Source organism: Pseudomonas sp. NFPP07, from assembly GCF_900115645.1.
GTDB classification, from domain to species: Bacteria; Pseudomonadota; Gammaproteobacteria; order Pseudomonadales; family Pseudomonadaceae; genus Aquipseudomonas; species Aquipseudomonas chlororaphis.
The window spans coordinates 245,443-303,113 of sequence record NZ_FOXG01000004.1; the positions used below are offsets into that span (position 1 = coordinate 245,443).

Here is a 57,671-nt window from a genome sequence, read left to right on the forward strand (position 1 = left end):
ACATTTTGTTATGCAAATCACTCTGCCCACTTATCAAGATGTAGTCGATGCCTCGACGCGACTTGAGGGAGTAGCAAACGCTACGCCAGTTCTGACCTCGCGCACGATCGATGATGAAATCGGTGCCAAGGTTTTTTTCAAATGTGAAAACTACCAACGTACCGGCTCTTTCAAATTCAGGGGGGCATACAACTCCCTCGCGAAATTCAGCGAAACGCAACGCCGAGGCGGTGTTGTGGCGTTCTCCTCTGGAAATCACGCGCAAGGCATCGCATTAGCAGCATCGCTGTTGAAAATTCCGGCCACTATTGTCATGCCCACTGATGCGCCTGCCGCCAAGGTCGCGGCGACCAAAGGCTATGGCGCCGAGGTGGTCTTCTATGACCGTTACACCGAAGACCGCGAGGCTATCGGCAAAGCCCTGGCCGCCAGGCACGGTATGACGTTGATCCCCTCCTACGATCATCCCGACGTGCTTTGCGGCCAGGGAACCGCCGCCAAGGAACTGTTCGAAAACGTGGGCCAACTGGATACGTTGTTTGTGGGCCTGGGGGGTGGAGGAATGCTGTCTGGAACAACCCTTGCCACGCGCGCGCTGTCACCCGGCTGTACCTTGATCGGGGTCGAGCCTGAAGCCGGTAATGACGGCCAACAATCGTTCAATTCAGGTGAAATTGTTCACATCGACACCCCCGACACCATCGCTGATGGGGCGCAAACCCAGCACCTTGGAAATTACACTTTCCCCATTATCCTGAATGGCGTTGACCGGATTGTCACCGTTACCGACGAAGAGCTTATTTGTGCAATGAAGTTCTTTGCCCAGCGCATGAAAACCGTGGTTGAACCCACCGGATGCCTGGGGCTTGCCGCCGCAAGAAAGTTAAGGAATGAACTTCAAGGCAAACGCGTCGGCATCATCATTACCGGCGGCAACATTGATATCGACAAGTTTGGAAAGTTTCTCCAGCTTTAAGACAGCGCGCTTTATCCATTGAAGAACATCAGGCGTTCAACAGCGCCTGACGGCATCGTCTTGCCGAAATTCAATGAACATATTCAGCCCGATAACATGGCTATAGATATAGCCACAATAAAAAAGAGGTGCACATGAAAAGCCGTCTTCTCGTTAAAGCAATTGTCATTGCGATGATTTCCGGCGTCGTCCTGGGGGGCATGCTTCATAGTCAACTCGATACGGCGGCAGCCAAAGAAGTTGCCGGATACCTGAACCTGGTCACTGACGTGTTTTTACGCCTGATCAAAATGGTCATCGCACCCCTGGTGCTCGCCACACTGGTTACCGGCGTGGCCAGCATGTCGGGAAACGGTTCGATGGGCCGCGTTGGCTTCAAAGCCATTACCTGGTTCATGATCGCTTCCCTGGTATCGCTGTCGATTGGCTTGCTCCTTGCCAACTTTTTCCAGCCTGGAACGGGTCTGAACCTGGCGGTTAGCGGTGACGCAGTGAATAGCGGCCTGAACACTTCCGCCTTTAGCCTGCCGCTCTTTCTCACCCATGTATTCCCTCGAAGCATCATTGAGGCAATGGGTAGCAACGAAGTGCTGCAGATCGTTGTGTTTTCCCTGTTCTTCGGATCCGCACTGGCGTTCGTCAAGGGCAAAGGCCAGTTCATCGTGGATATCCTCGAAGAGCTGGCCAATGTCATGTTCAGGGTCACTGACTACGTGATGTATGTGGCTCCTCTGGCCGTTTTTGCAGCCATCGCCGCCACTGTCACCGTGCATGGCCTGGGTATGGTCGTGACCTTTGGCAAGATGGTGGGACAGTATTTCCTCGGCTTGGCGCTACTCTGGACGCTGATCACGCTTGCCGGCTATCTGGCCCTCGGGCCCCGTATCAAGCACCTGTTCAAGCACATGCGTGAACCGCTGCTGATCGCGTTCTCCACGGCTAGCAGCGAGGCCGCGTACCCGAAAACCATTGCCGCCCTGGACACGTTCGGCGCCAACAAGCGCGTGAGCAGCTTCGTCCTGCCGCTAGGTTACTCATTCAACCTGGACGGCTCGATGATGTACCAATCCTTCATCGTGATGTTCATCGCCCAGGCGTACAACATCGAAATGACGTTCTCCCACCAGATCATGGTGCTGTTGACGCTGCTGGTTATCAGTAAAGGAACTGCGGGGGTAGCGCGTGGCTCGCTGGTCGTCCTGGCTGCGGGCCTGCCGATGATCGGCCTTCCGGAAGCGGGCCTGCTGCTCATCCTCGCCGTTGATCCAGTCCTGGACATGGGACGCACCGCCACCAACGTCTTTGGCTGCGGCGTCGCTACCGCTGTCATCGGGCGACAGGGTAATGCGGACCCGATCGAGGCAGCAAACGATACCGAGAAAAGCCTGCAAGCCGTTTAACCGACCCTTACAAAAACCCATGGCACCGCCATTCAATCGAACACCGGGAGCGGATGGGTTGCATGGCCTACCGCATCGGCTCCCCTCTATATAAGGTTACTCATGAAAATTGTAAGCACCGATACCGCTTCCCCTCCTGCCGGCCATTACTCGCAAGCGGTCATTCACCAAGACTCGCTGTACATTTCGGGTCAGCTTCCCGTCAGTCCCGATGGCACTCACAACATCGAGGCCTCGTTCACCGAACAAGCACACATAGCCCTCAGCAATCTGTTGGCGATTCTCAATGCCGCAGGCCGCACTGCCTCTGACTTGGTCAAGGTCACTGTGTATGTGGCGGGCATAAAGCATTGGCCAGCCTTCGACGAGATCTATTGCGAAATGCTGGGCAGCCATCGTCCGGCGCGCGCCGTAGTGCCGGTACCAGAACTGCACCATGGCTATCTGGTCGAGATTGAGGCTGTGGCCCGTATGTAACCCACCGGGGTCGAGGTGCGAAGGCACCTCGATGCCTGGCGCCAATCGCTGGATCGGGAAGCGCCGACTTCCCAAAGGATTGAGGACGATACGTCTGACGCCGATCGTTTCAATCTACCGATCGGGTCAACGCTGCCCCGTGTGGCCAGGAGCGCATGAGGTGCCAATCACTTCGTATCGCTATACACCGTTGCGCGCGATACGCCGAGGTGTGAAGCCACCGTCTCCATGGCTTTTTTGATGTCCAGCAGACCGCACTCCTTCAGTTCCTGGAGCAGAGCCCTTCGATCGCCCGCCTTCAGGGCACGGGGAGTGGTGGCCATGCGTGCGGCAAACTGATCGATGCGCGCTCGAATCGACTCTGCACCGCTCGACTCGAGCGACTCATGGGGACGTTCGCCGCTGAAGGCCCCGAACTGATCGAGCATGCCCTGCAGGCTTCTGAACAGGGTCAGGTCGATATTCATACAGAGCGCGGCCACATAACGCCCTGTGGAATCCTTGATGCCAATCGATGTGCTTTTGGCCTGGCGGCCATCTTTGAAATGATTGGGATAATTGGCAATTACCTGGGGGTAAGCGGGGTCGGCAATTCGAGCAAGTCCCAATTCGGTAGCGGGATGTCCAACCATCCTGCCGGAAAGATTATTGTGAATAGCCAGTATGGCGTGCTCGGGATCTCGCAGGTCGTGCAGTACCACTTCGCAAAATGGGCTGAAGGTCTGGCTCAAGCCTTCTGCAATTTGCTCCAGCTGACTGATCAGCGCCTGTTGCTCGGGGGTCGTGTTTTTCTTCATAGCGAAGATGTCCAGCAAAGTAGAAGATTTCAATGAGAAGACAATAACAGCCTATGCATGGCTTTTATCAGTGCCTTGGGCTTTGAATGATTCGCTCGAGAAAGAGGCAAGCGCCTGTATTTTACGGGACCTGTTTTTCCTGGTCGGTAGCAGCAGAAGAATCGGAGCGTTCTCAAACGCCCAGTCCGCCAATACGCGGACCATTGTGAACGGAGAACCAAACCTCGGCTATGGCTCGGTGTGCGACTCAACGGGCAAGCTTATCGCGCTTGAGCTTGAACACGCACAGCAAGACCCATCCCGGCTCGATTGGTAAATTTTCTTTAAAGGTGATCTGGCTTCGAGGGGATGTTTCAGGAAAAAGCCTGATGCCAGCCTATCGGCACTTTTTCCTCAAGGAGTGCCACCATGTCCCCCCACAAATACGTGCACTGGCTCAAGCGCCTGCTCGCCCTCAGCCTGCTGGCGCCGGCCCTGGCGTTCGCCCAGGAGCGTCCTTGGCCGGACGGCTCGCAGCTGGTGCTGTCGTTTTCCATGCAGTTCGAGACCGGTGGCCAGCCGGAGGGCGCCGAAAGCCCGTTTTCCGCAAGCCCACTGCCCAAGGGCTACCCCGACCTGCCGGCCAACACCTGGTTCGACTACGGCTACAAGGAAGGCCTGTGGCGCCTGCTCGACCTGTGGGACCGCACCGGCATCAAGGTCACCTCCCATGTGGTCGGCGAAGCCGCGTTGAAACACCCGGAGCTGGTCAAGGCCATCGCCGAGCGTGGCCATGAGGTGGCGGCCCACGGCATGCGTTGGGCCGACTCTTACAACATGAGTTACGCCCAGGAAAAACAGTTCATCGGCGATGGCGTGGACGCGGTGCAAAAGCTCACCGGCCAGCGCTCGGTCGGCTACAACGCCAACTGGCTGCGGCGCAGCCCCAACACCCTGAAAGTGTTGCAGGATCTGAATTTCACCTACCACATCGACGATGTCAGCCGTGACGAACCTTTCGTTACCCTGGTACGTGGCAAGAAATTCGCCGTGGTGCCTTACACCCTGCGCAACAACGACATCGTGCTGATCGAGGGCCGGCACTTCTCCGCCGAGCAGTTCTATCAGCAGTTGGTGCTGGAGTTCGATCGCCTGTACGCCGAAGGCGCGAACCGGCGGCGGATGATGTCGGTGAGCCTGCACGACAGGATCGGCGGCACGCCGGCGATGGTCGAAGCGGTGGAACGTTTTATCCGCTACGCCCAGTCCCATCCGAAGGTGAGCTTTATGCGCAAGAACCGGATCGCGCAGATCGTGCTGACGGAGAAGAACCCGCTGATCGATAACACCGAGGCGGCTTACAACGATTGAAGCCTTATGGTTGGGCTCAAAGACGGGGGTCAAGGCCAGGTTCGATGGCGCCCCGTCGATTGTCATCGCGAGCAAGCTCGCTCCTACACACCCCTTGTAGGAGCGAGCTTGCTCGCGAGAGGCCGGGCCTGCCGTTCCCCCATCAACTGCCCAGGGTCAAGCCATTGGCCGGCAGCGGCAGCGCGGTCTTGTAGCGCACCTGCTTGAGGGCGAAGCTGGAGCGGATGTTGGCCACGCCGGGGACCTTGGTCAGGAAGTCCATCATGAAGCGCTCCAGGGCCTGAATGGTCGGCACCAGCACGCGGATCAGGTAGTCCGGATCGCCGGCCATCAGGTAGCACTCCATGACTTCCGGGCGGTCGGCAATGGCCTCTTCGAAATGCTGCAGCGCCTCTTCCACCTGCTTCTCCAGGCTGACGTGAATGAACACGTTGACGTGCAGCCCCAGCAGGTCGGCATCCAGCAGGGTCACCTGCTCGCGGATCAGCCCCAGCTCCTCCATGGCGCGCACGCGGTTGAAGCACGGGGTGGGCGAAAGGTTCACCGAACGGGCGAGGTCGGCGTTGGTGATGCGGGCGTTCTCCTGGAGGCTGTTGAGAATGCCGATGTCGGTACGGTCCAGTTTGCGCATGAGACAAATCAACCTGATTTTTATGTTTATGCAGATTTTTTATCTGCAAATCATCCTGAGCGCAACGAAACAGAGATAAATATTCTCCTTGGCCCGGCCTATGATTGTTGTAGGACAAGATTTCTTTTACCCAAAGAATGACTGTCAGCTAAGCGCGCCCACTACAAGAAATTCACAAGATCGAGCGTAGACAAGCCATGACCCAAGCGTACGAACCGCTGCGCCTGCACGTGCCCGAACCCTCAGGCCGTCCCGGTTGCAAAACCGACTTCTCCTACCTGCGTCTGACCGACGCCGGCACGGTGCGCAAACCCCCAATCGATGTAGAACCCGCCGACACCGCCGACCTGGCCCGTGGCCTGATTCGCGTGCTCGACGACCAGGGCAATGCCCTGGGCGAATGGGCCGAAGGCGTGCCGGCCGAGGTCCTGCGCCAGGGCATGCGCGCCATGCTCAAGACCCGGACCTTCGACAACCGCATGGTGGTCGCCCAGCGCCAGAAGAAGATGTCGTTCTACATGCAGAGCCTCGGCGAGGAAGCCATCGGCAGCGCCCAGGCCCTGGCGCTGAACATCGACGACATGTGCTTCCCCACCTACCGCCAGCAAAGCATCCTGATGGCCCGCGACGTGCCGCTGGTGGACATGATCTGCCAGCTGCTATCCAACGAGCGCGATCCGCTCAAGGGCCGCCAGCTGCCGATCATGTACTCGGTGAAAGAAGCCGGTTTCTTCACCATCTCCGGCAACCTGGCCACCCAGTTCGTGCAGGGCGTGGGCTGGGGCATGGCCTCGGCGATCAAGGGCGATACCAAGATCGCCTCGGCCTGGATCGGCGACGGCGCCACCGCCGAGTCGGACTTCCACACCGCCCTGACCTTCGCCCACGTGTACCGCGCGCCGGTGATCCTCAACGTGGTCAACAACCAGTGGGCGATCTCCACCTTCCAGGCCATCGCCGGCGGTGAAGCCACCACCTTCGCCGGACGCGGCGTCGGTTGCGGCATCGCCTCGCTGCGGGTGGACGGCAACGATTTCATCGCGGTCTACGCCGCGTCCCGCTGGGCCGCCGAACGCGCCCGGCGCAACCTCGGCCCGACCCTGATCGAATGGGTCACCTACCGCGCCGGCCCGCACTCCACTTCCGACGACCCGTCCAAGTACCGCCCGGCCGACGACTGGAGCCACTTCCCCCTTGGCGACCCGATCGCCCGCCTCAAGCAGCACCTGATCAAGATCGGCCAGTGGTCCGAAGAGGAACACGCCGCGGTCAGTGCCGAGCTGGAAGCCGAAGTCATCGCCGCGCAGAAACAGGCCGAGCAGTTCGGCACCCTCGCCGGCGGGCAGATCCCCAGCGCCGCGACCATGTTCGAGGACGTGTACAAGGAAATGCCCGAGCACCTCAAGCGCCAACGCCAGCAACTGGGAATCTGACATGAACGACCACAACAACAATATCCAGTTGGACACCGCCATGACCACGACCACCATGACCATGATCCAGGCCCTGCGCTCGGCCATGGATGTGATGCTAGAGCGTGACGACAACGTGGTGGTGTTCGGCCAGGACGTCGGTTATTTCGGCGGCGTGTTCCGTTGCACCGAGGGCCTGCAGACCAAGTACGGCACCTCGCGGGTGTTCGACGCACCGATCTCGGAAAGCGGCATCGTCGGCGTCGCCGTCGGCATGGGCGCCTACGGCCTGCGCCCGGTGGCGGAAATCCAGTTCGCCGACTACGTCTACCCGGCCTCGGACCAGATCATTTCCGAAGCCGCGCGCCTGCGGTATCGCTCCGCCGGCCAGTTCACCGCGCCCATGACCCTGCGCATGCCCTGCGGCGGCGGCATCTACGGCGGCCAGACCCACAGCCAGAGCATCGAGGCGATGTTCACCCAGGTCTGCGGCCTGCGCACCGTGATGCCGTCCAACCCCTACGACGCCAAGGGCCTGCTGATCGCCTCCATCGAAAACGATGACCCGGTGATCTTCCTGGAGCCCAAGCGCCTGTACAACGGCCCGTTCGACGGCCACCACGACCGCCCGGTAACCCCCTGGTCGAAACACCCCTCGGCCCAGGTGCCGGACGGCTACTACAAGGTGCCGCTGGACGTCGCCGCCATCGCCCGGCCGGGCAAGGACGTCACCGTGCTGACCTACGGCACCACGGTGTATGTCTCGCAAGTGGCCGCCGAGGAAACCGGGATCGACGCCGAAGTCATCGACCTGCGCAGCCTGTGGCCGCTGGACCTGGAAACCATCGTCAAGTCAGTGAAAAAGACCGGCCGCTGCGTGGTGGTCCATGAGGCCACCCGCACCTGCGGGTTCGGCGCCGAGCTGGTGTCGCTGGTGCAAGAACACTGCTTCCACCACCTGGAAGCGCCTATCGAGCGCGTGACCGGTTGGGACACCCCCTACCCGCACGCGCAGGAATGGGCGTATTTCCCTGGCCCGTCCCGAGTGGGCGCGGCTTTGCAACGGGTCATGGAGGTCTGAATGGGCACGCACGTAATCAAGATGCCGGACATCGGCGAAGGCATCGCAGAAGTAGAACTGGCGCAGTGGCACGTCAAGGTCGGCGACCTGGTGGTCGAGGACCAGGTGCTGGCCGACGTCATGACCGACAAGGCCATGGTCGATATCCCCTCCCCGGTGCACGGCAAGGTCCTCTCCCTGGGCGGCCAGCCCGGCGAAGTCATGGCAGTGGGCAGCATATTGATCAGCATCGAGGTCGAAGGCGCCGGCAACCTCAAGGCATCCGATCAGCTGGTCAAGGAACCCGCGGCTATTAAAGAAGCAGCACCCGCGGTAGCAGCGCCCAAGGTCGAGGCCGCGCCAGTGGTCGAAAGCAAACCCGCCGCCGCTTGCCGCCCCGCGCCACAGGCGCCGGTAGCCCGCGACGCCGACGAGCGCCCGCTGGCCTCCCCGGCCGTGCGCAAGCATGCGCTGGACCTGGGCATCCAGCTGCGCCTGGTGCAGGGCAGCGGCCCGGCCGGCCGCATCCTCCACGAAGACCTGGACGCCTACCTGGCCCAGGGCAATCAGCGCGCCCTGAGCGGCTCGGCGCCGTCCGGCTATGCCCAGCGTTACGACGAGGAGCAGATCCCGGTGATCGGCATGCGCCGCAAGATCGCCCAGCGCATGCAGGAAGCCACCCAGCGCGCCGCCCACTTCAGTTATGTCGAGGAAATCGACGTCACCGCCGTGGAAGAACTGCGCGCGCACCTCAATGAAAAACACGGCGCCACCCGCGGCAAGCTGACCCTGCTGCCATTCCTGGTGCGGGCCCTGGTCGTGGCCCTGCGCGACTTCCCGCAGATCAACGCGCGCTACGACGACGAAGCCCAGGTCATCACCCGCCACGGCGCGGTGCATGTCGGGGTGGCCACGCAAAGCGACGTCGGCCTGATGGTGCCGGTGGTGCGCCATGCCGAAGCCCGCAGCCTGTGGGACAGCGCCGCGGAAATCGCGCGCCTGGCTACAGCCGCGCGCAGCGGCAAGGCAGCCCGCGACGAACTGTCCGGCTCGACCATCACCCTGACCAGCCTCGGCGCCCTGGGCGGCATCGTCAGCACGCCGGTGCTGAACCTGCCGGAAGTGGCGATCGTCGGGGTGAACAAGATCGTCGAACGGCCGATGGTGATCAAAGGCCAGATCGTGGTCCGCAAGATGATGAACCTCTCCAGTTCCTTCGATCACCGGGTGGTCGACGGCATGGACGCGGCGCTCTTCATCCAGGCCATTCGCGGCCTGCTCGAACAACCCGCCAGCCTGTTTCTGGAGTAACCCATGCAACAAACTCTGAACACTACATTGCTGATCATCGGCGGCGGTCCTGGCGGTTATGTGGCGGCGATCCGCGCCGGCCAGCTGGGCATCTCGACCATCCTGGTGGAAGGCCAGGCGCTGGGCGGCACCTGCCTGAACATCGGCTGCATCCCGTCCAAGGCGCTGATCCATGTCGCCGAGCAGTTCCAGCAGACCCGCCATCACAGCCAGGGCTCGGCCCTGGGCATCAATGTCTCGGCGCCGACCCTGGACATCGGCAAAAGCGTGGAATGGAAGGATGGCATCGTCGACCGCCTGACCACTGGCGTCGCCGCCCTGCTGAAAAAGCACAAGGTCCAGGTGATCCATGGCTGGGCCAGGGTCGTCGACGGCAAGACCGTGGACATCGAAGGCGCCCACACCCGCATCCAGTGCGAGCACCTGCTGCTGGCCACCGGTTCGAAAAGCGTCAACCTGCCGATGCTGCCGCTTGGCGGGCCGATCATCTCCTCCACCGAAGCCCTGGCGCCCAAGGCCCTGCCCAAGCGCTTGATTGTGGTCGGCGGCGGCTATATCGGCCTGGAGCTGGGCATCGCCTACCGCAAGCTCGGCGCCGAGGTCAGCGTGGTCGAGGCCCAGGAGCGTATCCTGCCGGCCTACGACAGCGAGCTGACCCAACCGGTACTCGAATCGGTGAAGCAACTGGGGATCAAGCTCTACCTCAAGCACAGCGTCGAAGGCTTCGATGCCGGCACCCACACCTTGCAGGTGCGTGACCCGAACGGCGACAGCCTGAACCTGGAAACCGACCAGGTGCTGGTGGCGGTCGGGCGCAAGCCGAACACCCAGGGCTGGAACCTCGAAGCGCTGAACCTGGAGATGAACGGCTCGGCCCTGCGCATCGACCAGCGCTGCCAGACCAGCATGCGCAATGTCTGGGCGATCGGCGACCTCGCCGGCGAACCGATGCTCGCGCACCGGGCCATGGCCCAGGGCGAGATGGTCGCCGAGCTGATCGCCGGCCAGCATCGGGAATTCAACCCGACGGCCATTGCCGCGGTGTGCTTCACCGACCCGGAACTGGTGGTGGTCGGCAAGACCCCGGACGAGGCCAAGGCCGCCGGCCTGGACTGCATCGTGTCGAGCTTCCCGTTCGCCGCCAACGGCCGCGCCATGACCCTGGAATCGAAAAGCGGTTTCGTGCGGGTGGTGGCACGCCGTGACAATCACCTGATTGTCGGCTGGCAGGCGGTGGGCGTCGGCGTGTCCGAGCTGTCCACGGCCTTCGGCCAGTCCCTGGAAATGGGCGCGCGCCTGGAAGATATCGCCGGCACCATCCACGCCCACCCGACCCTGGGCGAGGCGGTGCAGGAAGCGGCATTGCGGGCCCTGGGCCACGCGTTGCATCTGTAAACGCCACACCGGGAGGCAACACCCTGTAGCCGCTGCCGCAGGCTGCGATAAGGCCCGCAGGGCCTTCAAGGATCTCAAGAGCACGTCCTCTTCGAGGCCGATCGCAGCCTTCGGCAGCGGCTACAGGGCGCTCCACGGGACGACAGGAGGGTTCATGAGCAGGCCAGGTTTTTTTGCTGCCCCTCCCATCGCCCGGGATGCGGTGCCCCCCCGGAATGCAGTATTGTTGTGCCCATCCAAAAAACGTCAGAAGCCTTGAGCCGTTGCGACGGTTGTTAAGCGATAGAGGGTGTCATGGGTAACGAAAGCATCAATTGGGACAAGCTGGGTTTTGACTACATCAAGACAGACAAGCGCTATCTGTCGCACTGGCGGAACGGCGAGTGGGACACAGGCACCCTGACCGAAGATAACGTGCTGCACATCAGCGAAGGCTCCACCGCCCTTCACTATGGCCAGCAGTGCTTCGAAGGCCTGAAGGCCTACCGCTGCAAGGACGGTTCGATCAACCTGTTCCGCCCGGACCAGAACGCCGCCCGCATGCAGCGCAGCTGCGCGCGCCTGCTGATGCCGCAGGTGTCCACCGAGCAGTTTGTCGAAGCGTGCAAGCAAGTGGTTCGCGCCAACGAGCGCTTCATCCCGCCTTACGGCACCGGCGGCGCGCTGTACCTGCGCCCGTTCGTGATCGGCGTGGGTGACAACATCGGCGTGCGTACCGCCCCCGAGTTCATCTTCTCGATCTTCGCCATTCCGGTCGGCGCCTACTTCAAGGGCGGCCTGACCCCGCACAACTTCCTGATCTCCACCTACGATCGCGCGGCGCCACAAGGCACCGGCGCGGCCAAGGTCGGTGGCAACTACGCCGCCAGCCTGATGCCAGGTTCGGAAGCCAAGAAGAAGCACTTCGCCGACTGCATCTACCTGGACCCTTTGACCCACTCGAAGATCGAGGAAGTCGGTTCGGCCAACTTCTTCGGCATCACCCACGACGACAAATTCGTCACGCCGAAGTCGCCGTCGGTACTGCCGGGCATCACCCGCCTGTCGCTGATCGAACTGGCCAAGACCCGCCTGGGCCTGGAAGTGATCGAAGGCGACGTGCTGATCGACAAGCTGTCGGACTTCAAGGAAGCCGGCGCCTGCGGCACCGCCGCGGTGATCACGCCGATCGGCGGCATCGAGTACCAGGACAAGCTGCACGTGTTCTACAGCGAAAAAGAAGTCGGCCCGATCACCCAGAAGCTCTACAAAGAGCTGACCGGCGTACAGACCGGCGACGTCGAAGCGCCAGCCGGCTGGATCGTCAAGGTCTGACCTGACGCCCCCCGGTAGCAAAAAGCCCGCCTTTCACTTGCGTGATCGGCGGGCTTTTTTCATGGGCGCCGAAACCTGTGCCCCTAGCCGAGAGCCGCCACTTCCGGCGGCAGCAGAATGGCGCTTGCCTTGTCCTTGCCGTGATATTTGTCGATCAGGGAAAACAGGATGGCAGCCGTGCGGATATCCACGATCCCGCTGACATTCTCCTGGTTAAAGCGCATCTGGAAGGCTTCCACCACCCTTTCCGGTTGTTGGTCCAGATAGCCATAACCATAGGTTTGCAGCGCCTTCGTGACCTGGACCATGCTCGGCGGCGACACGCTGAAGCGAGCCAGGTAGTCGTCGATGGTGCGCTCGTCGGGCCAGGCGCCAATGCCGGCTTCGGCAAGCCGTTTCCAGGGAAAGAACGGCCCCGGATCGATCTTGCGCCCGGGGGCGATATCCGAGTGCCCGACGATGTCCGTCGGCTGTATGTCGTACTTCCTGACCAGGTCCCGGGTCAGGCTGATCAGCAGTTCTATCTGGCGCTCGTTGTAGGGCTCGCCCAGCAACTGGCCGGTGTCCTTGTCCCAGCCAGCGTTGACGATCTCGATCCCGAGCGAGGTGTCATTCAGGTTGCTGCGGTTCTTCCACTGGCTCACTCCCGCGTGCCAGGAGCGGTCGTGGTCATCGACCAACTGGTCGGCCACCGGCAAGCCCTTGTAGGTCTTCGGCCGGTCGGGAATCAGGTAGTTGGCGCTGACGTGTTCCGATCGCGTCAGCGTTTCGAAGGACTGCGCCTGATCGAGCGCGGTGTAGTGCAGGACCAGGAAACGGATCCGATGGTTCTGCGCCACCGCCCTTTCGCCTTTCGAAAGGACGTAGCCCTCGTTCTCCGTAAGCCTTGCCTCGGAGGTGTCTTGGTGGCTGCTGGTACAACCGGTCATCGCCAGCAAGAGGCTTAAGACCGTGGTGTATTTCTTCATGACTTGCCCTTGAACGTTGCTTTCCTTTCCCCGCCTGGCTTGCTGCGTTGCAGGCCTGCGGAGCGGCGCATGCTAGGGACCGGGAGGAAAGACTGTCTTTAGGAAAAGTCCGAAAGTCGCTGAGAAAGTCCGACGACAGAGAGCACAGATGACGGGCCACGCAGGGCTACTGCGCCCCAAGGGGTGGGCATGCCGGGGCCGGCATGCCCGATGGTGCGGAAAAGGTCGCGGCTACTGGTGCTGGACCTGGAACATCGAGTTCACCTGGACCTGTGCCAGCATGTGCTCGGCGCCACCGCCGCGACGCATGCCGCGCACCGGGCAGGCGTCGAGGTAGTCGAGGCCGACCGCCAGCTTCAGGTGCCGCTCGGGCCGCGCCAGGCGGTTGGTCACGTCGAAGCTGTACCAGCCGCCGTCGATCCAGGCCTCCGCCCAGGCGTGGCTGGCCAGGTGGTTTTCGTCTTCGGTGCACAGGTAGCCGGAGACATAACGCGCGGGAATCCCCAGGCCACGGACGCAGGCCAGGAACGCATGGGTGTGGTCCTGGCAGACCCCGACCCGGCCGGCGAAAGCCTCGGCCGCGGTGGTGTCCACCGTGGTCGCGCCCGGGCTGTAGACCATGTGCGTGGCCAGGGCATGCATCAGCTCGATCAGCGCCGCGCGGTCGCGCCGGGTGCCGCAATGCTGCGCGGCAAAGGCGCCGAGGGCCGCGTCGGCCTTGGTCAGCGGGCTGCTGCGCAGGAACGGCAGCGGCGACTGGCTGTCGTGTTCCACCTCCCGGGCCTGGTCGATTTCCACCTGGCCATAGGCGCTCAGGACCAGGGCGCCATGGGGTTCGTCCATGGTCAGCACGTGCAGGATATTGCCGTAGGGATCGAGCTGGCTGCGCACCAGGCGCGGCAGTTCCAGGTGCCACTCGAGGATGTGCTGGCGCTCGCTGTTCTGCGGGGTCAGGCGCAGGAACTGGATGCTGGTGCAGACTTCATCAGCGTAGCTGTAGGTGGTGTCGTGGCGTATGGAAAGTTTCATACAACCTCCAGATAGGATTCGTGGACGGTCTGCCCCAGGTGACGGATCTGCGCGATGAAATCGCTCAGCCACAGGTGCAAGCCCGACGCGAGGATCTCGTCGATCCCGGTGTAGCGCAGGCGCGCGTTCAGCTCGGCGGCCAGGCGCTGGGCCGGACGGCCGTTGTTGCCCGGCAGGCTGGCGAGGATCTGGTCCAGCTCCTCGACGCAGGCATGCAGCGAGCGTGGTACGTCGGCGCGCAACAGCAGCATCTCGGACACCTGCTCGGCCCCCGGCGCGTTGCGGTAGATCTCGTTGAACGCCTCGAACGAGGACAGGGCGCGGAGCAAGGCGCTCCACTGGTAGTAGCCGCGGGCCGAGTTGTCGCTGACCTCCTCCGACTCCTCCCCGAACATTTCGTAGCGCGCATCCAGCAGGCGCAGGGTGTTGTCGGCCCGCTCGATAAAGGTGCCCAGGCGAATGAAGCAATAGGCGTCGTTGCGCATGATGGTGCCCGAGGTCGCGCCACGGAACAGGTGCGAACGCTCCTTGACCCACTCGCAGAAATGGCTGATGCCGTAGCGCCCCAGGCCGCTCTTGGCGATGTTGCGCATCTCCAGCCAGGTGGCGTTGATGTTTTCCCACATGTCGGCGGTGATGCGCCCGCGCACCGCGTGGGCGTTGGTCCGCGCCGCCCGCAGGCAGCAATAGATACTGCCGGGGTTGGTCTCGTCGAGGGCGAAGAAGTGCAACATGCGTTCGGTGTTCAGTTCGCCGTAACGCTGGTTGTAGTCGTCCAGGGTGCCGGCGGCCAGCAGCGACATCGCCAGCTCGGCATGCCCGTCGCTACGCCCCGCCTGGGGCATCAGCGACAGCGAGTAACTGACTTCGAGCATGCGCGCCAGGTTCTCGGCGCGCTCCAGGTAACGGGACATCCAGTAGAGGTCTGCAGCGGTTCTTGAAAGCATCGGTCAATCCTCCACGACCCAGGTGTCTTTGGTGCCGCCGCCCTGCGACGAGTTCACCACCAGCGAGCCTTCACGCAAGGCCACGCGGGTCAGGCCGCCCGGCACCAGGCGGGTTTCGCTGCCCGACAGGACGAACGGACGCAGGTCGATATGCCGCGGGGCAATGCCGTTCTCGACAAAGGTCGGGCAGGTCGACAGGCACAGGGTGGGTTGGGCGATATAGGCTTCGGGGCGGGCCTTGAGCCGGGCGCGGAAGTCTTCGATCTCCGCCGCGGTGGCCGCCGGCCCCACCAGCATGCCGTAGCCGCCGGAACCCTGGGTTTCCTTGACCACCAGGTCCGGCAGGTTGGCCAGTACGTGGGACAGTTCCTCGGGTTTGCGGCATTGCCAGGTCGGCACGTTCTTCAGGATCGGTTCCTCGCTCAGGTAGAAGCGGATCATCTCGTCGACATAGGGGTAGATCGACTTGTCGTCCGCCACCCCGGTGCCCACCGCGTTGGCCAGCACCACGTTGCCGGAACGGTAGGCGGCGATCAGCCCGGGCACGCCGAGCATGGAATCGGGGTTGAACGACAAAGGGTCGAGGAAGGCGTCGTCGAGGCGGCGGTAGATCACATCCACCGCCTGGGCACCGGAGGTGGTGCGCATGAATACGCGGTCGTCGCGCACGAACAGGTCGGCGCCCTCTACCAGTTCCACGCCCATCTCCCGGGCCAGGAACGCATGCTCGAAATAGGCGCTGTTGAAGCGCCCCGGGGTCAGTACCACCACCGTCGGGTTGTCCAGCGGGCTGGAGCTTTTCAGGGTATCGAGCAACAGGTTCGGGTAGTGGTCGATGGGCGCCACCCGTTGCGCGGCGAAGAGTTCGGGGAACAGGCGCATCATCATCTTGCGGTCTTCGAGCATGTAGCTCACGCCGCTGGGGGTGCGCAGGTTGTCTTCCAGCACGTAGTAGCTGCCGTCGCCGTCGCGCACCAGGTCGACGCCGGAGATGTGCGAATAGATATTGCGGTGCAAATCCAGGCCGCGCATCGCCACCTGGTAACCCTCGTTGGCCAGCACCTGCTCGGCCGGGATGATGCCCTCCTTGAGAATGCGTTGCCCGTGGTAGATATCGGCCAGGAACATGTTCAATGCCTGGACCCGCTGGATGCAGCCGCGCTCGACGTTCCGCCATTCGCTGGCCTTGATGCTGCGCGGGATGATGTCGAAGGGAATCAGCCGTTCAGTGCCTTGCTCGTCACCGTACAACGTGAAGGTGATGCCAGCGCGGTGGAACAGCAGGTCGGCTTCGCGCCGACGCTGGTCCAGCAGCTCCACTGGGGTGTCCGCCAGCCAGCGGGCGAACTCCTGGTAATGTGGGCGGCAGCCACCACTCGCATCATACATTTCGTTAAAAAAAGCACGGGACATACCCCAACTCCTCGCCGTGGTTTAAACGGCTTTTTTATTTAAACTCTCTGTTTCAATAAATCGGGCCTTACGCTGTGCGATAGAAACTGTTCTGTTGAGCACCTCATTGTGCGGCTTGAATATTCCGCTCGATGCTGGCGGAAATACCCCCACTTATTGACGCCAGTCGCCTGGCGAAACTTCCCGTATGGATTTTCGGCAATGGATCGCCCGCGATGACGTCCATTGGTTGTGGAACTCGTCACCTCCTTTTTCGTTTTAATGTGAACTTTCAATCTGAAAGTTTTCCGAAACTTCGACAGCACACTTCACTGGAATTCGAAGGCTGTTTATCTGCTGTAGCAATCGCTGTGCCCAAACCCCGCCTCCTTGCGAATAAAGTCCCCAAGGGTGAAAAAACGCCCGCTTGACGGCATTTTTCACTCAACCACGGGGCCCCGTCCCCGGTTGACGCTGAAACGTTTTATCCGCAAAGCCGCCTGAACGGCTTTGCACAACACTGGCGCGAACGAAAAAAGTGCAGAAACTGTCGAGGAAGGTTTTTTTGCCCTGACACGGGGATTTTTGGCAAAGCAGCTGTTATTGCTTTGCACAAAGCAAGAGTTGACGCGGCCTGCCGAGAGAAAGAACAGCGCACCATTAGCGGTCCGGAAAACGCACCAACGGCGAACGAAACACCCAATAGCGCCAACTATTGGCGCAATTTCAGCTTTTCGCCAGCGCTAGTTTGTAAAAGTGTCGGACATAATTGAACCGGGCATTTCCGACTGCGCACGGTTCGCGCCCGAAGGAATAACGTTCGCCGACGTTATCCACCGAAGTCTTCATTCCAGTGTTTATTGATTGGGTGCAATCAGCCAGGATTTATCGCCGCCCTACCCCCACCACCGAACCTGTAGGAGCGCAGCTTGCTCGCGATGCAGGCACCACGGTGAATCAGGCACGCCGCCATCGCGAGCAAGCTCGCTCCTACAGGGATTCGCGGATAAATAGCTACTCGCACACAGCGTAAAATGTGTAGGAGCCAGCTTGCTGGCGATCCAGGCGCCGCGGTGGGTCAGGTACTACAAGGTTTCCAGATGCCCGACGATGATCCGCACCGCCTCCGCCGGCGACAACAGCGAACTGTCCAGCGTCAAGCGCTCGCCGCTCCAGGCCTGGTAATCGTGATCGAGCACCGACTGCCAGCTCGGCGGACGCAGGCCGGGCACATCCGCCTCACGGTTTTCCACCCGGCGCCGGTGCTCGGCGAGGTCCGTGCAGACCACCTCGATGTTGAGCAGCGGGCTCTGCTCGGCCTCGGCTATGCCCTGCCAGGCCTGGCGGCTCTCGGCGACCGGATTGACGCAATCGGCCACCACCCGGTTGCCCAGGGCGAGGTTGCTGCGGGCCAGGGCATTGGCGATGTCGTACCCGGCCTTGCCGACTTCCGCCAGCCCGCCGTTGCGCAGTGCCTGCTCGATGTTGTCGATGCGCAGATAGGTGGCCCGCAGATGGCTGGCCAGAGCCCGGGCGATGGTGGTCTTGCCGCTGCCGGGCAGGCCACTGAAGACGATGAGCATAGGCAGAACTCCAAGCCGGGACTGCATTTGGAGGCTGACGGCAACGCCAGCCATGGGGTTGATAACCGCTATGAAACCTGGGTAACGGCCGGACGACCCGGTTTGGCGACGCTCCTGACACGCGGGGCCGGGCTGTCCGGTTCTTCGAGCTGGACGGCGAACCGACTGGCGATCTCCTTGCGCCCCAGGGCGGTCAAGCCCAGCGCCCGGCTGTCCAGGTCCTGGGTCAGCCATTTGCGCCGGATCGCCTCCTGCAACAACGCCGCCCCCAGCGCCCCGCCCAGGTGCGGGCGGCGCATGCTCCAGTCCAGGCACGGGCAGGCAAAGCGCCGGCGCAGGCTGGCCAGAGCTTGCACATCGATGCCCAGCCCAACAAAAAACCCTTCGCCAGCCGGGCTCAGAACGTACTCCTGGGCGCCCTCCAGCGGCTCCTGCAACCAGCCGGCCTCGAGCAGGCGGTCATGCAACTGCACCGCCAGGGTGCCGGCCATATGGTCGTAGCAGGTGCGGGCGAACTGCAGGCGGTCCGGAGTGCGTGGGCTGAACGCGGGCGCGGCGTTGCGGCCGATCACCATCAGCGCTTCCAGGGCCTGGGCCACGCGATTGTCGGCGAGGCTGTAGTAACGGTGGCGGCCCTGCACATGCAGGCGCACCAGGGCCAATTCCTTGAGCTTGCCCAGGTGCGCGCTGGCGGTGGAGGCGCTGACATCGGCGATCGCCGCCAGCTCGGTGCTGGTGCGCGCGTGGCCATCCATCAGCGCGCAGAGCATTTTCGTCCGCGCCGGCTCGGCAATGGCCGCGGCGACCTGGGATACGGCGTTGTCGTGCTGCTGTGCATTCATATTTCGCTCCCGAACGAATCGTGCCCCTCGCAGGTTGCCGATAGTAGCAACACTTCTCCCCCGCGAATAAGGCCGCACGCCATGGACCCGATCACCGCCGTCACCCACGCCGATCCCTACCCTTACTACGCCAGCCTGCGGGCCCGGGGCGGGCTGGCCTTCGACCCCGGACTGGGAATGTGGCTGGCCAGCAGCGCCGCAGCGGTGGCCGCGGTGCTGGCCCAGCCCGAGTGCCGGGTACGTCCCGCCCACGAGCCGGTGCCCCAGGGCATAGTCGGCGGTGCCGCCGGCCAAGTGTTCGGCCTGCTGATGCGGATGAACGACGGCGAACGCCAGCGTTGCCCCCGGGCCGCCATCGAGCCGGGCCTGCAACAGGTGCATGCCGAGGAAGTCAGCCAGCGGGTCGCCGCCCTGCTGCTGGGCCTGCCAAGCGATACCGCGGCCAGGCTGCATGACTGCCAGTTCCACCTGCCGGTGGCGGTGGTCGCCGGGCTGCTGGGCTTTGCCGCGCACACGTTGCCGGCGATTGCCGGGCTGACAGCGGACTTTGTCGCCTGCCTGTCGCCGGCCAGCGACCGGGCACAACGGGATGCCGCCCACCGGGCAGCCGGACAACTGACTCGACGCTTTGAGGTTCTGCTCGATCAGCCGCCCGTCAGCCCGCTGTTGCAACGGATCGTCGCAGGCTTCGGCGCTCGGGACCGCGACAGCCTGATCGCCAACCTGATCGGCCTGTTGTCCCAGACCTTCGAAGCCAGCGCCGGGCTGATCGGCAATACCCTCTGCGCCCTGCTGGGCGATCGCCGGTTGCTCGCGGACCTGCGAGCGGCGCCCACCCGGGTCGCCGACCTGCTGGCCGAAGTGCAGCGCCACGATCCGCCGGTGCAGAACACCCGGCGCTTCGTCACCGCGTCTTGCAGCGTCGCCGGGGTGACGCTGGAACCCGGCGCAGTGGTGCTGGTGCTGCTGGCCTCGGCCAATCGCGACCCGCAGTTGAACCCGCAGCCGGATCGCCTGCTGCTCGAACGCGAGGCGCGGCGCAGTTTCAGCTTTGGCAGCGGTCGCCACCAATGCCCCGGCCAAGAGTTGGCCCTGGCCATCGCCAGCGCGGTGGTCGGTGCGCTGCTGCGGCAATCGACCCTCGACCAGCCCATCGCCTGGACCTACAAGCCCTCGCTCAACGGGCGTATCCCCTTGTTCACTAGCCTGCCGGAGTCGCACTGATGATCGCCGTGATATTCGAAGCCCTGCCCCGCCCGGAACATCGCCAGCGTTACCTGGACCTCGCCGCCGCGCTGAAACCGCTGCTGCTGGAGATCGACGGCTTCATTTCCATCGAACGTTTCCAGAGCCTGAGCGAGCCGGACAAGCTGCTGTCCCTGTCGTTCTGGCGCGACGAGCAAGCGGTGGAAGCCTGGCGCACCCTGGAACGCCATCGCACGGCCCAGGCCCTGGGGCGGACCCAGGTGTTCGCCGACTACCGGCTGCGGGTCGCCGAGGTGGCGCGCGACTACGGGCTGAGCCGGCGCGAGCAGGCGCCGGCGGACAGCCGCCGGGCCCATGCCGGGTAACACTGCTGGGCGCCTATTCGACCAATGAATGGTGCTCAGAAGAGCATCGGGCTTCTGCTAGGGTCTGTACGAAAAGTCGGCGAGCGAAGGTCAGGCAAGGCAAAAACAGGCGAGGAACGGCTGGGGTCGCATTCGACTTTAGGGGCCTAAATGAGCATTCCGATCGGACTCGCGCACGAGCCTGTTTTTAACGCAGCATGGCCTGCGTAGCGCCGAAGGCGCCCAGCGCGCAGCCACTTTTCGTACAGAGCCTAGGGTCAGGCCTGGACCTCGGAGGACAAGATCATGAGCCAGATCACCCAACATGCCCTGAAGCTCAATGGCATCGAATTGCACCTGCATACCGCCGGCCCGCTGGACGGCCCGCCGGTGTGGCTGCTGCATGGGTTTCCCGAGTGCTGGTATTCGTGGCGCCGGCAGGTCGCGCCGCTGACGGCCGCCGGCTACCGGGTGCTGCTCCCGCAGATGCGCGGCTACGGCGACAGCAGCGCCCCCGAGGAGGTGGCGGCCTATGACGTGTTGACCCTGTGCGCCGATATTCAACAAGCGATGGATGCCCTGGGCCAGGAGCAGGCCTGCATCGTCGGTCACGACTGGGGCGCGGTGGTGGCCTGGCACCTGGCGCTGCTGGAGCCGCAACGGGTCAAGGCCCTGGTGACCCTGTCGGTGCCTTTCGCCGGCCGCCCGAAACGCCCGGCAGTGGAGATCATGCGCGAGCTGTTCGCCGAGCGTTTCAACTACATCCTGTACTTCCAGGAACCCGGCGTCGCCGAGCGGGAACTGGACGCCGACATCGACCGCAGCCTGCTGCATTTCATGCACGACTGTGAACGTCTGCTGGATGAAAAAAGCCCGTCGGCCCTGCTGTTCGAGGGCATGCCTGCGCGCCACGCACCGCCCGCCTGGTGCACGCCGGAGGATTTTGCGGTGTACCGGCGCACCTTTGCAGGGCGAGGTTTTCGCGGCGCCTTGAACTGGTACCGCAACTTCGAGCGCAACTGGCAACGGACCGAACACCTGGGCGAATGCCAGGTGAGCCAGCCCACCCTGTTCATGATCGGCGACCGCGACCCGGTGGGCCAGCTGGAAGCCCGCACGCTGGAGCGTATGCCCGGCAAGGTGCCGCGCCTGGAACAGCATCGGCTGGCGGATTGCGGGCACTGGATCCAGAGCGAACAGGCCGCAGAGGTCAATCTGCGATTACTGGATTTTCTTGGGAGAAACTACCCCTGCCCGCCTGCGGTGCAGACAGGGGCCTAGCGTTACAGGCTGCGATATTCGAGGGTGAGGTGCGACAGTTCGTGGACTGGCGCCAGACGTTGGCGAATGGTCTCGGCGCTGACACCGGCGGCCGCCACCACACTGACAATCGCCGCCCGTGCCTGCGGGCCGACCTGCCACACATGCAGGTCGGTGATACGCGTATCGCCGGCGGCCTCCACCGACTGACGAATCTCGCCGGCCAGTTGTTCGTCCGTGGTGTCGAGCAGCACCGCCGCGCTGGACTTCATCAGGCTATACGCCCAACGGGCGATCACCACCGCGCCAACGATGCCCATCACCGGGTCGAGCCAGACCCATCCCAGGTAACGCCCCGCCAGCAACGCAGCGATGGCCAGGACCGAGGTCAGGGCATCGGCCAGCACATGGACATAGGCCGAGCGCAGGTTGTTGTCGTGGTGATGGCCATGCCCGTGTGAGTGCTCGTGCGGATGCTCATGAGCCTGCTGATGAACGTGGCCGTGGCCGTGATGGGCGTGACCGCCGGAAAGCAGCAAGGCACTGACGATGTTCACCAGCAGCCCGGCCACGGCGATCACGGTCGCCTCGGTGAAAGCCACCTGGGTCGGCTGCAACAGCCGCAACAGCGACTCGCCGGCAATGCCGATGGCCACCAGGCCGAGGATCAGCGCCGAAGCGAACCCCGCCAAGTCGCCGACCTTGCCGGTGCCGAAGCTGAAACGCGCATTGTCGGCATTGCGCCGGGCAAAACCGTAGGCCGCCGCCGCGATGCCCAGGGCCCCGGCGTGGGTCGCCATATGGAAACCATCGGCGAGCAAGGCCATGGAACCGGTGAGATAACCGGCGGCGATTTCGCCAATCATCATGACGAAGGTCAGCGCCACCACCCACAGGGTGCGCCGGGCGTTTTCATCGTGGGCGGCACCGAGGAAGTGGTGGTCGTGGGTCAAGCCTGCCGCTGGCAAGGTCGGGCGCATGGTGTGGCCTCCGGTCAGGAATAACGACGAATGGCTTCGAGCAGTTCGTTCACGCCCTTGGCCCGTTCGGCATCGCTGAGTTCAGGATGGGCCACATGCTCCAGGGCATGGGCCTCGATGATTTCCCCCATCAGGCCGTTGATCGCGCCCCGGGTGGCCGCCACCAGGTGCAGGGTCTTGGCGCACTCCGCGCCGGACTCCAGGGCCCGCTCCACGGCCTGCATCTGGCCCTGGATGCGCCGGACCCGTTTGAGCAGATCGTCTTTCTGTGCGTGCGTGTGCGACATACCCATACCCCCTATACCTATATGGCGCTTATCCTGGCCGATGCCACGGGCCCATGCAAGGGCTTGATGACACCGGTCGTCCGCCACTGCCTATCGATCACCCACGGCCCAGCCCCGCCAGGCGAAGCACGGAGACACGATTTCAAAGAGGGATTTACCGAGGAAGGTTGCGCCCAGATCAGGCAGATCTCCTGACCTGGCCGATGGGCGAAATCAATCGTCGCGGGTCAGGACTTCCAGCAACTCGATCTCAAACACCAGGTTGGCATTCGGCGGGATCTTGCCCATCGACCGCTCGCCATAGCCCAGATGCGCCGGCACCAGCAGCTTGCGCTTGCCGCCGACCTGCATGCCCATCAGGCCCTGGTCCCAGCCTTTAATTACCCGCCCGGTGCCGATCACACACTGAAAAGGCTTACCGCGCTCCCAGGAAGAATCGAAGGGCGTGCCGTCTTCCAGGAAACCGCGGTACTGGGTGGTGATCAAGGCGCCCTTGACCACCGCCTTGCCCTCGCCCACTTCGATATCGATCACCTGCAACGAATCGCTCATCCACTCACTCTCTATTGACAGCAGCCGGCAGTGGCCACCGAGGGTGCGGAAAATAACAAATTTTCGCCCTCTCGACCTGTAAGGCATGCTCCTGGAGGGGGCTGAGGCAGAGCACATTATCGATGCCTCCTGGCCCAGCCACCATCTTTCAGATTGTCCCTACAGACCCTCCATAGCCAAATCCAATAGCGTCCCTAAGCCAACTGCAAATGCTCTTCGCTCCCCCCTCTGGCGGGGGCTTCTTTATGGACAATGTGGACGCAAACACGGATGAGTGGCTACGTACCGAACGCCCCGAAGGGCTATCGCAACAAGGGGGTAGAGCCCGTCGATCTGGGCGCTCAACGCTGGGCGCAATACCCGGACCTGCTACCGAAGGCAGAAGCCAAACCCCAGACAGCTGGGTGCACCTTTACCAAGCCCTGCAAGCTCCCTGATGGGGTCATCAACTACGCCAGCTCCGCCATTCCCACCAATGCCATCAGCGAATACGGGCAGCTCGTTTTGCTGGGCGGACGCGAAGCGGATGCAACGGGGAAAATCCCTCTCCAGCAAATCAGTGGTCACGCGTTACCTGCTGCACTTGGAACACTTCTATTAGGTGGAGTGGCTGCTACTGCTGGTACTGCTACAGGGGTTGGCACTGGGGCAGGTGCTGGAATCAGCACGGGTACTGCGGCAACAGGCGCGAGTGCGGGTACCACGTTTTTTACCACGGGTGTTATTGCAGGTGGATTGGCGGGCATAGCCGCGTTGCTCTGGCCATCGAGCTTGGGCGACAGCAGCCTGTACACACCCGAACAGCTCAAAGCGCTCAAGGAAGGCCGCACACGTGTCCGGTTGCACATAGAACAGCAGGCTGACGGCACGCTGAAAGGCTACGGATACAACACTGAGAAGCGCAGCGACTGGGAAATGATCCCTGTTGCCCGGTTCGAGGCTCAGGGCTCTCAGCAGGTGGCCGATTTCGGAGACGGGATCACCCTGACCTGGACACCAGCCATGGACCCGTCCAGTGCTTCGGGGATCCCTCCATTAGAGGCAGCACCACAGGCTCCCCACATCTGGATTTATCCGCCCACCGAACAGGCGGATAGCATCATCGTCAACCCGCTCTACCCGCCTGATTACAAAGACTTCATTCTGGTCTTCCCGCCAGGGTCTGGAATCCAGCCCCTGTACATCGTGTTCAATGTCCAGCTAGAGAAGAACAGGAAACAGGGTAAGGCTTTTGAGGACATGTCTTATGACGAGTACAGCAAGACCAAGCCCGAAAGTGCCCGTGAAGTCACAGTGAAAACCGACAGTGGAGTGCGCACACGTATTGATATGATGGGCAGGAATGCTGATGGCGAAATCTCATGTGTTGAATGCAAATCTTCTGAAATCGCACCATTGACCAAGAACCAGAAAAAGGCTTTCCCGGAAATTGAGAAAACCGGTGCGACCGTTGTAGGCAAAGGTAAACCCGGCTTCCCCGGAGGCACCACTATTCCACCCACCAGAGTCGAAATCATCCGACCTGACCCGGCCCTCTGAGGGAACAGACATGTCCATCGTAGACACGAAAGTCGTAGATATTATTGCAGTGCCAGAGTGGGAACCCGATAACGTGATTCTGGTTATCACGGACCACCTTGAATGGGGTGATAAAACCCAACAAGGTGAACACCTGTTATTGCTGCAAGAGAAGATCAACACTTACATCGCATTCATCGAAAGCGGTGAAATCCTAGAGAGCTATCCACCATCCAAAGACAAAGCCCCCATCATTCGTATCAACGGTCTGTACGAACTACCAGAACAAGGCGAACTCTTCATTGACCGCGTTACCGAGGTGCTGAAAGACGTTGGTATCGGGCTAGAGTTCATCCTTAAAGCGGATGAAAAAATACGCAACATGTGAACAAGGGCCACGCCCAAATGAAAGACAGCGACACCAATGTCAATCGGTTGAAAGAGTGCCAATGGGATCTGGCAAAGCCCTGATCCCCCACTCCTCCCTCAAGACCGCTTGAACAAACTCCAGACAAACGCCACCACCCCACCCACGGTCGCCACCCCCGCCAGCCACCCCACCACCGACAACCCCTGCCAGGCCGGGTCGGCCGCGGCGATCTGCGGGCCGAAGGCGATCAGTAGCGCGCTGATCAGCAGGGCCAGGGACAAGCGGGTGGAGGCCAGGCGCAGGGATTTTTCCAGGCGCTCGATGCCCGGCATATCGAGGCGCAGGTCGACCACGCCGTGTTTCAGGCGGTTGATCAGCAGGCGGGTCAGCTGCGGCAGTTCGACGGCGACGCCACGGCCCAGTTCCAGGCCGTCGAGGCCCAGGCGGCGGGCGAGTTTCCAACTGAACTGCTGCTTGAGCATCTTGCTGATGGCCGGGCGCGCGGTGGCTATCAGGTCCAGTTGCGGGTCGAGCCGGGTGAGTACGCCATCGGCGGTGATCAGCGCCTTGAACAGCACCAGCAGGTCGGCCGGCAACAACAGTTGGTATTCGCGCATCAGGCCGAGGAAGTCCTCGATCATCGCACTCATGTTCAGCGCCTTGCCGCCGTGTCGGCCCATGAATTCCCGGGCGGCCTGTTCGATGGCGGACAGGTCGCGCACCTGCTCGCCGCTCCAGTCGATCAGCACCGCCACCAGCGCTTCGGTACTGCCCTCGGTCATGGCCCGCATAAAGCTCATGACCTCCAGGCGCCGGCGTTCGTCGAGGCGCCCGACCATGCCGAAGTCGATGAAGCCGACCCGATTGTCGTCCATGGCCCGCAGGTTGCCGGGGTGCGGGTCGCCGTGGAACAGGCCGTCCTCCAACAGCATCTTGATGAACGCCTGGGCCCCGCGCTGCGCCAGCAAGCTCGGGTCCAGGCCCTGCTCGATCAGGGCCTGGCGTTCCAGCGGCGTGTGACTGGGCAAAAATTCCTGGACCAGCAGGCGCTCGCTGCTGTGCAGCCAGTGGATACGCGCAATGGCGATCTGCGGATGCTCGGCGAAATTCGCCGCCACGGTGTCGCAGTGCTGCCCCTCCTGGGTGAAGTCCAGTTCTTCGAGCATCGCCCGGGCCAGTTGCCGGACCATCTGCCGTGGCTGGTAATGGGCCAGGGACGCGTTCTCTTCCACCAGCATCGCCACGCCTTCCAGCAATTGCAGGTCGGCGCTCATCTTGCGCCGCAGGCCGGGGCGCTGGACCTTGACCACCACCGCCTCGCCACTGAGCAGGCGCGCACGATAAACCTGAGCGATGGAGGCCGCGGCCAGGGGCTCGCTGTCGAACTCGGCGAACACCTGGTCCAGCTCGCAGCCCAGGTCGTCGCGTACCTGATCTTCCAGCTCGCTCCAGGGCAGGGTCGCGGCGCCGCTGTGCAACGCCTCCAGCTCGCTGATCCAGTGCGGCGGCAGGATGTCGCTGCGGCTGGCAAGGATCTGCCCGAGCTTGATAAAGGTCGGCCCGAGCTTTTCCAGGGCCAGGCGCACCCGCTGTGGCGTCGAGTCTTGTGGCTGCGCTTCACCAGCGGCTGGCGACTCGCCCAGCAGGCGGCCCAGGCCCAGGCGCAGCAAAACGTCCTGGGCACCGAAGGCCGCCAGCACGGCGACAATCTGGTGCACCCGCTTATGGTGTTTGAGTGCCGTCCAGGTGGGTTCGAGCATGGTCGGGATGATCCTTCACAAGGTGACGCCCGCGGCGTGGCTGGCGGGCCCAGGGTTGGGTGGCGCGCCTGCCGGGTAATCCGGGATCGACGACAAGCCATGCAAGGTCCGACCACAACGCCCGGCAATCATTCACAACGCGCTGGCGCCGATTGCGCCTCCTGGTGCGAGGCGCTGCCGAAGAACGCATGCCGACGGCTGCCCATGGCTGCGCCCGCCATGAATTCGGTTACCATGGCGCCCCCCTGAAATCCGCACGTCGATAAGGACATCCGTATGGCTGTTTCAACTATTGTGATTCTGCTCGTTCTGGCCCTGCTGGTGATCTATGTCATCACTGTCTACAACGGCCTGGTGGCCCGCCGGAACCGCTTCAAGAACGCCTTCGCGCAGATCGAAGTCCAGCTCAAGCGCCGTTACGACCTGATCCCCAACCTGGTGGAAACCGCCAAGGCCTACCTCAAGCACGAGCGCGACACCCTCGAAGCCGTGACCGCGGCGCGCAATGCCGCGCTGGCGGGTCTCAAGGCCGTCGCCGCCGAGCCCGGCAATCCGCAGCACATGGCGCAACTGGGCCAGGCCGAAGGCGTACTGTCCAGCGCCATGGGCCGGCTGAACCTGAGCATGGAGGCCTACCCGGACCTCAAGGCGTCGCAGAACATGCAACAGCTGAGCGAAGAGCTGACCAGCACCGAAAACAAAGTGTCCTTTGCCCGCCAGGCGTTCAACGACACGGTGATGGATTACAACAGCTACAAGCAGAGTTTCCCGCCGGTGATCCTGGCCGGCCTGTTCGGCCATGGCGCCGATGCCAGCCTGCTGCAATTCGCCGACAGCGCCCTGATCCAGGAAGCCCCCAAGGTCGCGTTCTAACCCTCTGTCACCCTGGATGGTCCGATGAATTTTTTTGAACACCAGGCCCGGGCCAAGCGGCGTACCGGCACCCTGGTGCTGCTGATGATCCTGGCCGTGCTGTGTCTGGTGACCGTCACCAGCCTGGCGCTGAACCTGCTCTGGCTGCAATTTCTCAAGGAGATGAAGCAGTCGCCGAGCTTCGACTGGCACCTGACCGCGATGATCGCCGCGATGGTGTTCCTGGTGGTGATCGGCAGCAGCATGGGCAAGCACGCCGAACTGAAAGCCGGCGGCAAGGTGGTCGCCAAGCGCCTGGGCGGCCGGCTGATCAACCTGCACCCGGACGGCCTGGAAGAACAACGGCTGCTCAATGTGGTCGAGGAAATGGCCCTGGCCTCGGGCACGCCGGTGCCACAGGTGTACGTGCTGCCCGATGCCGGGATCAATGCCTTCGCCGCCGGCTTCACGCCACAGGAGGCGGTGATCGGGGTCACCCGCGGCGCCATCATGGTGCTCAACCGCGAGGAACTGCAGGCGGTGATCGCCCACGAGTTCAGCCACATCTACAACGGCGACATGCGCCTCAACACCCGGCTGGTGGCGATTGTCCACGGCATCCTGGTCATCGGCCTGACCGGCGAGGCGATGGCCAACGGGGTCAACCAGGCTGGCCGGCTGGCGCAAAACCGGGTCGGCGGGCTGGCCATGTGGAGTGGCCTGGCGCTGATCCTGCTGGGCTCGGTCGGGACTTTTTTCGGCAACCTGATCAAGGGCGCCATCAGCCGCGAGCGCGAGTTCCTCGCCGATGCCTCGGCGGTGCAGTTCACCCGTAACCCAGTGGGCCTGGCCAGCGCGCTGAAAAAAATCGGCGGTTACGCCGCCAGCTCGAAACTCGACAGCGCCTTCAGCGCTGAATACAGCCATCTGTATTTCAGTGAAGGGGCCACCCTCTCCGTCTATGGCCAGTCCGCGACCCATCCGCCCCTCTCGGCGCGGATCCGGCGCCTGGAACCCGGCTGGGACGGCCGCTTGCCCACCATTGAAGCCATCGAACTGCCGGCCGAACCCGCCCGCTCCGGCCTGGACAGCTCCGGGGTGTTCAGCCGCCAGTCGCAAGCGACCAGCGCCCTGGTGTTCGACCTGAATGCGATCAAGCAGTCGATTGCCAGCATCGGCAGCCCGAACGCGCAACATCTGCTGGCGGCCCAGGCAACGCTGGTCAGCCTCGACCCGGCGCTCCAGCGCAGCGCCCACAGCACCACCGGCGCCCAGGCGCTGGTCTATGGCCTGCTGCTGTCCGCCAACGACTCGATGCGCCGCCGACAACTCGCGCAGCTGGACGCCAACAGCCCCACCGAGGTCTTCGGTTGCCTGCAAGCCCTGCAAAAACAACTGGCGGCCCTCGACCCGAACCTGCGCCTGCCGCTGCTGGACCTGTCGATACCGGCCCTGCAACAGCTGGACAAGAAAGCCTGCAAGTCATTCATGGACAACCTGCGGCAACTGATCGACGCCGACGATCAGGTCGAGCTGCTGGAGTGGACGCTGCTGCGCATCGTGCAACGCAATGTCGAAGGCCTGCCGGCGCCCGAGTACAAATGGGGGCTGTTCCAGCGCAGCGAAGAACTGGCGGTCCTGCTCGGCGCCCTGGCCAGTGCCGGGCAAAAGACCGCGCAGCAGGCCCAGCTGGCCCTGGCCCATGCCTGGAGCGGCCTGCCCTTCGCCCAGCCGCAACCGGCGGAGGTCGACCTCGAACACCTGGATGCCGCCCTGGTACGCCTGCGCCAGTTGATGCCCGAGGAACGGCCGACGCTGCTGCAGGCCATGGCCCGCTGCGTCTGCTACGACGGCCTGGTCACCGTGGCCGAAGCCGAGCTGATGCGCGCCGTGGCCGATGTGCTGGATTGCCCGATGCCGCCGCTGCTACCCCCGGCAGTCGCCGAGCCCGCGCCTTCCCAGGCATCGGCCAGCGCCCCCCAGGCCGCCACGCTCTGAGTACCGGTCAACCACTCCCGCCCAGCGCCAGCCTGGGCAGGCACCGCCCTCCTTACCAGAGCGCGACCTCGTAGGTGAAATAGAGGCGATTGCTGTCGCGCCCCCGGGCGAAGTCGGAGCGGTACACATAGTTGCGCAGCTTCACCCCCAGGCCCTTGAAGCGGCCTTGCTGCACCACATAGGCCAGTTCGGCATCGCGTTCCCATTCCTTGATCGCCGTGTTCGAGCGGCCATCGCTGCCGCTCAGGTAGCGGGTGGAAAACGCCAGCCCCGGCACCCCGAGGGCGGCGAAGTTGTAGCCGTAGCCGAGCATCCAGGTTTTCTCGTCCTCCTCGATGAACTTGCCAATGCCCACGTTGCTGAACGAGTACACCGTGGCGCCGCTGATATAAGGCAAGCCGGCATCACCGCTGAGCACCTGATAGCCGCCACTCAGGGTATGGCCGGCCACGGCATAGGACAGCAGGCCGCTGAGCATATCGTTGTCGATGTTGCCGCCGTAGGCCGAACCGCTGTCGCTGCTGTGGAAGTAACGCAGGTCACTGGTCAGCACGCCGGCGCCCAGCTTCAGGTCGTGCTGGAGACCGGCGAAGTGCTGCCGGTAGAAGTGCTCGAGTTCGCCGTAGAAGTAGCTCAGGCGCAGGTTTTTGCCGAGCTTGTAGTCGCCCCCGGCATAGGTGAAATCCCCGGACTTGTCGCCGGCATAACCGTCCGCAACGATCGGCACGCTGTCGCTGGAATCGCGCAGCTTGAAGCGATCCAGCCGGCCGGCGGTGAGCGTCAGGTTGTCGATGTCGCTGCTGGTGAGCTGCGTGCCCTGGTAGGTCTGCGGCAGCAGCCGCGCGTCGTTGTAGATCAGCACCGGGTTCCTCGGCAGCAAGGTGCCATGCTTGAGCGTGGTCCCGGCCAGCCTGGCCTTGGCCGTGACACCGGCACTGGCGAACGCGTCGGCGGCACGACCGTCGTCATGCACCGGCAGCAGGCCGGTACCGCTGCGGCCCCGCCCCGAGTCGAGTTTGACCCCGACCAGGGCCAGCCCGTCGATACCCAGGCCGAGGGTGCCGGGGGTGAAACCCGACTGGAAATCCAGCAGCAGGCCCTGGGCCCACTCCGTGCGCTCGCTCTTGGCCGTGCGTGCCGCCCGGGCGCTCAGGCCATGCTCGTCACGGAAGTTCTCATTGAAGTAGACATTGCGCAGTTGCAGCTTGAGCGTGCTGTCGTCGCCAAAGCCTGCTGCGCCGACGGTTGTCAGCGGCAACAGGGCGACCAGAGGAAACCACGCCCCAGGGGTGATCGAACGGCTCATATCGGACTACTCATTGTTGTTATTCGAGTTGTTGTTTTTTTAAGGTGCAGCTATTCGAGGTGCCGTTATTCAAGGTGCAGGTGCCGCGTGCCATGGACCCGGCGCGCCTGGGAACACCTGATGGTTCAGGGGATGACTCAGGAGAACAGGCTCAGGAAAACAGGGTCAGCGCGCCGGTCAGCAGGGCCAGGGCGGTAATTACCAGGGAGGTCAGGACCGCCCATTTGACGGTGGCTTTCTGGAAGTCGCCGATGTCGCGGTCGACCATCCCCACCAGCAGCAGGGTCGAGGCCACCAGCGGGCTCATCAGGTGCACCGGCTGGCCGAGGATCGAGGCCCGGGCGATCTCCAGCGGATCGATGCCATAGGCCGCCGCGGCATTGGCGAGGATCGGCACCACGCCGAAGTAGTAGGCATCGTTGGACAGCACGAAGGTCAGCGGCATGCTGGTGATGGCCACCACCAGCGGGAACAGATGCCCCCACGACGGCGGAATCCAGTCCACCAGGGTCTGTGCCAGGGCATCGACCATCTTGGTACCGGAGAAGATCCCGGCAAAGATGCCGGCGGCGAACACCAGCAGCACCACCGTCATGGCATTGCCCGAATGGGCGAGGATCCGCTCTTTCTGCATCTCCAGTTGCGGGTAGTTGATCATCAGCGCCAGCACGAAGCCGATCAGGAACAGGATCGCCGAATGCATCAGGCCCATCACCAGCGCCACCATCACCGCCACCACCAGCAACAGGTTGACGTAGGCCAGCTTCGGTCGCTTGCAGGGCGTGTCTTCGACAATGGCCTTGATGTAGCAGTTGCCGCCACCGCTCTGCAGCTCGGTATTGCCGATGCGCTTGCGCTCGGCGCGGCCCAGCAGGAAGGCGCTGAACACCACCCAGGCCGCACCGCCGATCATGGTCGGCAGCAACGGCACGAAGTACTCACCGGCATCCAGCCCCAGGGCGGCGATGGCCCGGGTGGCCGGACCGCCCCAGGGGGTCATGCCGCTCATGATGCTCAGGGACAGCATGGCGATGGTGGCGAGGATCATCGGGTTCATGCCGATGCGCTTGTACAGCGGCAGCATCGCCGCGCAGGTGATCATGTAGGTGGTGGTGCCGTCGCCGTCCAGGGCCACCAGCAGCGACAGCAACGCGGTGCCGACGGCGATCTTCACCGGGTCGCCGTTGACCCGCTTGAGGATCTTGCGGATCAGCGGGTCGAACAGGCCCGCGTCGATCATCAGGCCGAAGAACAGAATCGCGAACAGCAGCAGCGCCGCAGAGGGGGCGACCATTTTCAGGCCGTCGAGCATCATTTTTCCGGTGCTGCCGGCAAACCCGCCGATCACCGCGAAGACAATCGGCACCAGGGTCAGGGCAACGATCGGGGACAAGCGTTTGGTCATGATCAGGAAGGTGAACACGACCACCATGGCCAGGCCGAGTAATGCAAGCATGAGGGATTCTCTTGTTGTTATGGACAAGCATGGCCGACGCCCAGGCGCACGGCCCCCTACCCGCCAGGCGGGGCCTGGCGAGGGTTTCAACCGGGGTCAGAAACGGAAGATGGAGGGAGCCGCAAGCGGCTAGAGGTGTTTGCCGGCCTGCGCCGGCTCCCAGGCTGGGTCACTGGCCTGGGCATTGGGCGCCGCCTTGCCATCCAGGGTCTGTAGCAGCACCTGGCGATCGCAGGCGTTTTCCGACAGCGAGATCACCACCGTGGCCACGGCATTGCTGGCCAGGCTGGTGAGCGCACGGGCCTCGGACATGAAGCGGTCGATACCGATCAACAGCGCCAGGCCCGCCAAGGGGATGTCGTGGATCACCGTCAGGGTCGAGGCCAGGGCGACGAAGCCGCTGCCAGTCACTCCCGCCGCGCCTTTGGACGACAGCAGCATGATCGCCAGCATCGTGATCACCTGCCCCAGGCTCAAGTCGATGTTGCAGGCCTGGGCAATGAAAATCGCCGCCAGCGACAGGTAGATGGCCGTGCCATCGAGGTTGAACGAATAGCCGGTGGGCAGCACCAGGCCCACCACGCCTTTCTTGCAACCCAGGGCCTGGAGCTTTTCCAGCATGCGCGGCATCACCGGCTCGGTGGATGAGGTGCCCAGCACCACCAGGAACTCTTCACGCAGGTAGCGCAACAGCTTCCACAGGCTGAACCCATGGGCGCGACAAATACCCCCCAGCACCACGAAGACGAAGAATCCGCAGGCGATGTACAGGGTCATGATCAGCTTGGCCAGGGCGCCCAGGGAGGTGATGCCGTACTGGCCGACCGTGAAGGCCAGCGCGCCGAATGCCCCGATCGGGGCAAAGCGCATCAGGTAGGAAAAGATCTTGAACACCATGTGCGAGGCGGCTTCCAGCACATCCAGCACGGGCTTGCCGCGCTCGCCCAGGGACGACAGGGCAAAACCGCAGAGCACCGCGATGAACAGCACCGGCAGCACTTCGCCCTTGGTGAAGGCGCCGATAAAGGTCTCGGGAATGATGTGCATGAAGAACTCCACCACCCCCAGCTTCGCCGCCGACTCGGTGTACTGCGACAAGCCCTGGGTACTCAGGTGAGTGGGGTCGATGTTCATGCCCGCGCCGGGCTTGAACAGGTAGACCGCCACCAGGCCGATGATCAGGCTGACCACCGTCAACGCCAGGAACAGCAGCAGGGTCTTGCTCAGGAGGCGGCCCAGGGAACGCTTGTCGTTCATCCCGGCGATCCCGGTGACGATGGTGCAGAACACCACCGGCGCGATCATCATCTTGACCAGCCTGATGAAGGCATCGCCCAGGGGCTTGAGGGCAATGGCCTGCTGGGCCCAGAAGTGCCCGACCAGCACGCCCAGCAGCACGGCACAGATGATCTGGAAGTAGAGCGATTTAACGACTTTCATGGCATCACCCATTTTTAGAATTGTTCTGATGCGAACGACTGTCACTGCGGTGCAGGACTATCCGGCCAGGCGTTGTGACGCCGGGGCGTAGACGAAACCGGAGAACAGCCTTCGCGCGGTGCGCACCACCGAGGCGCGAATGGTCTCTCCCTGGTTGCCGGTGTAGGACAATACGATATCGATCGCGCCACTGGGGTGTTCCAGGCGCACTTGCTTCAGTTGCGTGGCTCCGCCCAGCAGTTCGGCGGCGACGCTGCCCTCGCTGACACAGGCGGTGGCCAGGCCGATGGCGCCGGTGATGGCCAGCGCGCGATGGCAGCTGTGCGGCATGAAGTAACGCGCCTGCAAGGTGCCGCCGGCCACCGCCGGCGAGATCAGCACCGGCTTGGGGATCACCTTGTCGCTGACGTCGCCCAGGCCCATGGCCAGGCCCGCCTGCAAGCGCAGGGACTCCAGCCGCCGCAGGAAGTCCTTGTCGGCGTCCAGCTCGGCCGGGGTTTCATCCCCGCGCTTGCCCAATTGACCGGCCTCGACGATCAGCAGCGGCATGGCCATGTCGATGCAAGTCACCGGTACGCCATCGATCAGGTCCCGGGTGTTCCCGGTGGGGAAGAGTTTGCCGGTCTTGCTGCCCGCGGCGTCGAGGAACGTCAGTTGCACGGGGGCGGCGGTGCCGGGCACGCCATCGATGGCGGTATCGCCTTCGTAGCTGACCTTGCCCGCCGGCGTTTGCACCAGGGAATTGACGAAGGTGCCGGTATTGAGATTGCGGATCCGCACCTGGGTCTGCTCGCCCGTGGCCTTGACCAGGCCTTGCTCGACGGCGAAGGGGCCGACCGCGCACAGCATGTTGCCGCAGTTGGGCGCGGTATCGACCCGGCGCTGGGACACCATCACCTGCACGAACAGGTAGTCGACATCGGCCTCGGGGTGCAGCGACGGGCTGACGATCGCGACCTTGCTGGTCTGCGGACTGCCACCGCCAATGCCGTCGATCTCCAGCTCATGTCCCGAGCCCATCAGGTCGAGCAGCAGCTCATCGCGCTGTTCGATGGACACCGGCAGATCCCAGGCGAGAAACACCGGCCCCTTGGAGGTACCGCCGCGCATGAGCACACAAGGAATTCGTTGCATGGACACAGACTCTTGTTAATCAATCGGGTTAATTGATGTTCTGGGCACAAGAGTGTCAGGGAATAAATCATGTTTCCAATGCAAAGATCGTAGCGATTATTGCGTTTTGCACATGATAAATCTAAGGTGAACAGCGCTGCCTTCCCACCTTCGCTTGAGACGAAAACATGGAATATGAGCTCCAGGACATAAGATCCTTCGTGAAAATCGCCGAACTCGGAAGTTTCCACGAGGCGGCCGATGCCCTGCACTTGTCCCAGCCAGCCCTGAGCCGCCGGATCAAGAAGCTGGAGGAAGGCCTGGGCACCGCCCTGCTCGACCGCACCACGCGCAAGGTCAGCCTGACCAGCGTTGGCCGGGACTTCCTGCCCAAGGCCCGGCGCCTGCTGGATGACTTCGACGACTCGATCCTCAATATCCGCGAACTGGCGGAACGGCAGATCGGCCAGGTGACCCTGGCCTGCATTCCCACCGCGGCCTTCTACTTCCTGCCGTCGGTGATCCGTCTCTACAACGAGCGCTATCCGAAAATCCGCATCCGCCTGCTCGACCTCAGCGCCAATGAAGGGCTGGAAGCCGTGCTGCGCGGCGAAGCGGACTTCGGCATCAACATGATGAGCGGGCAGCACCCGGACATCGAGTTCGTGCCCCTGGTCAACGAACCTTTCGTACTGGCGTGCCGGCGTGACCATGAACTGGCGAAAAAGGCCTCGGTCACCTGGTCGGAACTCAGCGATTACCGGCTGATCGGCGTCGGCCGCCTGAGCGGCAACCGGATGCTGCTGGACCACGCCCTGTCCGGCCTGAGCTGGCGTCCCCAGTGGTTCTACGAGGTGCAACACCTGTCCACGTCGCTGGGCATGGTCGAGGCCGGGCTCGGTGTGTCGGCCATGCCCAGCCTGGCCATGCCCGCGGCCGACCACCCGACCCTGGTGAGCATTCCGCTGAGCGAACCGGTGGTCAACCGCACCCTGGGCCTGGTCTACCGCCGCGGCGCCTCGCTGTCGCCGGCCGCGGAAAAGTTCGTGTCGATCCTGCTCGAGCAATGGCCGCATTGACGGTCGATGGTGCAGGCATGCCAGCATAAAAGCGCACGAACGCCTGCAACCTGCGCCTGACAACCTGCGGCGTATCGGCCATTAACGGCTGACTGCGCCGGCCCCAGACTTTATGCTGCACAGCCATCCCCCCATGGAACCTGCGGGCCAAACGGTTGCCTGAGGCGCAGCCGTTGTTTTCCGCGCACCACCCAATACCCGTTTCCCAGGAGTAAGCCCATGCCCCATGAAGGCAACCTGTTGCAAGCCGCTGTCGTGTTCCTGTTCGCGGCGGTGCTGACCGTTCCCCTGGCCAAGCGCCTGCAACTGGGAGCCGTGCTCGGTTATCTGCTGGCCGGAGTGATCATCGGCCCGGCGGTGCTGGGGCTGGTGGGCAACCCGCAGAGCATCAGCCATGTGTCGGAGCTGGGCGTGGTGTTGCTGCTGTTCATCATCGGCCTGGAGCTGTCGCCACGGCGCTTGTGGGTGATGCGCAAAGCGGTGTTCGGCGTCGGTTTGGCCCAGGTGCTGCTGACCGGGGTGGTGATCGGCTGCGTCGCCCTGTTCCTGTTTGGGCAGCCGCTCAACAGCGCGATCGTGCTGGGCCTGGGCCTGGCGTTGTCATCCACCGCCTTCGGCCTGCAAAGCCTGGCCGAACGCAAGGAGCTGACCAGCCCCCACGGGCGCCTGGCGTTCGCCATCCTGCTGTTCCAGGACATCGCGGCGATTCCGTTGATCGCCATGGTCCCGGTATTGGCCGGGGTCGACCACAACACCAGCAGCGCCGAAGACCTGCGCCATGGCCTGCAAGTGCTGGGCAGCATCGCCGTGGTGGTGATCGGCGGGCGCTACCTGTTGCGCCCGGTGTTCCGGGTGGTGGCGCGCACCGGCCTGCCGGAAGTGTCCACCGCCACTGCCTTGCTGGTGGTGATCGGCACTGCCTGGCTGATGGACATGGTTGGCGTGTCCATGGCCCTCGGCGCCTTCCTCGCCGGCCTGCTGCTGGCGGACTCGGAATATCGCCACGAATTGGAAGCACAGATCGAACCCTTCAAGGGCCTGCTGCTGGGGCTGTTTTTCATCAGCGTCGGCATGGGCGCCAATATCGGCCTGCTGTTCAGCGCGCCGATCGCGGTGCTGGGCCTGACCCTGCTGCTGATCGCCATCAAGCTGCCGCTGCTGTTCGTGGTCGGGCGCCTGGCCGGCGGCCTGGGGCGCTTGAGCGCGGTGCGCCTGGGCGTGGTGCTGGCGGCCGGCGGCGAATTCGCCTTCGTGGTGTTCAAGATCGGCCGCGACCAGGGCCTGTTCGAGGCGCGCCTGTATGACCTGCTGGTGCTGACCATCACCTTGTCCATGGCCGTGACCCCGCTGCTGCTCCTGGCCTGCGCGCGCTTCTTGCAGCCCAAGGCCAAGCCGCTGGAAATGCCCGCCGAATACCGCGAGATCGAAACCGACGCGCCGCGGGTGGTGATCGCCGGCATGGGCCGGATGGGCCAGATCGTCGCGCGGATCCTGCGGGCGCAGAACATCCCCTTCGTGGCCCTCGACACCTCGGTCGACACCATCGAGCTGACCCGCAGCTTCGGCGGCATGCCGGTGTTCTACGGCGACCCGATGCGCGCGGAAATCCTCAAGGCGGCCAAGGTCGGCGAGGCAGAATATTTCGTGATCGCCACCGACGATCCGCAGACCAACATCAACACCGCCGCGGTGGTGCGCAAGCTCTACCCGCACATCAAGATCATCGCCCGCGCCCGTAACCGCCAGCACGTGCACAAGCTGGTGGACCTGGGAGCCGAAGCGGTGCGGGAAACCTACTACTCCAGCCTGGAAATGAGCCGCAAGGCGCTGATCGGCCTGGGCCTGACCCACGCCCAGGCCGACTCGCGGATCAAGCGCTTCACCGCCCACGACGAACAGGTGCTCGAAGCCCAGCACGCGATCTACGACGACCACGCGAAGATCCTGCAATCGGCCCAGGAAGCCCGGGCCGAGCTGGCGCGGCTGTTCGAGGCCGACGCCGAGGACGAGCAGTCCGAAGGCGTGTTGCCGGCGCCGCGCTGAACATAGGGCCACGCGCTGTGGCCGGATTTTTTCGCGAGCAAACTCGCTCCTACAGAAACACCACGATCCCTGTAGGAGCAGCCGGTCGACGCTCGATTGCTCGCGATGGCGTCAGGCCTGATTCCATCCCCCAGGCTCCTGACACAATCTGTCAGCCCGCTGCGCTACAGTGCCCGGCGCCCCGTCCCGAATGGATACGCCGATGACCGCCACCAGCAACACCCCTGCCCTCAAGGAAATCTTCAACGCCGAACGCCTGGAACACATCGCCGAAGAAATGCTCGCGGTGTACCCGGCGTTCGACCGCCGCGGCTTTCTCGCCCACGCGAACAAGGGCCTCGCCGAGTTGTCGGTGATGCAGCGCCTGGCGCGGGTCAGCGAGAGCCTGCACGCGGTGCTGCCGGCGGACTACGAAGCCAACCTCGCCCGGCTGTACGATCTCGCCCCGCGCCTGGACAGCCGCTTCGTCTGCATGTTCCTGCCGCACTACGTGGCCAGTTACGGCGGCCATGCCTTCGAGCGCTCGATGGCGGCGCTCAAGTATTTCACCGCCTTCGGCTCCTCGGAATTCGCCATCCGCCCGTTCCTCGCCAGCGACCTGTCGCGCACCCTGGCGGTGCTGCAGGACTGGGCCCGGGACGACAACGAGCATGTGCGCCGCCTGGCCAGCGAAGGCAGCCGCCCGCGCCTGCCCTGGTCGTTCCGCCTGGAGCGGATCCAGGCCGACCCGACCCTGGCTGTGCCTATCCTCGAATGCCTCAAGGCCGACCCCAGCCTGTACGTGCGCAAGTCGGTGGCCAACCACCTCAACGACATCAGCAAGGACCATCCCGACTGGCTGCTGGGGTTGCTCGAAGGCTGGCCGCTGGATAACCCGCACACCGCCTGGATCGCCCGCCATGCCCTGCGCAGCCTGATCAAGCAGGGCCATCGCCGGGCGCTGGCGATCGTCGGCGCCGGGCATGCGCCGCAGGTGACGCTGCATGGCCTGCGGGTCGAGCCGGCGGTGATACGCCTGGGCGAACGGATCAACCTGTCCTTTGCCCTGGAGTCCACCGCCGACGCCAGCCAGCGCCTGGTGGTGGATTACGCCATCGACTACGTCAAGGCTTCGGGCGGCACCCGCGCCAAGGTGTTCAAGCTCAAGGCCTTCACCCTGCCGGCCAAGGCCCGGGAGCAACTTGGCCGCGCCCAGCACATCCGCGAACTGAGCACCCGCCGCCACTATCCCGGGCGTCACGAGCTGCATATCCTGGTCAACGGCGAACGCCTGGGCAGCACGGCGTTCGAGATCCAACCCCCCGCCCCATAGCCACCGCCACCTCCCTTACAGACATACCCCCTGTAGCCGCTGCCGCAGGCTGCGATCGACCCGAAGGGGCGCGGTGTTCTCTCGGCCGCCAGAGGTCCTGCGGACCTTGCGCAGCCTTCGGCAGCGGCTACACAAAGCTACCTCCACCTCGGCCTTACAGGCATACCCTGTAGCCGCTGCCGCAGGCTGCGATCGACCCGAAGGGGCGCGGCGTTCTCATCGCCGCCGGAGGTCCTGCGGACCTTGCGCAGCCTTCGGTAGCGGCTACAGGGAGGCGCCTATCTCGTAACAAAATATTTCAGAATGCCCGGCAAAAAACAGACAGCAAAAATGCCTGGATCTTCCCGGCAATCACCAGAACTCGAACGGGCCGCAGATATGGCCTTAAGCCATACCCTGCGGGGAGAATCCCCGTGCTCCACGACGCGTTCAAAACGCCGTGGCTGGCTTTATCCCGCGTCTCCCAAGCCTGGAAAAATTCTAAAGAAACCGCTCTATCTCAAGCCTTTCACCGGGATCAATTGTCAGACAATGGTGTAAATCCGTATTGCGATAAATTATCATTTGGCGCCTCCCCCGCCAGCCACGCCCCTGGCACAGGTGATTCGACCGGTGCGACGTGGCTGATTTCAATGATTCACCCGAGGCGCTCATGTACCGTTTTCCGCTTTACCGTCCCCTGATCTGCGCCGGTCTCGGACTGCTCTCCTGGCAAGCCTTTGCTGCCTATCAACCGCAATCGGAAGCCGCCCTGGCCGCCGATTCCGAAATGGAATGCCAGTTCAACGCCGACCACAGCAGCGACTGCACCACCACCCAGCACTACACCATCCTCACTCCGGCGGGCCGGGACATGCTTTCGCGCATCGACTTCAGCTATGCCGAAACCGACGGCTTCGAACTGCGCAAGGCCGAATTCACCCAGCCGGGCGGCAAGCCCGTGGCGCTGACGCCGGCGCAGATCGATACGCGCACCGCGCCGAATCCGGAACAGGGTTTCCTGCGCGAGAAACAGACGTCCCTGGCCTTCCCCAACCTGCGGGTCGGCACCCGGCTCAGCTACACCGTGCAGCAGCACTACGCGGCCAAACCGCTGCTGGGGCAGTTCCACTCGGTGCTGCAGTTCGGCCCCAAGCCGGTGCGCCAGGACAGCTTCAAGATCACCTACCGCGCCACGCGCCCGATCGTCTGGCGCAGCGAGCAGATGGACGACTACCGTTTTACCGCCAGCAGCGACCGCAAAAAGCTGACCATCGAACAGAAGGCGCCGGTCTTCCTCAACTACATCAATGAACCCTCGATCGGCTTTATCCAGCGGGTACCACGGGTCGAACTGGGCAGCAGCACCGAGGTGCAGGACTATTTCGGCCCCCTGGCCCAGCGCTACCAGCAGATCCTCGCCGCGCCCCTGCCGCCAGCCAGCGCCAAGGCCGTGGCCGGTCTGCGCGACCTGCCGCCAGCCCGGAAAGTGGCCGGGCTGATGCAGCACATCAACGACAACTACCGTTACCTGGGCGACTGGCGCGCCACCGAGCGCGGTTACCTGCCCTTCGAGCTGAAGCAGATCGAGCAGCGCGGCTATGGCGACTGCAAGGACCTGGCGGTGCTCCTGGCCGCCATGCTCAAGGCCAGCGGGATCAAGGCCGAGACGGCCTGGGTCAGCCGCGAGAACGTTGTCGCGCCGCTGTTGATCCCCGGCACCCACGCGCCGAACCACGCCATCGTGCGGGCCGAGGTCGATGGCAAAGTGTGGTGGCTGGACCCGACCAACCCGGTGTTCGACCCGGGCCGCAGCATGCCCGACATCCAGGAGCGCTGGGCCTTTGTCAGCGACGCCAAGGGCCAGGTGCGCGAGGACTACATCCCCCTGGAAACCCCGGACACCAGCCTCGTGCTGGACAAGCAGGAGCACTTCGACAGCAACGGCCAGGCCCGGGTCAACGCGCGTATCGAATTCAGCCATATGGAGCTGATGCGGCTGATGGTCTCCGACAACCAGAACGGTATCGCCAGCAACGACCAGAGCCTGTGCGAGCGCTTCACCCGGGAACTGCGCGACTGCCAGATCAGCCGCGAGCCGACCGCCTTCGTCGCGCCCGCGAGCTACCGGATCAAAGCCTCCCTGACCGACCTCAAGCCCCTGGAAAACATCTCCGGCAACTACTTCTACAAGGCCCCGGCCCTGGAGGGCGACTGGAACTTCCTGGTCAACTACCGCCGCAACGGCCAGCTGGCGGACCTGTACATCGGCGACGCCAATACCCTGCGCTACACCTTCACCCTCTCCGGTGCCCGGCTGGACAAGGACATCAAGGCCTGCAACGTGCGCTCGCCCTGGTTCGACATGGACCTGAGCAGCGAACGGGTCAAGGGCGAGTACCGCTATCACTACCGCCTGAGCCAGAAAAAGCGCTGGCTGGGCCATGACGAAATCGTCAGCGCGCCGTTCGACGCCATGGTCAGCCAGGCCAAGGCGTGCGCCGAGCAAACGCGGCAACTGGTCCAGCTCAAGGGCACAAAGAAAGCCTGAGCCACCGCTGCGCCTGCATCGCCAGCAAGCTGGGCTCCTGCAAGTTCGGCGCCGTCCATGTAGGAGCGCAGCTTGCTCGCGATAAACGTCAACGATGACGCCTATCGCCTGGATGAACGCGTCGTTCTCTCGGCCATCGCGAGCAAGCTCGCTCCTACAAAGGCACGTCAGTGTTTGCTGCGATCAGGCCGGTTCGGCGAGCAGCAAGCCCTGCTCGGCCGCGCACAGCTCGACCACGTAATCCCACACCACCCGCAGGCGCACGGACTTGTGCAGCTCGCGGCGGGTGCTGATCCAGTAGGCGCGCTGGATGCTCTCGCCGGGCAGCAAGGGCACCAGTTGCGGATCGCCGGCGGCCATGTAGCACGGCAGCACGGCGATCCCCAGGCCGGAGCGCGCGGCCTGTTGCTGGGCGATCACGCTGGTGCTGTGGAACACCACCTGGGGGTTGCGGCAGAAGCTGGTGAGGAAAATCAGCTCCTGGCTGAACAGCAGGTCGTCGACATAGCCGATCCAGGCATGCCGCCCCAGGTCCTCGCGGCTGCGCAAGGGCGGTGCGCGGTCCAGGTAGTCCTGGCTGGCGTACAGGGCCAGGCGGTAGTCGGTGAGCTTGCGGGTCACCAGCATATCGGCGTTGGGCCGCTCCAGGTGGATGCTGATTTCCGCCTCGCGGTTGAGGATGCTGACAAAACGCGGCACCGCCACCAGTTCCACCTCCAGCCCCGGATAACGCTCGAACAGGCCGCGCATGCGGCTGGCGAGAAACATGATGCCCAGGCCCTCGGTGACGCCCACGCGGATCTTGCCCAGGGGCGCCGTGGACTGGGTGATTTCCTCCTGGGCCAGCAAGGCCACGTTCTCCATGGCCTCGGCGTGCTTGAGCAGCGCCTCCCCGGCCGGCGTCAGTTCATAGCCCTGGGCGTGCTGGACGAACAGCGCGGTGCCGAGGCTTTTCTCGATCGCCTCGATATGCCGGGCCACCGTGGCATGGGTAGTCTTCAACCGCTGGGCCGCGGTCAGCAGGCGGCCGCTGCGTTGCAGCTCGAGAAAAAACCGCAGGTCGTTCCAGTCGAACATGACTCTTCCTTGCAAATGCCAGGGGGAGCCGCTGTTTAAAAACGCACAGCGGCTGAGCAAAAACTAACATTCTTTTAACGAAAGCTAACAACTAGGATGAGCCGCAACAAGAACGATAAAACGAGGTCATGGATGCTGCCTGCCTTTGATCCCTACGACTACATAGTGGTCGGCGCCGGCCCTGCCGGGTGCCTGCTGGCCAATCGGCTGTCCGCCAACCCGGCCCACCGCGTCCTGCTGCTGGAAGCCGGTGGCCGTGACAACTACCCCTGGATCCACATCCCCGTCGGCTACCTGTTCTGCATCGGCAACCCGCGCACCGACTGGTGCTTCAAGACCGAAGCCGAACCCGGCCTGCAAGGCCGCAGCCTGAGCTACCCGCGCGGCAAGGTGCTGGGCGGCTGCTCGTCGATCAACGGCATGATCTACATGCGCGGCCAGGCCGGCGACTATCAGCGCTGGGCCGCCGACGGCAACTCCGGCTGGAACTGGCAGGACGTGCTGCCGCTGTTTCGCAAAAGCGAAAACCACTTTGCCGGCGACTCGCAATTCCACGGCGCCGCCGGCGAATGGCGGGTCGAGCGCCAGCGCCTGTCGTGGCCGATCCTCGATGCCTTCCGCAACGCCGCCGAACAGAGCGGCATCGCCAGCGTCGACGACTTCAACGGCGGCGACAACGAAGGCTGCGGCTACTTCCAGGTCAACCAAAAAGCCGGGGTGCGCTGGAACGCCGCCAAGGCCTTCCTCAAGCCGATCCGCCAGCGGCCCAACCTCACGGTGCTGACCGGGGTCGAGGTCGATCGCGTGCTCCTGGAAAACGGCCGCGCGGCGGCGCTCAGCGCCCGCTACCAGGGCCAGCCGCAGACCTTCAAGGCGCGTCGCGAAATCATCCTCAGCGCCGGTTCCATCGGCTCGCCGAGCATCCTGCAGCGTTCGGGAATCGGCCCCGCCGCGCTGCTGCAACGCTTGGGCATAGGCGTCGCCCACGAACTGCCGGGGGTCGGCGGCAACCTGCAGGACCACCTGCAGCTGCGGCTGATCTACAAACTGGAAAACGCCCGCACCCTGAACCAGATCGCCGGCAGCCTGTGGGGCAAGATGGGCATGGGCCTGCGCTACCTGTACGACCGCAGCGGCCCGCTGTCCATGGCGCCGAGCCAGCTGGGAGCCTTCGCCCGCTCCGGGCCGGAACAGACTTCGGCCAACCTCGAATACCACGTGCAGCCGCTGTCGCTGGAACGTTTCGGCGAACCGCTGCATGCGTTCCCGGCCTTTACCGCGTCGGTCTGCGACCTGCGCCCGCAAAGCCGCGGCCGGGTGGAAATCCGCTCCGCCGACCCGCAGGCGGCGCCGCTGATCCAGCCCAACTACCTGAGCCACCCGGAGGACCTGCGGGTCGCCGCCGACGCCATTCGCCTGACCCGACGCATCGTCGCCGCGCCGGCCCTGCAAGCCTTCAAGCCGACCGAATACCTGCCGGGGGCCGAGTTGCGCAGCGAAGAACAACTGCACGAAGCCGCCGCGCGCATCGGCACCACCATCTTCCATCCGGTGGGCACCTGCCGCATGGGCCAGGGTCCGGAGGCGGTGGTCGATGCCGAGCTGCGGGTGCATGGCATCCCCGGCCTGCGCATCGCCGATGCCTCGATCATGCCGTACATCACCTCCGGCAATACCTGTTCGCCAACGCTGATGATCGCCGAGAAAGCCGCCGAGCTGATTCTCGCCACCTCGACCAGGAGCCCTGCCGCCGAAAAACCAAGCGTCACCCCGGCCTGATCCGCACAGGAGCAGCAACGATGAGATCCATGTAGGAGCCAGCTTGCTGGCGATAACGACCTGAAGGGCGGTGCACGGCTCAAGGAATTATCGCGAGCCAGCTCGCTTCTACACCTACACCTACAGATGCAGAAGACAGCGACAAGATGCAGATAGCGACGCCACCCTGGCGCCGACAGTGGAACAACAAAAACAATCACTGTGAGGGATATCGATATGTCGGAACATGCTCAATCGATGGACGCGGCGGTCGCCGCGCCCACCAGCCGGGAAAGCCAGAAAGTCATCTTCGCCTCGTCCCTGGGGACGGTGTTCGAGTGGTACGACTTTTTCCTCTACGGCGCCCTCGCGGCGGTCATCAGCAAGCAGTTCTTCGCCGGGGTCAACGACACCACCGCCTTTATCTTCGCCCTGATGGCATTCGCCGCCGGCTTCGTGGTGCGGCCGTTCGGCGCCCTGGTGTTCGGGCGCCTGGGGGACATGATCGGGCGCAAGTACACCTTCCTCGCCACCATCATTCTCATGGGCCTGGCGACCTTCGCCGTGGGCCTGCTGCCGACCTACTCGAGCATCGGCATCGCCGCACCGATCATCCTGGTCGCCCTGCGCATGCTCCAGGGCCTGGCCCTGGGCGGTGAATACGGCGGCGCCGCGACCTACGTCGCCGAGCACGCGCCCCAGGGCAAGCGCGGCTTCCACACCAGCTGGATCCAGTCCACCGCGACCCTCGGCCTGCTGCTGTCGCTGCTGGTGGTGCTGGGCTGCCGCTACTTCACCGGCGATCAGTTCGAAGTCTGGGGCTGGCGCCTGCCGTTCCTGCTGTCGATCGTGCTGCTGGGCATTTCCACCTGGATCCGCCTGAGCCTGCACGAGTCGCCGGCCTTCCTGAAGATGAAAGAAGAAGGCCGCGCCAGCAAGGCGCCGATCCGCGAGTCCTTCGGCAAATGGGAAAACCTCAAGGTGGTGCTGATCGCCCTGTTCAGCATCAACGCCGGGCAGGCGGTGACCTTCTATGCCGCGCAGTTCTACGTGCTGTTCTTCCTCACCCAGTTCCTCAAGATGGACCCGGCCCTGGCCAATATGCTGCTGATCATCAGCGTGGTGATCGGCGCGCCGTTCTTCATCTTCTTCGGCTGGCTGTCAGACAAGGTCGGCCGCAAGCCGGTGCTGATGGTCGGCCTGCTGCTGGCCACCGCGCTGTACTTCCCGATCTTCAAGTCCCTGGCCCACTACGCCAACCCGGCCATCGACCAGGCCAGCCGCCAGGCGCCGATCAGCGTGCTGGCCGACCCCGCCACCTGCACCTTCCAGTTCGATCCGGTGGGCAAGGCGCGTTTCGACAGCCCGTGCGACAAGGTCAAGACCTTCCTGGTCAAGCAGGGCCTGCCCTACACCAGCGTCGCCGCGCCCGCCGGCAGCCCGGTGCAGGTCAACGTCGGCGACGTGCAACTCGACGGTTTCGACGAAGCGGCCCTGCGCGGCGCCGTGACCCTGGCCGGCTACCCGCAACAGGCCGACACCCAGAACGTCAACAAAACCATGGTGGTGGTGCTGATCGTCGCGCTGATCCTGATCGCCGCCATGTGCTACGGCCCGCTGGCGGCGCTGATGGTCGAGCTGTTCCCGACCCGCATCCGCTACACCTCCATGTCCCTGCCCTACCACATCGGCAACGGCTGGTTCGGCGGCTTCCTGCCCACCGTGTCCTTCGCCCTGGTGGTGTACACCGGCGATATCTTCTACGGCCTGTGGTACCCGGTGGTGATCACCGGGGTCAGCCTGCTCGTCGGCCTGATCTGCCTGCGCGAGACCCGTAACGTCGATATCGACAACAACTGAAAAGCCCGGCTGACGGCAGCGCCCCAAGCAGGGTTGCAGGCCCTGGGACGCTCAGCATCAGCCAAGAGAACCTGGCAAAAAAAACGGCGCGCCATGGCGCGCCGCTTCCGTTGCTGTCGATCAGGCCACGATATCGGTGGTCGCCGCCTGGCCGATGGTGCCCACAGCGAAGTCCACTGCGCCCAGGCCGGTGAGGTCGACCAGCAGGCTGGTCTGGTCGGTCTCGGCGTAGTAGGTCAGGATCGCGTCGCCGGCATGGCCGGTGAAGCCGCTGACGAAGTTCAGGGTCGCCTGCCCCGAGGCGAACGGCGCCAGGCCGCTGAGGTCGATCTTGTCCTGGCCACTGGTGAAATCCATGATCCAGTCGGGTTCGGTCAGGGTCGAATCGGAAGCCTCGCCGAACACGAAGGTGTCCGCCCCTGCCCCACCCCATAGCGTGTCGCGACCGCCGCCACCGTAGAGGATGTCGTTGCCGGCACCGCCCTCGAGGATGTTGGCCGCGGCATTGCCGATCAGCAGGTCGTTGCCCGCACCGCCGATGGCGTTTTCCAGGGTCACGCCATGGGCCACGGACACGTTGCCCACCAGGCCGCCGACGTCGGAGAACGAGCCCTCGTTGAGGTTGATCTTCTGGTTCTGGGTGAAGCCGGAGAAGTCCAGGGTGTCGTTGCCACCGCCATCCCACACCGAGAACACCAGCTTGGAGGCAGATGAGCTGGCGCTGTAGAAATCGCGCCCGGTGTTGGAGTTGAAGCCGTACACGGTGTCGTCGGCGCGGGTCTCGTGGTTGGCGCCGTAGAGTTTCTGCACCGCGACAATGTCGTCCATCAACGGCGCCGAGGCGTAGGCGCCACCGCCGTCCTTACTGAAGTCCTGCCCGGTGTTGCTCTCGCTCCAGTAGCTCATCAGGCTGTAGCCGCGCGTGTCCTGGGCGTAGGTGGCATCGTTGTAGGTCGGGTTGCCGTTGCCGGCGTTGTAGGCGCCCGGATGGGACAGGCCCAGGCTGTGGCCAATTTCGTGGGTCAGGGTCTGGCGACCGTAGTTACCGTTGCCCGGGGTTTCGTTGACCCGGTACTGATCGTTGATCAGGTACCAGGACTGGCCGTCATAGCTGCTGCCCGAAGGCAGGTAGGCGAAGGCCGCGCCACCGGTGCTGACGCTGTAGTTGCCGAAACTCAGGTGCCCGTCGCCGCCGCTCGCGGCTTCGTTGAAGCGCACATTGGCCACGTCCGACCAGGATTGCAGGGCCAGGAACGCCTGGGCTTTCTGCAAGGCGCTGAACTCGCTGAAGCTGCCCAGGTTCGGGTTGTAGTTGGCCGGCTTGCTGGTGAGGAAGCTGTAGCTGAGCTCGACCTTGCCGTCGCCGTTCTGGTCGTGCCAGGACAAGCCCTTGCGCAGGATCTGCTCGGCGGCCTGGTCCGCGGTGTACGACGGCTTGCCATTCACCAGCTCCGCGCCGCCACGGTCATAGGCATGGCTGAAGGCAGTGATCAGTTGGTAGGCATCGCTGCCCGGAGCTGCCGAAAAACCGGCATTTTCTTTGGCTTTTGACATCATTTACGTCCTTGTTCAACGCTGAAAATTTCCGATAGACCACGGCGACCTGTTAGCGAGATCGTCCTATCACTCGCCCTATTCAAGGCGGGGAAAAACTGACACAGACCCCGGCGTGGCGTCCACGATTTTTATTGTCCGACAATATGCCCGGGCGACTTTGCGCCTCATTAAAATCGCAACCCAGCCCCTGCCCCGGCGTGCCATACGCTAAGCTTCAGCGCTAATGGAACCACTGCCACACTCGTGCTTCTGCCTGTTTCCTGAAGGGGTCCACAATGAAAAAAATCCTCCTGAGCTGCACCCTGTCGATCCTTGCCAGTGCCGCCCACGCCGAAGGCATCCCGCTGTTCAACGTCGACTGTCCGGGCAACATTCCAGTCAGCGCGGACGAAGGCGGGCCGGTGTTCATCAACGGCAAAGAGGCCCAGACCAAGACCGTCAACGAGCGTTATTTCGAGGCCAAGGGCTCGGGCATCACGGTGGACATCAGCGTGGAGGACGACGACTCGGTGGTCGTGACCTACAGCGGCAAACAGGGTGCCAGCGGCATTTGCACCTCGGTCGACGACTGAGCCAACTCACGCACGTGTAGCCGCTGCCGAGGCTGCGGCTACGCCGAGACGCCTCCTAGAACAACCCCATCTGCCCACCCACCAGGGTGCTGAAGTCGTCCTGCACGAACGGCAGGATGGCATCCGCCACCGGCTGCAATTGGCGGGTCACGTAGTGATCGTAATCGATGGCCGCAGTGCGGTTTTCCAGGGGTTCGGGACCGGCCAGGGTGATCACGTAGCTGATCCAGCCACCGTTCTGATAACGCTGGGGCCGGCCCTGCCGCTGGTTGTATTCGTCGGCCAGGCGCGCGGCGCGCACATGGGGCGGCACGTTGCGTTCGTAATCGTCCAGTTGGCGGCGCAGGCGCTTGCGGTACACCAGTTGCTCGTCCAGTTCACCGGCCAGGGTGCGCCGCACGTAGTCGCGCACATAGTCCTGGTACGGCTGGCGGTGAAAGATCCGTTGGTACAGCTCCTGCTGGAACTGTTGGGCCAGCGGCGACCAGTCGGTGCGCACCGCTTCCAGGCCCTTGTAGACCATTTCCTGGGTGCCGTCGGCGCGGGTCACCAGGCCGGCGTAGCGCTTCTTGCTGCCCTCCTCCGCGCCCCGGATGGTCGGCATCAGGAAGCGGCAGAAGTGGGTTTCGAATTGCAGCTCCAGGGCGCTTTCCAGGCCGTACTCATCGCGCAGGTGATCGCGCCACCACTGGTTGACGTGCGCCACCAGCGCGCGGCCGATGCGCGTGGCATCCGCCTCGGCGTGGGCGCTGCCGAGCCAGACGAAGGTCGAGTCGGTGTCGCCGTAGATCACCTTGTGGCCCTGCGCCTCGATCAGTTGGCGGGTGCGACGCATGATTTCGTGGCCACGCAGAGTGATCGACGACGCCAGGCGCGGATCGAAGAAGCGGCAGCCGCTGGAACCGAGCACGCCGTAGAAGGCGTTCATGATGATCTTCAGCGCCTGGGACAGCGGCGCGTTGTGTTCGCGTTTCGCCACTTCGCGGCTCTCGGCGACCCGGGCGACGATCGAGGGCAGGCAATGCCGGGTGCGGGAAAACCGCGCACCGCGAAAGCCCGGCACCGATTGCTCGTCCGTTGGGTGGCGCAAGCCTTCCACCAGCCCCACCGGATCGATCAGGAAGCTGCGGATGATCGACGGGTACAGGCTCTTGTAGTCCAGCACCAGCACCGACTCGTAGAGACCCGGCCGCGAGTCCATGACAAAGCCGCCGGGGCTGGCTTGTGGCGGCTTCTCGCCGAGGTTCGGCGCGACGAAACCCTGGCGGTGCATCAGCGGCATGTACAGGTGGGTGAAGGCCGCCACCGAGCCGCCGTTGCGGTCGGCCGGCAGCCCGGTGACGGTGGCCCGTTCGAGAAGAAAGGTGAGCAGCTCGGTCTTGGCGAAAATCCGCGTCACCAGCTCGCAGTCCTTGAGGTTGTAGCGCGCCAGGGCGGGCTTGTCCTCGGCGAACATGCGGTTGATCTCGTCCATGCGCTGGTAAGGGTTGTCGATCGACTTGCCTTCGCCGAGCAGGGTCTGGGCGACGTTTTCCAGGCTGAACGACGGGAAGCTCCAGGTCGCCGAGCGCAGGGCCTCGATACCGTCGATGATCAGGCGCCCGGCGGCCGCAGCGAAATAATGGGTACGGCTGCCGTGTTCGCGCCACTGCATCTCTTCGCCGCCGCGCCCCAGGCGCAAGGGCACCGCCAGGCGCCGCGCGTGCTCGTGCAGCACCCGCAGATCGAACTGCACCAGGTTCCAGCCGATGATCGCATCCGGATCGTGCCGCGCCAGCCACTGGTTGAGCCGTTCGAGCAACTGCTCGCGGCTGGCGCAGAACTCCAGGTCGAAATCCACCGCGCTGTCGTCCTCGCGAGCGCGGCCGAGCATGTACACCTGGCGCTGGCCGCAGCCTTCCAGGGCGATGGAATACAGCTCGCCGGTCTCGCTGGTCTCGATATCCAGCGACACCAGCTTCAACGCCGGCCGGTAGTCCGGCGCCGGTTTCATCTGCGCCTCCAGCAGTATCCCGCCCTCGCCCGGGGTGCCGCCAAACCACACCGGCGCGGTGATGAAACGCTCCATCAGGTAGCGCTCGGGCGGCCGCACATCGGCCTCGAGCACCTCGACCCCGGCACGGCGCAGGGTCTTGTCGAGACGGATCAGTTGATTGTGCTGCGGGCAGTACAGGCCAAGCACCGGGCGGTGCTGGAAGTCGCACAGGTCCAAGGGGCGCAATTGCACATCGCGATCGTCGGCCAGCAGGCGCCGGGCCTGTTCCTGCTGTTCGGCGGGAATGAAGGCCACGGAGGTCTGCACCGGCAAGCGGATCTGGCGCGGCCCGGCATCGGTCGCCAACCAGAACTCGACTTCCGTGCCTGCCGGCGTGTCACGCCAATGCCGGGTCAGGACGAAGCCCTGCTGTAAATCCACCACTGCAACCTCAAGCACCTGTTTCAAGGTCTCGATTCTACCTGTCCTCGGTCGCGATAGCCCGTTCCGCTCATGTGCCGAAAGGTTTTGTCGGACAATATGTAGTGCTTTAAAATTTTCACTACAAACCGTTGACGAGGCGAATTTGCCCTTGCATGATGCAGGCGTCTCCCCGATCGGGAGACGTGGCAAAGGTGTTATGAGCAAGCTCGTCTGACCGCCGAGCTGTTAACCCGGATGTGTACTGCCCACAAGGCAGATTGATGAAACTGACCTGGCATGAACGTCCAGTACAAAGGGCGGGAAGCTGGCGAAAACTCCTCAAGATGCTTGTGGCCGAAACTGAAAACTTCGGCAGCTTGATCCAGGTTTACGCTGCTTCTCTTCGTTGTGACGCTATTGCGTAGCAGTTAATCAAGACGACTACACGCATCAGGCTCTGGGCCTTATCTGTATCCGACAGACACCCTCTGTCGCCCTGTTTCCGGTATCAGGGTTCAACTTACCGATGTAGCGATATCAATTAGCGACTCAACTAGATAGATCGAAATGGTCAAGGGGCTTACAAATGAATCTGAACAATCAACCTACTATTGATGAACTGTCTCATCTGTTCGCGGCACAGAAAGACAGCCATGACAGCCACATCCTGTGGATTGCCAAGTCTGGCCAGGTCCATATCGACTGCCTGTCGCCCCACGCCCATGAAGAAGAGTTCGACAAGAACAACCAGGACCTGCTGGCCCGCCTGAAAATGTACCGCCGTGGCCAGGGCTACGTCGGCAAGAAGGCCGCCGCCGACAGGGACTTCATCGGACGGGTATTCGATACCCTGAAGAATGAATGGCAATCGCTGCAGAACAAGTCGGAAGTTCGGGTGATTGACCGGTTCTGCTAAGTGCAACTTGTCGTTGTCGCTAACCGTTGCTCCATTAAATAAAAAGGGACGCTCCAATAAGAGCGTCCCTTTTTTATTGCAACTTTCCAGATAGTTGGAGGACGCGGTGTTTCTGCTAAACCGCGTTATCCTTGGCGGCAGGCTTACTTGACCTGACGCTGCGGCGCCTTGTGCACCATGGTGTAGGCATAGTCCACGCCCATGCCGTAGGCGCCGCTGTGCTCGCGCACCAGGTCCATCACCGCGTCGTAGGTGTCCTTGTGCGCCCAGTCGCGCTGGAATTCGAGCAGCACTTGCTGCCAGGTCACCGGCACCGCGCCGGCCTGGATCATGCGCTGTACCGACATGTCGTGGGCTTCCTGGCTGGTGCCGCCGGAAGCGTCGGTGACGATGTACACCTCGTAGCCTTCGGCCAGGGCTTCCAGGGCCGGGAAGTTCAGGCAGACCTCGGTCCACAGCGCGGCCATGATCAGCTTCTTGCGCCCGGTGGCCTTGACTGCTTCCACCAGTTTCTTGTCTTCCCAGGAGTTCATCGAGGTGCGCTCGATCGGCTGGTGATCCGGGAACACGCTGAGCAGTTCCGGCCAGATGTAGCCGCTGAAGCTCTCGGTTTCCACCGAAGTGAAGATGGTCGGCACGTTGAAGATCTTCGCCGCCTTGGCCAGGCCCACGGTGTTGTTCTTCAAGGTCTGGCGGTCGATCGACTGCACGCCGAAGGACATCTGCGGCTGGTGGTCGATCAGGATCAGGGCGGAGTTGTTTGGGTTGAGCAGTTCACGGATAGACATGGCGCGTTCCTTTTGCTGTCGAGTAGGTTCAAACGTTGAGTTGCACAATTCGGGAGCTCGGCGCGGGTTCCGCTGCGGGAGGCTGTGCGGCCGGCTTGGTGGCTAATTTAGGGGTTGGAATAAAAAGCAACAATTCCCTAAAATCGAGAATCATTGATTCCAAAAAAGGGACAGTCATGGATCGCATCGAATGCATGCGCGCGTTTGTCGTCACGGTCGACGCCAACGGCTTCGCCGCCGCGGCCCGGGCCATGGACGTGCCACGCTCGAAAGTCAGCAAACAGATTCAGGCGCTGGAGGAAGCCATTGGCGTGCAGTTGCTGCACCGCACCACCCGCAGCCTGCATCTGACCGAAGCCGGCGCCGAGTACTACGAGTCGGCGCGGGAAGTCCTGGCCGCCGTGGACGAGGCCGAACAACGGGCGCGGGACGGCATCGGCGAATTGCGCGGGGTGCTGCGGGTCAACGCGCCGATGTCCTTCGGCCTGCGTCGTCTCGGGCCGCTGGTGCCGCTGTTTCATGAGCAGCACCCGAACATCGAATTGCAGCTGGTGCTCAGCGACCAGCAAGTGGACCCGGTGCGCGGCGGCTTCGATGTGACCATTCGCATCGCCAGCCTGGCCGACTCGTCGATGGTCGCCAAGCTGCTGGCCCCGGCGCCGCGGATCATGGTGGCCTCGCCGGATTACCTGAAGCGCGCCGGTACCCCGCAGACGCCCCGCGACCTGACCGCCCACCAGTGCCTGAACTACGGCTACCTGCAAAGCGGGGTCAGCCTTCAATTGAGCAACGGCAAGGACACCCAGCGCGTCCACGTCACCGGCCCGCTGCACGCCAACAACGGCGACCTGCTGGCCCAGGCCGCCGAGGCCGGCATGGGCATCGCCCTGTTGCCCGACTTCATCGTCGCCGATGCCCTGGCCGCCGGCCGCCTGGTGCCGGTGCTGTGCGAATGGCAGGCGCCGCCGATCAGCATCCACGCGGTGTACCCGTCCGCCCGGCGCGTGCCGCAGAAGACCCGGGCCTTTATCGAGTTCCTGGTCGCCCAACTGGCGGAGAAACCGCCTGTGCATCCGTAGGTGATCCAGGCGAGATGGGGTGTCAGATACACCGCCTCGCGGGCAAGCCTCGCTCCTACAGAAGCCGGGAACACCATGGCGTCCCTGTAGCCGCTGCCGAGCCCGCGAGGCTGCGATCGGCACCGCAGGGGCCGCAAAACCAGGCACCGCGTTCCTACAGGCAAACCGCATGCGCAGGTTTTGCGAGGACTTCGTCCTCGAGCGCAGCCTCGCGCTGCTCGGCAGCGGCTACAGACATGCGTGAACACCCCCTCTTCTGTAGGAGCCAGGCTTGCCGGCGATGCAGGCGACGCGGTGCCGCGGGCGACCTGGGCTGTCTCGACGATGGACCTACACTGAAGGCATACACCTCGGCATTCGTGAGGGGCCATCATGCGTAACTCTCCCCAACTCGCGGCGCTCAGCCTGATCGCTACCCTCGCCTACCTCGGCCTGGCCATCCTCGGCATGGGCGGACCGGTGGCGTTTTTCTCCCACCCGGCGTTGTGGGTCATTACCCTGTCCCTGCTGGCCATGGCCTTTGTTGCCCAGTTCAGCGAAGGCAACCTGAGCCCCGGCAAACAGGAAGACCGGGAAAACCGCTGGGTCCTCGTCGCCTTCGGCATCCTCGGGCTGTTGCTGGCCTTTCTTCCCGCCTATACCGACCGCCTGGACTTCTGGACCTTTGGTAGCACCGACGTGCGCTGGTTCGGCGTGGTGTTCTTTATCGGCGGCGGCATATTGCGGCTGTGGCCGGTGTTCGTGCTGGGCAAGCGCTTCAGTGGCCTGGTGGCGATCCAGCCCGGCCATCAGCTGGTGACCACCGGGATCTACGGCACCCTGCGCAACCCGAGTTACCTGGGGTTGCTGATCAATTGCGTGGGCTGGGCCCTGGCCTTCCGCTCCGGGGTCGGCCTGCTGCTGACCGCCTTGATGCTGATCCCGCTGATTGCCCGCATCCACGCCGAAGAAGCCTTGCTGCGCAAAGAATTCGGCAAGCAATACGACACTTACTGCGCCTACACCTGGCGCCTGGTGCCGTGGGTTTACTGAGGATTTTTTCCGCCGGGCTGCCGGGGGCGGTGTTAAATATTTTGTGACGCGCCCCTTGGCAGCGAGGACCAGTCCCGGTAAAACGGTGAACCTCACTTGCACGAAATGTCCGTGAATTCTTGACGAGATCCGCCGGCCGATGAACGCCTTGTGTTGCCGCCCGCCCTGCCAGCCCCGCGCTGCTGCCTCGTGCAGCCGCCTCGGCATCGGCATTGGAACGGCAACAACACAACGCACCCACGGCGATCTCCACGGCAACCCCGGGGCCCGGCGATGAAACTGCTGGTCAACCTGCCCATGGCCCTGTGCCGCTCCCGCCTGCGTCATTCCTCGCGCCCTCCGGACCTCTCGCTTTCGCTCTGAACGCGTCCCTCTGCGCGTCGAGCCTTGCCGCCTTGCTATCTGCCATTGCAAGCGGGCCCTGCCGGCGCCGCTGCATGAACCGAACCTGCGCGCCGCCATGGCGCAAGCGAGAGAACCATGAAATTTGCAGCCCTTGACGAGGCCCGTAGCTTCCTGGCCGCCAACCCCGATATCGACATGATCGAGCTGTTCATCCTCGACGCCAACGGCGTGCCGCGCGGCAAGCTGTTGCACCGCGAGGAACTGCTGGCGGTCTATGAAAGCGGCCGGCCGCTGCCCAGCACTATCCTCGGCCTGACCCTGCAGGGCGACGACGTGGAAAACTCCGGGCTGGTCTGGGACGTCGGCGATATCGACTGCCGCGCCTATCCCCTGGCCGGCAGCCTGGTGCGCCTGCCGTGGCGGCAGATCCCCACCGCCGCGGTGCAGGTCAGCATGCACCCACAGGAAGGCCTGCCCGCCAGCATCGCCGACCCGCGCCACCTGTTGATCAAGGTCATCGACCAACTCAAGGCCGAGGGTTATCACCCGGTGATGGCCTGCGAGCTGGAGTTCTACCTGCTGGACGCCAGGCGCGACAGCAACGGCCGCCCGCAACCGGCGCTGGACGCCGACGGCGGCCGGCCACGGCATACCCAGGTCTATGGCTTGCGCGAGCTGGAGCAGATCGAACCCTTCCTCGCCGACCTCTACGCCGCCTGCAAACTGCAAGGGATCCCGGCGCGCACGGCGATCTCCGAATACGCCCCGGGGCAGGTGGAAATCACCCTGGAACACGGCGACGCCCTGGAGGCCATGGACCAGGCGGTGCGCTACAAACGCCTGGTCAAGGCGGTGGCCCACCGACACGGAATGCAGGCGACCTTCATGGCCAAGCCCTTCGATGACCTGGCGGGCACCGGCATGCACATGCATGTGAGCATCGCCGACGCCGAGGGCCACAACCTGTTCGCCGCCGAAGACCCGGCCGGCACCCCGCTGCTGCGCCAGGCGGTGGGCGGCATGCTCGCGTCGCTGCTCGACTCGCTGCTGCTGTTCTGCCCCAACGCCAACTCCTACCGCCGCTTCCAGGCCAACAGCTACGCGCCGCTGGCGCCGACCTGGGGCGTCGACAACCGCACCGTGAGCCTGCGGGTGCCGGGCGGTCCGGCCAACAGCCGGCATATCGAGCACCGCATCTGCGGCGCCGACGCCAACCCCTACCTGGCCGCCGCGGCGATCCTCGCCGGGATCCATCGCGGCCTGCGCGAACAACTCGATCCGGGCGATCCGGTGCAAGGCAACGGCTATGCCCAGGCCAGCGAACTGCTGCCCACCGACTGGCTGACCTCGCTGACCGCCCTGGAAAATTCCACCTGGGCCCGCGACGCCCTGGGCAGCGAATTCCTCGGGGTCTACCTGGCGGTCAAGCGCGCCGAATACCGCCAGTTCATGGCCGAAGTCGGCGAGCAGGACTGGCGTTGGTACCTGACCCAGGCGTGACGCGCTGGCCGGCGTCACAGCGCCGGCCCGGCCCCAACAAAAATTCGAGAACATCCCATGACAGTCGCATTCAACCCGGTCACACCGGCAGCCGAACGCTGCCCTTCGTATTACAGCGCCACCCTCAACAGCGAAACCGCCTACCCGACCCTGCAAGGCCAGGTGAGCGTCGACGTGGTGATCATCGGCGGCGGTTTCACCGGCGTCGCCAGCGCCGTGGAACTGGCGGAAAAAGGCCTGAAAGTGGCCATCGTCGAGAGCCACAAGATCGGCTGGGGCGCCACCGGGCGCAACGGCGGCCAGGTCACCGGCAGCCTGTCCGGCGACGAGGCCATGCGCAAGCAGATGCGCCGCACCCTGGGCGACGAAGTCGACGATTTCATCTGGCAGTTGCGTTGGCGCGGGCACCGGATCATCCGCCAGCGCGTGGACAAATACGCCATCGCCTGCGACCTCAAGCACGGCCACCTGCACGCTGCCTACAAGCCCAGCCACCTCG

The 57,671-nt window shown here is 63.7% G+C and carries 49 protein-coding genes (1 of these 49 running past the window's edge); 29 read left to right on the plus strand and 20 right to left on the minus strand.

The features are described from left to right. The first annotated feature begins 10 nt into the window (after positions 1-10). The 3 genes from BM019_RS12295 to BM019_RS12305 all read left to right on the plus strand — a co-directional run bounded on the left by BM019_RS12295 (position 11) and on the right by BM019_RS12305 (position 2,853). On the plus strand, positions 11-976 hold the full coding sequence (locus tag BM019_RS12295; RefSeq protein ID WP_092418407.1) for a threo-3-hydroxy-L-aspartate ammonia-lyase: 966 nt from the start codon (positions 11-13) through the stop codon (positions 974-976). Positions 977-1,110: 134 nt separating this feature from the next. Further along, entirely contained in the window at positions 1,111-2,376 is a 1,266-nt protein-coding gene (locus tag BM019_RS12300) for a dicarboxylate/amino acid:cation symporter (protein ID WP_092418408.1), read from the plus strand. Between the two features lie 102 nt (positions 2,377-2,478). Beyond that, on the plus strand, positions 2,479-2,853 hold the full coding sequence (locus BM019_RS12305) for a RidA family protein (RefSeq protein ID WP_085531471.1): 375 nt from the start codon (positions 2,479-2,481) through the stop codon (positions 2,851-2,853). Between the two features lie 167 nt (positions 2,854-3,020). Here the strand turns inward: BM019_RS12305 and BM019_RS12310 are convergent, their stop codons facing one another. After that, complete coding sequence (locus BM019_RS12310; protein WP_009043321.1) at positions 3,021-3,650, minus strand: helix-turn-helix transcriptional regulator; 630 nt, start codon at positions 3,648-3,650, stop codon at positions 3,021-3,023. Between the two features lie 7 nt (positions 3,651-3,657). Between BM019_RS12310 and BM019_RS30480 the strand changes: the two genes are divergently transcribed. Both BM019_RS30480 and BM019_RS12315 read left to right on the plus strand, forming a co-directional pair. Further along, positions 3,658-3,966, plus strand: coding sequence for a hypothetical protein (locus BM019_RS30480; RefSeq protein WP_139217372.1), 309 nt, complete (start codon positions 3,658-3,660; stop codon positions 3,964-3,966). Between the two features lie 92 nt (positions 3,967-4,058). Then, positions 4,059-5,000, plus strand: a complete 942-nt coding sequence (locus BM019_RS12315) for a polysaccharide deacetylase family protein (RefSeq protein WP_092418409.1) — start codon at positions 4,059-4,061, stop codon at positions 4,998-5,000. A gap of 142 nt (positions 5,001-5,142) precedes the next feature. On the opposite strand, the gene bkdR is transcribed toward BM019_RS12315, so the two are convergent. Then, on the minus strand, positions 5,143-5,631 hold the full coding sequence (gene bkdR / locus BM019_RS12320; protein WP_007923098.1) for a Bkd operon transcriptional regulator BkdR: 489 nt from the start codon (positions 5,629-5,631) through the stop codon (positions 5,143-5,145). A gap of 197 nt (positions 5,632-5,828) precedes the next feature. Here bkdR and BM019_RS12325 point away from each other — a divergent pair, with 197 nt between their 5' ends. The 5 genes from BM019_RS12325 (at position 5,829) to BM019_RS12345 (ending at position 12,123) form a co-directional block, all read left to right on the plus strand. Then, a complete protein-coding gene (locus BM019_RS12325) occupies positions 5,829-7,064 on the plus strand; it encodes a 3-methyl-2-oxobutanoate dehydrogenase (2-methylpropanoyl-transferring) subunit alpha (RefSeq protein WP_092418410.1) in 1,236 nt (411 codons plus the stop codon). A gap of 1 nt (position 7,065) precedes the next feature. Further along, positions 7,066-8,124 carry an alpha-ketoacid dehydrogenase subunit beta gene (locus tag BM019_RS12330; RefSeq protein ID WP_009043319.1) on the plus strand — a complete coding sequence of 353 codons (1,059 nt, stop codon included), beginning with the start codon at positions 7,066-7,068 and terminating at the stop codon, positions 8,122-8,124. Beyond that, the gene (locus tag BM019_RS12335; RefSeq protein ID WP_092418411.1) at positions 8,125-9,414 is read left to right on the plus strand and encodes a dihydrolipoamide acetyltransferase family protein; all 1,290 of its coding nucleotides are present in this window, start codon (positions 8,125-8,127) and stop codon (positions 9,412-9,414) included. Between the two features lie 3 nt (positions 9,415-9,417). Next, the gene (gene lpdA / locus BM019_RS12340; protein ID WP_092418412.1) at positions 9,418-10,809 is read left to right on the plus strand and encodes a dihydrolipoyl dehydrogenase; all 1,392 of its coding nucleotides are present in this window, start codon (positions 9,418-9,420) and stop codon (positions 10,807-10,809) included. Between the two features lie 294 nt (positions 10,810-11,103). Next, positions 11,104-12,123 carry a branched-chain amino acid aminotransferase gene (locus tag BM019_RS12345; protein ID WP_009043316.1) on the plus strand — a complete coding sequence of 340 codons (1,020 nt, stop codon included), beginning with the start codon at positions 11,104-11,106 and terminating at the stop codon, positions 12,121-12,123. An 83-nt stretch (positions 12,124-12,206) separates the two neighbouring features. On the opposite strand, the gene BM019_RS12350 is transcribed toward BM019_RS12345, so the two are convergent. From BM019_RS12350 to BM019_RS12375, 6 genes are all read right to left on the minus strand, one after another. Next, positions 12,207-13,091, minus strand: a complete 885-nt coding sequence (locus BM019_RS12350; protein WP_092418413.1) for an N-acetylmuramoyl-L-alanine amidase — start codon at positions 13,089-13,091, stop codon at positions 12,207-12,209. A 231-nt stretch (positions 13,092-13,322) separates the two neighbouring features. Next, complete coding sequence (locus tag BM019_RS12355) at positions 13,323-14,120, minus strand: transglutaminase family protein (RefSeq protein WP_009043314.1); 798 nt, start codon at positions 14,118-14,120, stop codon at positions 13,323-13,325. Further along, positions 14,117-15,067: an alpha-E domain-containing protein gene (locus BM019_RS12360; protein WP_007925069.1), complete on the minus strand. Its 951-nt coding sequence runs from the start codon at positions 15,065-15,067 to the stop codon at positions 14,117-14,119. The genes BM019_RS12355 and BM019_RS12360 overlap by 4 nt, the downstream gene beginning before the upstream one ends. Before the next feature lie 3 nt (positions 15,068-15,070). After that, entirely contained in the window at positions 15,071-16,480 is a 1,410-nt protein-coding gene (locus BM019_RS12365) for a circularly permuted type 2 ATP-grasp protein (protein WP_009043313.1), read from the minus strand. Positions 16,481-17,544: 1,064 nt separating this feature from the next. Beyond that, positions 17,545-18,042 (minus strand): P-loop nucleotide/nucleoside kinase family protein, encoded by a 498-nt coding sequence (locus tag BM019_RS12370; protein ID WP_092418414.1) that lies wholly within the window; start codon positions 18,040-18,042, stop codon positions 17,545-17,547. Positions 18,043-18,110: 68 nt separating this feature from the next. Next, positions 18,111-18,884, minus strand: coding sequence for an ArsR/SmtB family transcription factor (locus BM019_RS12375; RefSeq protein ID WP_092418415.1), 774 nt, complete (start codon positions 18,882-18,884; stop codon positions 18,111-18,113). Positions 18,885-18,965: 81 nt separating this feature from the next. On the opposite strand from BM019_RS12375, the gene BM019_RS12380 reads away from it, so the two are divergent. The 3 genes from BM019_RS12380 to BM019_RS12390 all read left to right on the plus strand — a co-directional run bounded on the left by BM019_RS12380 (position 18,966) and on the right by BM019_RS12390 (position 21,715). Next, on the plus strand, positions 18,966-20,108 hold the full coding sequence (locus BM019_RS12380; RefSeq protein WP_092418416.1) for a cytochrome P450: 1,143 nt from the start codon (positions 18,966-18,968) through the stop codon (positions 20,106-20,108). Continuing rightward, the gene (locus tag BM019_RS12385; RefSeq protein WP_092418417.1) at positions 20,108-20,455 is read left to right on the plus strand and encodes an antibiotic biosynthesis monooxygenase family protein; all 348 of its coding nucleotides are present in this window, start codon (positions 20,108-20,110) and stop codon (positions 20,453-20,455) included. Before BM019_RS12380 ends, BM019_RS12385 begins: the two co-directional genes overlap by 1 nt. Before the next feature lie 285 nt (positions 20,456-20,740). Then, positions 20,741-21,715: an alpha/beta fold hydrolase gene (locus tag BM019_RS12390; protein WP_092418418.1), complete on the plus strand. Its 975-nt coding sequence runs from the start codon at positions 20,741-20,743 to the stop codon at positions 21,713-21,715. A 2-nt stretch (positions 21,716-21,717) separates the two neighbouring features. On the opposite strand, the gene dmeF is transcribed toward BM019_RS12390, so the two are convergent. From dmeF to BM019_RS12405, 3 genes are all read right to left on the minus strand, one after another. Continuing rightward, on the minus strand, positions 21,718-22,674 hold the full coding sequence (gene dmeF, locus BM019_RS12395) for a CDF family Co(II)/Ni(II) efflux transporter DmeF (RefSeq protein WP_092418419.1): 957 nt from the start codon (positions 22,672-22,674) through the stop codon (positions 21,718-21,720). Positions 22,675-22,688: 14 nt separating this feature from the next. Continuing rightward, positions 22,689-22,961, minus strand: a complete 273-nt coding sequence (locus BM019_RS12400) for a metal/formaldehyde-sensitive transcriptional repressor (protein ID WP_053260665.1) — start codon at positions 22,959-22,961, stop codon at positions 22,689-22,691. Between the two features lie 213 nt (positions 22,962-23,174). Beyond that, a complete protein-coding gene (locus BM019_RS12405; protein ID WP_062825438.1) occupies positions 23,175-23,513 on the minus strand; it encodes an FKBP-type peptidyl-prolyl cis-trans isomerase in 339 nt (112 codons plus the stop codon). Between the two features lie 270 nt (positions 23,514-23,783). Here BM019_RS12405 and BM019_RS12410 point away from each other — a divergent pair, with 270 nt between their 5' ends. Continuing rightward, on the plus strand, positions 23,784-25,052 hold the full coding sequence (locus BM019_RS12410) for an S-type pyocin domain-containing protein (protein WP_175510638.1): 1,269 nt from the start codon (positions 23,784-23,786) through the stop codon (positions 25,050-25,052). Positions 25,053-25,062: 10 nt separating this feature from the next. Next, positions 25,063-25,419, plus strand: coding sequence for a DUF6572 domain-containing protein (locus BM019_RS12415; protein WP_009043303.1), 357 nt, complete (start codon positions 25,063-25,065; stop codon positions 25,417-25,419). A 98-nt stretch (positions 25,420-25,517) separates the two neighbouring features. Here the strand turns inward: BM019_RS12415 and BM019_RS12420 are convergent, their stop codons facing one another. Beyond that, complete coding sequence (locus tag BM019_RS12420; protein WP_092418421.1) at positions 25,518-27,161, minus strand: ABC1 kinase family protein; 1,644 nt, start codon at positions 27,159-27,161, stop codon at positions 25,518-25,520. A 276-nt stretch (positions 27,162-27,437) separates the two neighbouring features. On the opposite strand from BM019_RS12420, the gene BM019_RS12425 reads away from it, so the two are divergent. Beyond that, positions 27,438-28,034 carry a LemA family protein gene (locus BM019_RS12425; protein ID WP_007925037.1) on the plus strand — a complete coding sequence of 199 codons (597 nt, stop codon included), beginning with the start codon at positions 27,438-27,440 and terminating at the stop codon, positions 28,032-28,034. Positions 28,035-28,058: 24 nt separating this feature from the next. Further along, positions 28,059-30,011 (plus strand): M48 family metallopeptidase, encoded by a 1,953-nt coding sequence (locus BM019_RS12430; protein WP_092418422.1) that lies wholly within the window; start codon positions 28,059-28,061, stop codon positions 30,009-30,011. A 52-nt stretch (positions 30,012-30,063) separates the two neighbouring features. Here the strand turns inward: BM019_RS12430 and BM019_RS12435 are convergent, their stop codons facing one another. The 4 genes from BM019_RS12435 to BM019_RS12450 all read right to left on the minus strand — a co-directional run bounded on the left by BM019_RS12435 (position 30,064) and on the right by BM019_RS12450 (position 35,347). After that, entirely contained in the window at positions 30,064-31,317 is a 1,254-nt protein-coding gene (locus tag BM019_RS12435; RefSeq protein WP_092418423.1) for an OprD family porin, read from the minus strand. Between the two features lie 151 nt (positions 31,318-31,468). Further along, positions 31,469-32,773 (minus strand): CitMHS family transporter, encoded by a 1,305-nt coding sequence (locus BM019_RS12440; RefSeq protein ID WP_009043298.1) that lies wholly within the window; start codon positions 32,771-32,773, stop codon positions 31,469-31,471. Positions 32,774-32,902: 129 nt separating this feature from the next. After that, positions 32,903-34,225, minus strand: a complete 1,323-nt coding sequence (gene dctA / locus BM019_RS12445) for a C4-dicarboxylate transporter DctA (protein WP_092418424.1) — start codon at positions 34,223-34,225, stop codon at positions 32,903-32,905. Between the two features lie 45 nt (positions 34,226-34,270). Beyond that, positions 34,271-35,347: a 4-oxalomesaconate tautomerase gene (locus tag BM019_RS12450; RefSeq protein ID WP_092418425.1), complete on the minus strand. Its 1,077-nt coding sequence runs from the start codon at positions 35,345-35,347 to the stop codon at positions 34,271-34,273. Between the two features lie 167 nt (positions 35,348-35,514). Between BM019_RS12450 and BM019_RS12455 the strand changes: the two genes are divergently transcribed. The 4 genes from BM019_RS12455 to BM019_RS12470 all read left to right on the plus strand — a co-directional run bounded on the left by BM019_RS12455 (position 35,515) and on the right by BM019_RS12470 (position 42,290). Further along, positions 35,515-36,405 (plus strand): LysR family transcriptional regulator, encoded by an 891-nt coding sequence (locus tag BM019_RS12455; RefSeq protein WP_009043295.1) that lies wholly within the window; start codon positions 35,515-35,517, stop codon positions 36,403-36,405. Positions 36,406-36,624: 219 nt separating this feature from the next. Then, entirely contained in the window at positions 36,625-38,448 is a 1,824-nt protein-coding gene (locus tag BM019_RS12460) for a monovalent cation:proton antiporter-2 (CPA2) family protein (protein WP_085531508.1), read from the plus strand. 202 nt (positions 38,449-38,650) lie between these two features. Further along, positions 38,651-39,760, plus strand: a complete 1,110-nt coding sequence (locus tag BM019_RS12465) for a DNA alkylation repair protein (RefSeq protein WP_092418426.1) — start codon at positions 38,651-38,653, stop codon at positions 39,758-39,760. A 652-nt stretch (positions 39,761-40,412) separates the two neighbouring features. After that, positions 40,413-42,290 carry a DUF3857 domain-containing transglutaminase family protein gene (locus BM019_RS12470; RefSeq protein WP_092418427.1) on the plus strand — a complete coding sequence of 626 codons (1,878 nt, stop codon included), beginning with the start codon at positions 40,413-40,415 and terminating at the stop codon, positions 42,288-42,290. Positions 42,291-42,473: 183 nt separating this feature from the next. On the opposite strand, the gene BM019_RS12475 is transcribed toward BM019_RS12470, so the two are convergent. Continuing rightward, complete coding sequence (locus BM019_RS12475) at positions 42,474-43,367, minus strand: LysR family transcriptional regulator (protein ID WP_009043291.1); 894 nt, start codon at positions 43,365-43,367, stop codon at positions 42,474-42,476. A 132-nt stretch (positions 43,368-43,499) separates the two neighbouring features. On the opposite strand from BM019_RS12475, the gene BM019_RS12480 reads away from it, so the two are divergent. Together BM019_RS12480 and BM019_RS12485 are read left to right on the plus strand one after the other, a co-directional pair. After that, positions 43,500-45,146, plus strand: a complete 1,647-nt coding sequence (locus tag BM019_RS12480) for a GMC family oxidoreductase (protein ID WP_092418428.1) — start codon at positions 43,500-43,502, stop codon at positions 45,144-45,146. A gap of 216 nt (positions 45,147-45,362) precedes the next feature. Continuing rightward, positions 45,363-46,985 (plus strand): MFS transporter, encoded by a 1,623-nt coding sequence (locus BM019_RS12485; protein WP_092418429.1) that lies wholly within the window; start codon positions 45,363-45,365, stop codon positions 46,983-46,985. Positions 46,986-47,105: 120 nt separating this feature from the next. Here BM019_RS12485 and BM019_RS12490 read toward each other — a convergent pair whose 3' ends face one another. Continuing rightward, positions 47,106-48,539 carry a serralysin family metalloprotease gene (locus tag BM019_RS12490; RefSeq protein ID WP_092418430.1) on the minus strand — a complete coding sequence of 478 codons (1,434 nt, stop codon included), beginning with the start codon at positions 48,537-48,539 and terminating at the stop codon, positions 47,106-47,108. Between the two features lie 278 nt (positions 48,540-48,817). On the opposite strand from BM019_RS12490, the gene BM019_RS12495 reads away from it, so the two are divergent. Beyond that, complete coding sequence (locus tag BM019_RS12495) at positions 48,818-49,114, plus strand: hypothetical protein (protein ID WP_092418431.1); 297 nt, start codon at positions 48,818-48,820, stop codon at positions 49,112-49,114. A 55-nt stretch (positions 49,115-49,169) separates the two neighbouring features. Here the strand turns inward: BM019_RS12495 and BM019_RS12500 are convergent, their stop codons facing one another. Continuing rightward, complete coding sequence (locus BM019_RS12500) at positions 49,170-51,530, minus strand: DNA polymerase II (RefSeq protein WP_175510646.1); 2,361 nt, start codon at positions 51,528-51,530, stop codon at positions 49,170-49,172. 568 nt (positions 51,531-52,098) lie between these two features. Between BM019_RS12500 and BM019_RS12505 the strand changes: the two genes are divergently transcribed. Next, entirely contained in the window at positions 52,099-52,428 is a 330-nt protein-coding gene (locus BM019_RS12505; protein ID WP_009043285.1) for a hypothetical protein, read from the plus strand. Between the two features lie 143 nt (positions 52,429-52,571). On the opposite strand, the gene BM019_RS12510 is transcribed toward BM019_RS12505, so the two are convergent. Further along, positions 52,572-53,216, minus strand: a complete 645-nt coding sequence (locus BM019_RS12510) for a hydrolase (protein WP_092418433.1) — start codon at positions 53,214-53,216, stop codon at positions 52,572-52,574. Between the two features lie 176 nt (positions 53,217-53,392). Between BM019_RS12510 and BM019_RS12515 the strand changes: the two genes are divergently transcribed. From BM019_RS12515 to BM019_RS12530, 4 genes are all read left to right on the plus strand, one after another. Next, the gene (locus BM019_RS12515; RefSeq protein ID WP_085530488.1) at positions 53,393-54,295 is read left to right on the plus strand and encodes a LysR family transcriptional regulator; all 903 of its coding nucleotides are present in this window, start codon (positions 53,393-53,395) and stop codon (positions 54,293-54,295) included. Positions 54,296-54,667: 372 nt separating this feature from the next. After that, positions 54,668-55,327: a methyltransferase family protein gene (locus tag BM019_RS12520; protein WP_009043282.1), complete on the plus strand. Its 660-nt coding sequence runs from the start codon at positions 54,668-54,670 to the stop codon at positions 55,325-55,327. A gap of 480 nt (positions 55,328-55,807) precedes the next feature. Beyond that, entirely contained in the window at positions 55,808-57,172 is a 1,365-nt protein-coding gene (locus BM019_RS12525) for a glutamine synthetase family protein (protein ID WP_092418434.1), read from the plus strand. 57 nt (positions 57,173-57,229) lie between these two features. Beyond that, positions 57,230-57,671: the 5' portion of an NAD(P)/FAD-dependent oxidoreductase gene (locus BM019_RS12530; RefSeq protein WP_092418435.1), read on the plus strand. Its footprint extends 872 nt past the window's final position; only the first 442 of its 1,314 coding nucleotides appear in the window; it begins with the start codon at positions 57,230-57,232; its stop codon lies off the right edge, out of view.

Coding starts and splice junctions, on each gene's coding strand:
- BM019_RS12345 (WP_009043316.1), top strand. CDS start 11,104: ATGGGTAACGAAAGCATCAATTGGGACAAGCTGGGTTTTGACTACATC.
- BM019_RS12455 (WP_009043295.1), top strand. CDS start 35,515: ATGGAATATGAGCTCCAGGACATAAGATCCTTCGTGAAAATCGCCGAA.
- BM019_RS12440 (WP_009043298.1), bottom strand. CDS start 32,773: ATGCTTGCATTACTCGGCCTGGCCATGGTGGTCGTGTTCACCTTCCTG.
- BM019_RS12510 (WP_092418433.1), bottom strand. CDS start 53,216: ATGTCTATCCGTGAACTGCTCAACCCAAACAACTCCGCCCTGATCCTG.
- BM019_RS12360 (WP_007925069.1), bottom strand. CDS start 15,067: ATGCTTTCAAGAACCGCTGCAGACCTCTACTGGATGTCCCGTTACCTG.
- BM019_RS12375 (WP_092418415.1), bottom strand. CDS start 18,884: ATGAATGCACAGCAGCACGACAACGCCGTATCCCAGGTCGCCGCGGCC.
- BM019_RS12390 (WP_092418418.1), top strand. CDS start 20,741: ATGAGCCAGATCACCCAACATGCCCTGAAGCTCAATGGCATCGAATTG.
- BM019_RS12430 (WP_092418422.1), top strand. CDS start 28,059: ATGAATTTTTTTGAACACCAGGCCCGGGCCAAGCGGCGTACCGGCACC.
- BM019_RS12385 (WP_092418417.1), top strand. CDS start 20,108: ATGATCGCCGTGATATTCGAAGCCCTGCCCCGCCCGGAACATCGCCAG.
- BM019_RS12465 (WP_092418426.1), top strand. CDS start 38,651: ATGACCGCCACCAGCAACACCCCTGCCCTCAAGGAAATCTTCAACGCC.
- BM019_RS12435 (WP_092418423.1), bottom strand. CDS start 31,317: ATGAGCCGTTCGATCACCCCTGGGGCGTGGTTTCCTCTGGTCGCCCTG.
- BM019_RS30480 (WP_139217372.1), top strand. CDS start 3,658: ATGTCCAGCAAAGTAGAAGATTTCAATGAGAAGACAATAACAGCCTAT.
- BM019_RS12515 (WP_085530488.1), top strand. CDS start 53,393: ATGGATCGCATCGAATGCATGCGCGCGTTTGTCGTCACGGTCGACGCC.
- BM019_RS12380 (WP_092418416.1), top strand. CDS start 18,966: ATGGACCCGATCACCGCCGTCACCCACGCCGATCCCTACCCTTACTAC.
- BM019_RS12490 (WP_092418430.1), bottom strand. CDS start 48,539: ATGTCAAAAGCCAAAGAAAATGCCGGTTTTTCGGCAGCTCCGGGCAGC.
- BM019_RS12305 (WP_085531471.1), top strand. CDS start 2,479: ATGAAAATTGTAAGCACCGATACCGCTTCCCCTCCTGCCGGCCATTAC.
- BM019_RS12370 (WP_092418414.1), bottom strand. CDS start 18,042: ATGCTCATCGTCTTCAGTGGCCTGCCCGGCAGCGGCAAGACCACCATC.
- BM019_RS12325 (WP_092418410.1), top strand. CDS start 5,829: ATGACCCAAGCGTACGAACCGCTGCGCCTGCACGTGCCCGAACCCTCA.
- BM019_RS12350 (WP_092418413.1), bottom strand. CDS start 13,091: ATGAAGAAATACACCACGGTCTTAAGCCTCTTGCTGGCGATGACCGGT.
- BM019_RS12425 (WP_007925037.1), top strand. CDS start 27,438: ATGGCTGTTTCAACTATTGTGATTCTGCTCGTTCTGGCCCTGCTGGTG.
- BM019_RS12365 (WP_009043313.1), bottom strand. CDS start 16,480: ATGTCCCGTGCTTTTTTTAACGAAATGTATGATGCGAGTGGTGGCTGC.
- BM019_RS12410 (WP_175510638.1), top strand. CDS start 23,784: ATGAGTGGCTACGTACCGAACGCCCCGAAGGGCTATCGCAACAAGGGG.
- lpdA (WP_092418412.1), top strand. CDS start 9,418: ATGCAACAAACTCTGAACACTACATTGCTGATCATCGGCGGCGGTCCT.
- BM019_RS12505 (WP_009043285.1), top strand. CDS start 52,099: ATGAATCTGAACAATCAACCTACTATTGATGAACTGTCTCATCTGTTC.
- BM019_RS12310 (WP_009043321.1), bottom strand. CDS start 3,650: ATGAAGAAAAACACGACCCCCGAGCAACAGGCGCTGATCAGTCAGCTG.
- BM019_RS12330 (WP_009043319.1), top strand. CDS start 7,066: ATGAACGACCACAACAACAATATCCAGTTGGACACCGCCATGACCACG.
- BM019_RS12335 (WP_092418411.1), top strand. CDS start 8,125: ATGGGCACGCACGTAATCAAGATGCCGGACATCGGCGAAGGCATCGCA.
- BM019_RS12520 (WP_009043282.1), top strand. CDS start 54,668: ATGCGTAACTCTCCCCAACTCGCGGCGCTCAGCCTGATCGCTACCCTC.
- BM019_RS12480 (WP_092418428.1), top strand. CDS start 43,500: ATGCTGCCTGCCTTTGATCCCTACGACTACATAGTGGTCGGCGCCGGC.
- BM019_RS12300 (WP_092418408.1), top strand. CDS start 1,111: ATGAAAAGCCGTCTTCTCGTTAAAGCAATTGTCATTGCGATGATTTCC.
- BM019_RS12450 (WP_092418425.1), bottom strand. CDS start 35,347: ATGCAACGAATTCCTTGTGTGCTCATGCGCGGCGGTACCTCCAAGGGG.
- BM019_RS12355 (WP_009043314.1), bottom strand. CDS start 14,120: ATGAAACTTTCCATACGCCACGACACCACCTACAGCTACGCTGATGAA.
- BM019_RS12460 (WP_085531508.1), top strand. CDS start 36,625: ATGCCCCATGAAGGCAACCTGTTGCAAGCCGCTGTCGTGTTCCTGTTC.
- BM019_RS12400 (WP_053260665.1), bottom strand. CDS start 22,961: ATGTCGCACACGCACGCACAGAAAGACGATCTGCTCAAACGGGTCCGG.
- BM019_RS12420 (WP_092418421.1), bottom strand. CDS start 27,161: ATGCTCGAACCCACCTGGACGGCACTCAAACACCATAAGCGGGTGCAC.
- BM019_RS12470 (WP_092418427.1), top strand. CDS start 40,413: ATGTACCGTTTTCCGCTTTACCGTCCCCTGATCTGCGCCGGTCTCGGA.
- BM019_RS12495 (WP_092418431.1), top strand. CDS start 48,818: ATGAAAAAAATCCTCCTGAGCTGCACCCTGTCGATCCTTGCCAGTGCC.
- dctA (WP_092418424.1), bottom strand. CDS start 34,225: ATGGGTGATGCCATGAAAGTCGTTAAATCGCTCTACTTCCAGATCATC.
- BM019_RS12485 (WP_092418429.1), top strand. CDS start 45,363: ATGTCGGAACATGCTCAATCGATGGACGCGGCGGTCGCCGCGCCCACC.
- bkdR (WP_007923098.1), bottom strand. CDS start 5,631: ATGCGCAAACTGGACCGTACCGACATCGGCATTCTCAACAGCCTCCAG.
- BM019_RS12415 (WP_009043303.1), top strand. CDS start 25,063: ATGTCCATCGTAGACACGAAAGTCGTAGATATTATTGCAGTGCCAGAG.
- BM019_RS12525 (WP_092418434.1), top strand. CDS start 55,808: ATGAAATTTGCAGCCCTTGACGAGGCCCGTAGCTTCCTGGCCGCCAAC.
- BM019_RS12405 (WP_062825438.1), bottom strand. CDS start 23,513: ATGAGCGATTCGTTGCAGGTGATCGATATCGAAGTGGGCGAGGGCAAG.
- BM019_RS12315 (WP_092418409.1), top strand. CDS start 4,059: ATGTCCCCCCACAAATACGTGCACTGGCTCAAGCGCCTGCTCGCCCTC.
- BM019_RS12295 (WP_092418407.1), top strand. CDS start 11: ATGCAAATCACTCTGCCCACTTATCAAGATGTAGTCGATGCCTCGACG.
- dmeF (WP_092418419.1), bottom strand. CDS start 22,674: ATGCGCCCGACCTTGCCAGCGGCAGGCTTGACCCACGACCACCACTTC.
- BM019_RS12475 (WP_009043291.1), bottom strand. CDS start 43,367: ATGTTCGACTGGAACGACCTGCGGTTTTTTCTCGAGCTGCAACGCAGC.